The organism is Promicromonospora sp. NPDC052451 (assembly GCF_044547525.1).
Classification (GTDB): Bacteria; Actinomycetota; Actinomycetes; order Actinomycetales; family Cellulomonadaceae; genus Promicromonospora.
The window spans coordinates 24,583-80,145 of sequence record NZ_JBIUAP010000019.1 but is presented as its reverse complement, the minus strand read 5'-3'; the positions used below and the strand labels follow the sequence as shown (position 1 = coordinate 80,145).

General features: G+C 73.6%; 53 protein-coding genes (1 of these 53 only partly in view). 30 read left to right on the top strand and 23 right to left on the bottom strand.

Annotated features, from left to right (window positions below; translation table 11 throughout):
- On the bottom strand, window positions 1-838 hold the 5' portion of the coding sequence (locus tag ACIG47_RS24695) for a PadR family transcriptional regulator (protein WP_397433724.1). Its footprint begins 14 nt before the window's first position; only the first 838 of its 852 coding nucleotides appear in the window; its start codon is at window positions 836-838; its stop codon lies off the left edge, out of view.
- A gap of 246 nt (window positions 839-1,084) precedes the next feature.
- On the opposite strand from ACIG47_RS24695, the gene ACIG47_RS24690 reads away from it, so the two are divergent.
- Window positions 1,085-1,936: an HAD family hydrolase gene (locus ACIG47_RS24690; RefSeq protein ID WP_397415449.1), complete on the top strand. Its 852-nt coding sequence runs from the start codon at window positions 1,085-1,087 to the stop codon at window positions 1,934-1,936.
- Between the two features lie 193 nt (window positions 1,937-2,129).
- Here ACIG47_RS24690 and ACIG47_RS24685 read toward each other — a convergent pair whose 3' ends face one another.
- The 5 genes from ACIG47_RS24685 to ACIG47_RS24665 all read right to left on the bottom strand — a co-directional run bounded on the left by ACIG47_RS24685 (window position 2,130) and on the right by ACIG47_RS24665 (window position 6,239).
- On the bottom strand, window positions 2,130-2,750 hold the full coding sequence (locus tag ACIG47_RS24685; protein ID WP_397433723.1) for a trimeric intracellular cation channel family protein: 621 nt from the start codon (window positions 2,748-2,750) through the stop codon (window positions 2,130-2,132).
- Window positions 2,751-2,809: 59 nt separating this feature from the next.
- On the bottom strand, window positions 2,810-3,835 hold the full coding sequence (locus ACIG47_RS24680) for a DUF418 domain-containing protein (RefSeq protein ID WP_397433722.1): 1,026 nt from the start codon (window positions 3,833-3,835) through the stop codon (window positions 2,810-2,812).
- 103 nt (window positions 3,836-3,938) lie between these two features.
- Window positions 3,939-4,397 (bottom strand): hypothetical protein, encoded by a 459-nt coding sequence (locus ACIG47_RS24675; RefSeq protein ID WP_397433721.1) that lies wholly within the window; start codon window positions 4,395-4,397, stop codon window positions 3,939-3,941.
- A gap of 176 nt (window positions 4,398-4,573) precedes the next feature.
- The gene (locus ACIG47_RS24670; protein ID WP_397415459.1) at window positions 4,574-5,053 is read right to left on the bottom strand and encodes a hypothetical protein; all 480 of its coding nucleotides are present in this window, start codon (window positions 5,051-5,053) and stop codon (window positions 4,574-4,576) included.
- 91 nt (window positions 5,054-5,144) lie between these two features.
- Window positions 5,145-6,239 (bottom strand): amidohydrolase family protein, encoded by a 1,095-nt coding sequence (locus ACIG47_RS24665; RefSeq protein ID WP_397433720.1) that lies wholly within the window; start codon window positions 6,237-6,239, stop codon window positions 5,145-5,147.
- A 215-nt stretch (window positions 6,240-6,454) separates the two neighbouring features.
- On the opposite strand from ACIG47_RS24665, the gene ACIG47_RS24660 reads away from it, so the two are divergent.
- Genes ACIG47_RS24660 through ACIG47_RS24635 form a run of 6 tightly spaced genes read left to right on the top strand, consistent with a single transcriptional unit; the run spans window position 6,455 to window position 12,403 of the window.
- Window positions 6,455-7,342, top strand: a complete 888-nt coding sequence (locus ACIG47_RS24660; protein ID WP_397433719.1) for an SIS domain-containing protein — start codon at window positions 6,455-6,457, stop codon at window positions 7,340-7,342.
- Between the two features lie 40 nt (window positions 7,343-7,382).
- Window positions 7,383-8,711, top strand: coding sequence for an ABC transporter substrate-binding protein (locus ACIG47_RS24655; protein ID WP_397433718.1), 1,329 nt, complete (start codon window positions 7,383-7,385; stop codon window positions 8,709-8,711).
- Window positions 8,708-9,625, top strand: a complete 918-nt coding sequence (locus ACIG47_RS24650; protein ID WP_397433717.1) for a carbohydrate ABC transporter permease — start codon at window positions 8,708-8,710, stop codon at window positions 9,623-9,625. Before ACIG47_RS24655 ends, ACIG47_RS24650 begins: the two co-directional genes overlap by 4 nt.
- Window positions 9,622-10,503: a carbohydrate ABC transporter permease gene (locus ACIG47_RS24645; protein WP_397415470.1), complete on the top strand. Its 882-nt coding sequence runs from the start codon at window positions 9,622-9,624 to the stop codon at window positions 10,501-10,503. The genes ACIG47_RS24650 and ACIG47_RS24645 overlap by 4 nt, the downstream gene beginning before the upstream one ends.
- On the top strand, window positions 10,500-11,468 hold the full coding sequence (locus tag ACIG47_RS24640; RefSeq protein ID WP_397433716.1) for a carbohydrate kinase family protein: 969 nt from the start codon (window positions 10,500-10,502) through the stop codon (window positions 11,466-11,468). The genes ACIG47_RS24645 and ACIG47_RS24640 overlap by 4 nt, the downstream gene beginning before the upstream one ends.
- Entirely contained in the window at window positions 11,465-12,403 is a 939-nt protein-coding gene (locus tag ACIG47_RS24635; RefSeq protein WP_397433715.1) for a 1-phosphofructokinase family hexose kinase, read from the top strand. Before ACIG47_RS24640 ends, ACIG47_RS24635 begins: the two co-directional genes overlap by 4 nt.
- 58 nt (window positions 12,404-12,461) lie before the next feature.
- Here the strand turns inward: ACIG47_RS24635 and ACIG47_RS24630 are convergent, their stop codons facing one another.
- On the bottom strand, window positions 12,462-13,265 hold the full coding sequence (locus tag ACIG47_RS24630) for a DeoR/GlpR family DNA-binding transcription regulator (protein ID WP_397415478.1): 804 nt from the start codon (window positions 13,263-13,265) through the stop codon (window positions 12,462-12,464).
- Between the two features lie 99 nt (window positions 13,266-13,364).
- On the opposite strand from ACIG47_RS24630, the gene ACIG47_RS24625 reads away from it, so the two are divergent.
- Together ACIG47_RS24625 and ACIG47_RS24620 are read left to right on the top strand one after the other, a co-directional pair.
- A complete protein-coding gene (locus ACIG47_RS24625) occupies window positions 13,365-14,681 on the top strand; it encodes an alpha-glucosidase/alpha-galactosidase (RefSeq protein ID WP_397433714.1) in 1,317 nt (438 codons plus the stop codon).
- Window positions 14,678-15,523 (top strand): class II fructose-bisphosphate aldolase, encoded by an 846-nt coding sequence (locus tag ACIG47_RS24620; protein ID WP_397433713.1) that lies wholly within the window; start codon window positions 14,678-14,680, stop codon window positions 15,521-15,523. The genes ACIG47_RS24625 and ACIG47_RS24620 overlap by 4 nt, the downstream gene beginning before the upstream one ends.
- A gap of 58 nt (window positions 15,524-15,581) precedes the next feature.
- Here ACIG47_RS24620 and ACIG47_RS24615 read toward each other — a convergent pair whose 3' ends face one another.
- Entirely contained in the window at window positions 15,582-17,048 is a 1,467-nt protein-coding gene (locus tag ACIG47_RS24615; protein ID WP_397433712.1) for a DUF4832 domain-containing protein, read from the bottom strand.
- Window positions 17,049-17,231: 183 nt separating this feature from the next.
- On the opposite strand from ACIG47_RS24615, the gene ACIG47_RS24610 reads away from it, so the two are divergent.
- The 4 genes from ACIG47_RS24610 (at window position 17,232) to ACIG47_RS24595 (ending at window position 22,004) form a co-directional block, all read left to right on the top strand.
- Window positions 17,232-18,125, top strand: a complete 894-nt coding sequence (locus ACIG47_RS24610; protein WP_397433711.1) for a carbohydrate ABC transporter permease — start codon at window positions 17,232-17,234, stop codon at window positions 18,123-18,125.
- Window positions 18,122-19,000: a carbohydrate ABC transporter permease gene (locus ACIG47_RS24605; RefSeq protein ID WP_397433710.1), complete on the top strand. Its 879-nt coding sequence runs from the start codon at window positions 18,122-18,124 to the stop codon at window positions 18,998-19,000. Before ACIG47_RS24610 ends, ACIG47_RS24605 begins: the two co-directional genes overlap by 4 nt.
- Before the next feature lie 58 nt (window positions 19,001-19,058).
- A complete protein-coding gene (locus ACIG47_RS24600) occupies window positions 19,059-20,396 on the top strand; it encodes an ABC transporter substrate-binding protein (protein ID WP_397433709.1) in 1,338 nt (445 codons plus the stop codon).
- A 93-nt stretch (window positions 20,397-20,489) separates the two neighbouring features.
- Window positions 20,490-22,004, top strand: coding sequence for a glycoside hydrolase family 36 protein (locus ACIG47_RS24595; RefSeq protein ID WP_397433707.1), 1,515 nt, complete (start codon window positions 20,490-20,492; stop codon window positions 22,002-22,004).
- 28 nt (window positions 22,005-22,032) lie between these two features.
- Here ACIG47_RS24595 and ACIG47_RS24590 read toward each other — a convergent pair whose 3' ends face one another.
- The gene (locus ACIG47_RS24590) at window positions 22,033-23,193 is read right to left on the bottom strand and encodes an ROK family transcriptional regulator (RefSeq protein ID WP_397433706.1); all 1,161 of its coding nucleotides are present in this window, start codon (window positions 23,191-23,193) and stop codon (window positions 22,033-22,035) included.
- 60 nt (window positions 23,194-23,253) lie between these two features.
- Window positions 23,254-23,463: an EF-hand domain-containing protein gene (locus tag ACIG47_RS24585; protein WP_397415484.1), complete on the bottom strand. Its 210-nt coding sequence runs from the start codon at window positions 23,461-23,463 to the stop codon at window positions 23,254-23,256.
- Between the two features lie 122 nt (window positions 23,464-23,585).
- On the opposite strand from ACIG47_RS24585, the gene ACIG47_RS24580 reads away from it, so the two are divergent.
- Window positions 23,586-24,179, top strand: coding sequence for a hypothetical protein (locus ACIG47_RS24580; protein ID WP_397415486.1), 594 nt, complete (start codon window positions 23,586-23,588; stop codon window positions 24,177-24,179).
- Here ACIG47_RS24580 and ACIG47_RS24575 read toward each other — a convergent pair.
- The gene (locus ACIG47_RS24575) at window positions 24,169-24,855 is read right to left on the bottom strand and encodes an alpha/beta fold hydrolase (protein ID WP_397433705.1); all 687 of its coding nucleotides are present in this window, start codon (window positions 24,853-24,855) and stop codon (window positions 24,169-24,171) included. The genes ACIG47_RS24580 and ACIG47_RS24575 overlap by 11 nt on opposite strands.
- A 184-nt stretch (window positions 24,856-25,039) precedes the next feature.
- Between ACIG47_RS24575 and ACIG47_RS24570 the strand changes: the two genes are divergently transcribed.
- The 4 genes from ACIG47_RS24570 to ACIG47_RS24555 all read left to right on the top strand — a co-directional run bounded on the left by ACIG47_RS24570 (window position 25,040) and on the right by ACIG47_RS24555 (window position 27,998).
- On the top strand, window positions 25,040-25,615 hold the full coding sequence (locus ACIG47_RS24570) for a dihydrofolate reductase family protein (protein WP_397433703.1): 576 nt from the start codon (window positions 25,040-25,042) through the stop codon (window positions 25,613-25,615).
- A 20-nt stretch (window positions 25,616-25,635) separates the two neighbouring features.
- The gene (locus tag ACIG47_RS24565) at window positions 25,636-26,613 is read left to right on the top strand and encodes a helix-turn-helix transcriptional regulator (protein WP_397433702.1); all 978 of its coding nucleotides are present in this window, start codon (window positions 25,636-25,638) and stop codon (window positions 26,611-26,613) included.
- 28 nt (window positions 26,614-26,641) lie between these two features.
- Window positions 26,642-27,589: a diacylglycerol/lipid kinase family protein gene (locus ACIG47_RS24560; RefSeq protein WP_397433701.1), complete on the top strand. Its 948-nt coding sequence runs from the start codon at window positions 26,642-26,644 to the stop codon at window positions 27,587-27,589.
- 91 nt (window positions 27,590-27,680) lie between these two features.
- A complete protein-coding gene (locus tag ACIG47_RS24555; protein ID WP_397415498.1) occupies window positions 27,681-27,998 on the top strand; it encodes a hypothetical protein in 318 nt (105 codons plus the stop codon).
- A 4-nt stretch (window positions 27,999-28,002) separates the two neighbouring features.
- Here ACIG47_RS24555 and ACIG47_RS24550 read toward each other — a convergent pair whose 3' ends face one another.
- Window positions 28,003-29,559, bottom strand: coding sequence for a PH domain-containing protein (locus tag ACIG47_RS24550; protein ID WP_397433699.1), 1,557 nt, complete (start codon window positions 29,557-29,559; stop codon window positions 28,003-28,005).
- On the bottom strand, window positions 29,556-30,077 hold the full coding sequence (locus tag ACIG47_RS24545) for a PH domain-containing protein (protein WP_397433698.1): 522 nt from the start codon (window positions 30,075-30,077) through the stop codon (window positions 29,556-29,558). Before ACIG47_RS24545 ends, ACIG47_RS24550 begins: the two co-directional genes overlap by 4 nt.
- Window positions 30,078-30,214: 137 nt before the next feature.
- On the opposite strand from ACIG47_RS24545, the gene ACIG47_RS24540 reads away from it, so the two are divergent.
- Window positions 30,215-31,516, top strand: coding sequence for an FAD-binding oxidoreductase (locus ACIG47_RS24540; protein WP_397433696.1), 1,302 nt, complete (start codon window positions 30,215-30,217; stop codon window positions 31,514-31,516).
- On the opposite strand, the gene ACIG47_RS24535 is transcribed toward ACIG47_RS24540, so the two are convergent.
- From ACIG47_RS24535 to ACIG47_RS24525, 3 genes are all read right to left on the bottom strand, one after another.
- Window positions 31,513-33,177, bottom strand: a complete 1,665-nt coding sequence (locus ACIG47_RS24535) for a thiamine pyrophosphate-binding protein (RefSeq protein ID WP_397433694.1) — start codon at window positions 33,175-33,177, stop codon at window positions 31,513-31,515. The genes ACIG47_RS24540 and ACIG47_RS24535 overlap by 4 nt on opposite strands.
- Before the next feature lie 356 nt (window positions 33,178-33,533).
- Window positions 33,534-35,432: an FAD-binding monooxygenase gene (locus tag ACIG47_RS24530; protein WP_397433693.1), complete on the bottom strand. Its 1,899-nt coding sequence runs from the start codon at window positions 35,430-35,432 to the stop codon at window positions 33,534-33,536.
- A gap of 49 nt (window positions 35,433-35,481) precedes the next feature.
- The gene (locus ACIG47_RS24525) at window positions 35,482-36,861 is read right to left on the bottom strand and encodes an MFS transporter (RefSeq protein WP_397415505.1); all 1,380 of its coding nucleotides are present in this window, start codon (window positions 36,859-36,861) and stop codon (window positions 35,482-35,484) included.
- A gap of 144 nt (window positions 36,862-37,005) precedes the next feature.
- Here ACIG47_RS24525 and ACIG47_RS24520 point away from each other — a divergent pair, with 144 nt between their 5' ends.
- The 6 genes from ACIG47_RS24520 (at window position 37,006) to ACIG47_RS24495 (ending at window position 43,403) form a co-directional block, all read left to right on the top strand.
- Window positions 37,006-38,499, top strand: coding sequence for a fumarylacetoacetate hydrolase family protein (locus ACIG47_RS24520; RefSeq protein WP_397433692.1), 1,494 nt, complete (start codon window positions 37,006-37,008; stop codon window positions 38,497-38,499).
- A gap of 5 nt (window positions 38,500-38,504) precedes the next feature.
- On the top strand, window positions 38,505-39,212 hold the full coding sequence (locus tag ACIG47_RS24515; RefSeq protein WP_397433738.1) for a GntR family transcriptional regulator: 708 nt from the start codon (window positions 38,505-38,507) through the stop codon (window positions 39,210-39,212).
- Entirely contained in the window at window positions 39,209-40,711 is a 1,503-nt protein-coding gene (gene hpaE / locus ACIG47_RS24510) for a 5-carboxymethyl-2-hydroxymuconate semialdehyde dehydrogenase (RefSeq protein WP_397433690.1), read from the top strand. The genes ACIG47_RS24515 and hpaE overlap by 4 nt, the downstream gene beginning before the upstream one ends.
- Before the next feature lie 3 nt (window positions 40,712-40,714).
- Window positions 40,715-41,839 carry a 3,4-dihydroxyphenylacetate 2,3-dioxygenase gene (gene hpaD, locus ACIG47_RS24505; RefSeq protein WP_397433689.1) on the top strand — a complete coding sequence of 375 codons (1,125 nt, stop codon included), beginning with the start codon at window positions 40,715-40,717 and terminating at the stop codon, window positions 41,837-41,839.
- A gap of 77 nt (window positions 41,840-41,916) precedes the next feature.
- A complete protein-coding gene (locus ACIG47_RS24500) occupies window positions 41,917-42,636 on the top strand; it encodes a fumarylacetoacetate hydrolase family protein (RefSeq protein ID WP_397433737.1) in 720 nt (239 codons plus the stop codon).
- Window positions 42,621-43,403, top strand: coding sequence for an HpcH/HpaI aldolase/citrate lyase family protein (locus ACIG47_RS24495; protein ID WP_397433687.1), 783 nt, complete (start codon window positions 42,621-42,623; stop codon window positions 43,401-43,403). The genes ACIG47_RS24500 and ACIG47_RS24495 overlap by 16 nt, the downstream gene beginning before the upstream one ends.
- A 4-nt stretch (window positions 43,404-43,407) precedes the next feature.
- On the opposite strand, the gene ACIG47_RS24490 is transcribed toward ACIG47_RS24495, so the two are convergent.
- Window positions 43,408-43,968: a TetR/AcrR family transcriptional regulator gene (locus ACIG47_RS24490; protein WP_397433686.1), complete on the bottom strand. Its 561-nt coding sequence runs from the start codon at window positions 43,966-43,968 to the stop codon at window positions 43,408-43,410.
- Between the two features lie 79 nt (window positions 43,969-44,047).
- Here ACIG47_RS24490 and ACIG47_RS24485 point away from each other — a divergent pair, with 79 nt between their 5' ends.
- Window positions 44,048-45,550 carry an MFS transporter gene (locus tag ACIG47_RS24485; RefSeq protein WP_397433684.1) on the top strand — a complete coding sequence of 501 codons (1,503 nt, stop codon included), beginning with the start codon at window positions 44,048-44,050 and terminating at the stop codon, window positions 45,548-45,550.
- Between the two features lie 9 nt (window positions 45,551-45,559).
- Here the strand turns inward: ACIG47_RS24485 and ACIG47_RS24480 are convergent, their stop codons facing one another.
- The 3 genes from ACIG47_RS24480 to ACIG47_RS24470 form a co-directional block, all read right to left on the bottom strand.
- On the bottom strand, window positions 45,560-45,946 hold the full coding sequence (locus ACIG47_RS24480) for a zf-HC2 domain-containing protein (RefSeq protein WP_397433683.1): 387 nt from the start codon (window positions 45,944-45,946) through the stop codon (window positions 45,560-45,562).
- Window positions 45,947-46,048: 102 nt separating this feature from the next.
- Window positions 46,049-46,594, bottom strand: a complete 546-nt coding sequence (locus ACIG47_RS24475) for a ferritin (protein WP_397415522.1) — start codon at window positions 46,592-46,594, stop codon at window positions 46,049-46,051.
- 9 nt (window positions 46,595-46,603) lie between these two features.
- Window positions 46,604-47,776 (bottom strand): MarP family serine protease, encoded by a 1,173-nt coding sequence (locus ACIG47_RS24470; RefSeq protein WP_397433681.1) that lies wholly within the window; start codon window positions 47,774-47,776, stop codon window positions 46,604-46,606.
- Between the two features lie 536 nt (window positions 47,777-48,312).
- On the opposite strand from ACIG47_RS24470, the gene rpmF reads away from it, so the two are divergent.
- The gene (gene rpmF / locus ACIG47_RS24465) at window positions 48,313-48,498 is read left to right on the top strand and encodes a 50S ribosomal protein L32 (protein WP_397433679.1); all 186 of its coding nucleotides are present in this window, start codon (window positions 48,313-48,315) and stop codon (window positions 48,496-48,498) included.
- On the top strand, window positions 48,495-49,553 hold the full coding sequence (locus ACIG47_RS24460) for a radical SAM protein (protein ID WP_397433678.1): 1,059 nt from the start codon (window positions 48,495-48,497) through the stop codon (window positions 49,551-49,553). The genes rpmF and ACIG47_RS24460 overlap by 4 nt, the downstream gene beginning before the upstream one ends.
- Before the next feature lie 50 nt (window positions 49,554-49,603).
- Here the strand turns inward: ACIG47_RS24460 and ACIG47_RS24455 are convergent, their stop codons facing one another.
- From ACIG47_RS24455 to otnK, 3 genes are read right to left on the bottom strand one after another with little or no spacing between them, the layout of a single operon-like run.
- Window positions 49,604-50,392, bottom strand: a complete 789-nt coding sequence (locus ACIG47_RS24455; RefSeq protein ID WP_397415530.1) for a DeoR/GlpR family DNA-binding transcription regulator — start codon at window positions 50,390-50,392, stop codon at window positions 49,604-49,606.
- A gap of 21 nt (window positions 50,393-50,413) precedes the next feature.
- Complete coding sequence (locus tag ACIG47_RS24450; protein WP_397433677.1) at window positions 50,414-51,055, bottom strand: class II aldolase/adducin family protein; 642 nt, start codon at window positions 51,053-51,055, stop codon at window positions 50,414-50,416.
- Window positions 51,052-52,281 carry a 3-oxo-tetronate kinase gene (gene otnK / locus ACIG47_RS24445; protein WP_397433676.1) on the bottom strand — a complete coding sequence of 410 codons (1,230 nt, stop codon included), beginning with the start codon at window positions 52,279-52,281 and terminating at the stop codon, window positions 51,052-51,054. Before otnK ends, ACIG47_RS24450 begins: the two co-directional genes overlap by 4 nt.
- A 120-nt stretch (window positions 52,282-52,401) precedes the next feature.
- Here otnK and ACIG47_RS24440 point away from each other — a divergent pair, with 120 nt between their 5' ends.
- Both ACIG47_RS24440 and ACIG47_RS24435 read left to right on the top strand, forming a co-directional pair.
- Complete coding sequence (locus ACIG47_RS24440) at window positions 52,402-53,790, top strand: homoserine dehydrogenase (RefSeq protein WP_397433675.1); 1,389 nt, start codon at window positions 52,402-52,404, stop codon at window positions 53,788-53,790.
- A gap of 52 nt (window positions 53,791-53,842) precedes the next feature.
- Complete coding sequence (locus ACIG47_RS24435) at window positions 53,843-55,243, top strand: SLC13 family permease (protein WP_397433673.1); 1,401 nt, start codon at window positions 53,843-53,845, stop codon at window positions 55,241-55,243.
- Window positions 55,244-55,563: the final 320 nt, after the last annotated feature.

The following is a 55,563-nucleotide window of genomic DNA, read 5'->3' as shown; positions in this document are numbered from 1 at the left end:
GGGGCTGGTCCGACGCCGGCGCCTGGCCCGCGAGGGTCAGGTACACCTCGCGGCGAGCCTTGCCGAGCAGCGCCGTGACGGACGCGACCTGCTCGGGCGAGCCCGTGCGGGCCACCTGCTCGACCGCGTCGGCCAGAGCGCGCAGCTCGTGCCGCAGCTCGCGGCCGTGGCCCCGGCCGACCTGCTCCCACGGCGTGCCGAGCTCGTCCTTGTGCTGCTCGACGTAGGCGGTGCCCTCGTCGGTCAGCGTGGCGAGCTTGCGGCCGCCGTCCTCGGTGAGGAGCACGAGCCCCTCGTCCGCGAGCAGGGAGAGCGCGGGGTAGACCGCTCCGGCGCTCGGGCGCCAGCGGCCGTCGGTCCGCTCGGCCAGCTCGCGGATGATCTGGTAGCCGTGCATGGGCTGCTCGGCCAGGAGCAGCAGGATCGCGGCGCGGATCTCGCCGCGCCCGGCGCGGCGGGGACCACGGGGGCCGCGCGGGCCGTGGGGCCCGAAGCCGCCGTGCGGGCCGAAGCCGCCGTGACCGCCGCGCGGGCCGAAGTCGCCGCGACCCTCGCGCGGGCCGAAGCCCTCGCGGTCGTCGCCGCGGCTGAACCAGCCGCGGTCCTCGCGGCGGCGGCCGTCACGCCGGCCCTCGCGCCGCCCGGGTCGGTCGGATCGGTCGGGTCGGTCGGATCGGTCGGGTCGGCCGAAGCGGTCCCGGTCGTCCGGCAGCCCGGGACCGTAGGCGGTCACGAGCGCAGGGCGCAGGCCCGGGACGAAGACGGGGATGTCGAGGCCGAAGCGGCCGCGGCCGCCCCGTCGACCGGGGTTCTGGGTGGTGTCGTCATGGGTACGCATGAGAGGTCTCCTTGATGCTGTCGCGGCGGGGTGGGGCGGTGCGCTGTGTGCGCACTGCGGCGTCCCGGCGTCCCGCCGGTCGGGAGCGACGTGCTCGACCGACGTCCTCAAAGATAGATCAAAGATATATCGTTACGCAACCCCTGGGTCCTGAAGATTTCGTCCCTGTCCGAAAGTCGTGGTGAAAGTGCTGTGACATCCCCGCATGCCGCGCGTCTGAGGGGCATGACGGATACGACAGGTACGGTGACATCGCCCACGACCGACGACGCTCAGGCAGCCGCACGCCGTATCCGCGGGACAGAGCCCGCGGTCGGCGCCATGGTCGCGCTCGACATCGACGGCACGTTGCTCAAGGCCCGCGCGACCGTGCCGGAGGTGACCGTCGCGGCGGTCACCCGCGCGCGGCGCTCCGGGCACCACGTGGTGCTCGCCTCCGGCCGTTCACTGGTGGGCGTGCTCCCCGTCGCCCGTCAGCTCGGCATCCACGCGGGCTGGGCGGTCGCGTCGAACGGGGCCGTCGTGGCGCGCCTCGACATCGGCCGGCCCGGTGGCTACGAGCTCGACACGGTGCACACGTTCGACGTGGAGCCGGTCATCCGCCGGGCCCGCGAGCTCGTCCCCACGGTGCAGGTGGGGGTGGAGGAGATCGGGTGGGGGTACCGGGTCACCAGCCCCTTCGAGCCCTGCTCCGTGAACGGCGAGCAACGGCAGGTGCCCGACGCCGAGCTGTGGGACGTGCCGGCCACCCGCGTGATCCTGCGCGGCGACGGCGTGGCGCGGCTCGTCGAGCCCCTGCGCTCGCTGGGTGTCACGCCGGTCCCGGCAGCGGCCGACTGGATCGACGTCACGCCGCGCGACCTCAGCAAGGCGACCGCGCTGGAACGGGTCCGCGAGCAGGTCGGCGTGGACCCGGCCCGCACCGTGGCGGTGGGCGACGGCGTCAACGACCTGGAGATGGTGGCGTGGGCGGCGCGGGGTGTGGCGATGGGACACGCTCCGGCCGTCCTGCGCGAGGCGGCGGACGAGGTCACCGGAACGATCGACGAGCACGGCGTCGTCACGGTGCTGCAGTCGCTCGGCTCGCCGCTCGGGTGACGGGTCGGGAACGTTGACCCGGCCCTGGGCGGCCGTGTGTTCGGTCGCCTGCACCGGCTCCAGCCCCGTGTTCGGTCGGTTGCCCCGAGAACGGTCCATCGGCCGACCGATCTCGAGGCATCCGACCGAACTGACCGGTTGGGCCGGTGCATCCGACCGAGTTGACCGGCTGGGTCGGTGCATCCGACCGAGCTCACAGGTCAACGCGCGCCGCCGGTGGTGCTTGCCAGCGGTAGCGCAGCGAGACCATGCGCAGCCCGAACACGAGAACCGCGACCACCCAGCCCGTGACCAGGCCGAACCAGCCGGCCCAGGAGGCGAGCGCGGTGAGCCCGGCCCCGAGCAGTGCGGGGATGGCGTACAGGCCGCGGGAACGGAAGATCTGGGGCACGTCGTTGGCCACGACGTCCCGGATGACGCCGCCCCCGACCGCCGTCACGACCCCGAGGATCGACGCCGCCGCGTGGTTCATGCCGGCATCCAGCGCCAGGAGGGTGCCGGTGACCGAGAAGAGGGCCATGCCGGCGGCGTCGAAGGTGAGCAGCACGTCATGGAACCGGTGCACGACGTGCGCGAAGAAGTACACGACCAGCGCGGCGACGAGGGGAGGGACGAGATAGACGGGCGAGTCGAAGGCCCGCGGCACGCCGTCGTCGAGGATCACGTCGCGCAGGATCCCGCCGCCGAGCCCGACGCAGGTGCCCAGCAGCAGCGACCCGACGATGTCGAACCGGCGCCGCACCGCAAGCAGGGAGCCGGACACGGCGAAGAAGAACACGCCCAGGAGGTCCGGGACGACATGCGCCCACGCCACGGTGAGCTCCTTTCGACAGGGGAGGCCGCCCGGCGCGCACGCACCGGGCGGCTCCACTGTTACAGAAGCCGTGCGTCGCGGCGAAACGCGGGCAGGCGCAGCCAGGTGGCGGCCCGCCACACCCACTCGACCGGGCCGTAGACGAACCGGCGCAGCCACAGCCGGCTCAGCACGGACTGCGCGGCGATGATGCCCAGCGCGAGCAGCACCACGGGCAGCACGCTCGTCATGTGGCCGTAGTCCACGAAGAGCGTGGTCAGCGCCACCACCAGGGCCGCGGTGACGTAGTTCGTCAGGGCCATGCGGCCCAGCGGCTCGAAGACGGCGGCGATCACGCGACGCGCGGGAGTGCGCCAGAGCATGGCCAGACCGGTGGTGTACAGCACGGCCATGACGAGGCCGGCGATGCCGCCGGCGTTCGAGAACCGCGGGTCGCCGGGCATGCCGAGCTGCCAGAGCAGGGCGGGCACCGTCAGCACGGCCGCACCGGCGAGGACGACGGCGACGGTCCGTCCCGCGGACTCCAGGGCACGGGGCAGGCCGTAGGCGGCGGCACCTGCGCCCAGCAGGACGAGGCCCGGCGTGGCGGCCAGGCCGCCGCCGAGGAACGCGTACGCCACGACCGTGAGCGCGGCCCCTGCGCCGAGGACCACCCAGCGCGGCGCGAGGCAGACCACGGGCAGCACGAGCAGACCGACGACGCCGTACTCGACCAGCACGTTCCCGGGGTACACGAGCATCAGGAGCCCGCCGATGAGCGCGAGCGCGACCAGGCGCCGGGTCAGCACGAGCCACGGGCGCGGCGAGCGCGCGCGGGCGCCGTCGAGCACGATCCACAGGCTCATGCCGAACAGGAACACGAAGATCGGCACGAAGCGCGTCTGGACGGTGAGGTACAGCGCGTCGAGCACCGGGTCGGGCACCCGTGACCCGCCCTCCAGCATGCGGTCCATCCCGACGCGTGCAATGTCCACGGCGTTGACCAGCAGGATGCCGAGCACCGCGAAACCGCGCAGCGAGTCGATGAACCGCCACCGCTGCCGGGTTCCGGTCCGAGGGTCTGTCGTCGGTGCAGTCATGGTCATGCCCGCCATCCAACCGCCCGGCCCGGCGGCCCGTCGTCCGCCCACGGAACCAGGTTTCGCGCTGCCCGGTCGGGGTGAACCCTGGGCCGCCCGGCCGCGGGCGTCAGGGTCGCCCCGCGACGTGCGCGGCGTACCGGGCCACGAGCCCGCGGATCTCGGACGGTTCGTAGACCTGCCGGCCCAGGAGGAGCGCCGCCTCGGGACGGCCGTGCTCGGCGCAGTGCGCCCGGACCTCAGCGGCCTCGTAGAGGTCGAGCGACGGCAGGTTGGATGCGCGCCCGGAGTCGACGAACGTCGCGGCCGGAGCAAGGTCGTCGAAGAACACCCACCGGTCGTCCAGCTCCACGGCGGCGCCGCGGCAGACGAGCACGTCGGCGGTCTCCACCGCGCCGGGCAGGGCGGGATGGTCGACGACGGCGGTGTACTCGCCCCGCTCCTCGTCCGGTCGGGCGTCCCAGCCGTCGGTGTCCTGGCCGTAGGCGCGGCAGACCGACGTCACGAGGCCGCCGTCGAGCGGGAGGCGGGGCGAGGAGTCGGGTGAAATCGCTGTGCGGGGCGACATATCGATCCTTCACGTAGTATTGCCCGGTCCTGTTCGCGGGCTTTTGGGCGGTATTTCCATGCATTTACATGGAATTCCCGTCGGTTCTCACCCTGTGTGCGGAGCGCTGTGCGGGGGGTGCTTCGCCGGGGTATGTCGAGCGGGTGGTGCTGGCGGAGGAGAAAGAGGGGCCCGGGCTAGCCGGCGGCGGCCGCGGCCACGGGCAGGAGCCGGTTCCAGTCGACCGAGGAATGCAGCATCTGGGTGAGCCCAATTCGCTCGACCGGGATTTTCACATCGTGAATTGAGTCCTCGAGCTCTTTGTGCCACGTATCGGTGGTGGCGAGCACGATGCGGGCCGTGAAAGGCGCTTTGTTCGACGCCGCGAGAAATGGCGCGACATCCGCCGGGGACAAAGGCTGCGCCGGGTCGTGGAACTTGCACCGGACGGCGACGAGCCGCTCGGTGTCCTGCTCGCGTGCGACCAGGTCGATCTCGTCGCCCAGTCCCTGGTGGCCGGGCCATTCGTCCCACGACCAGACCGCGTCGAACGCGGCCGTGCACTCTGCGTCCGTGCGCAGGAATGCCTTCATCAGCTCCTCGAACTTCTCGTCCCGGTCGGTCTCGGACTCGGACCGGAACATGTAGTCGTCGAGGAGGTCCTCCAGTGCGGCCATATCGGCATTCTGTCAAGAAATGCCTGGGACCGCTCTCCGGGCCGGAAAAGTTCACCGTTCAATTACCGGCCCGGAGGTGATGCGTGCCGGATCAGCCGAGGTTCAGCACGCGCCGCGCGTTGTCCGCGTACAGGGCGGGCAGCAGGTGCGCGGGGAGCGCGGCCCCGGAGATCTGCCAGCGGCCCTGCGGCGGCACCTCCACGCCGGGCGCGTAGTCGAAGGCCTCGTCGTCCGTCTCCAGGAAGCGGAAGTGGACCTCGAGGTCTGCGGGCGACAGCGGGAAGGCGTCGGTGCCGAACAGCACACGGTCCGGGAAGCTCTCCACGAGGCGCCGGAACCGCCGGGGCTGGCGGCCGAGCTCGCCGAGGCGGCCGGCGATGTCCACCACGAGGTTGGGCGCGGCGCGCAGGAGCCGTTCCACGCGGTCGAGGTCCTCGGCGACGCAGCCGACGTGCGCACCGATGTACCGGGTGCCGGGCGTGGCCACCAGCAGCCGCTCGAACGCGTCCAGGAGCTGGTCGAAGGACGGGTAGCGCTCCCGGTCGGCGAAGGACCAGTCGGGCTGGCCGGCCAGCTCGTCGAACCGCTCGTTGTGCTCGTCCAGCGGTTCGAAGAAGGCCTTCGGGTCGGCCACGTGCACCAGGGCCGGCAGGCCGAGCTCACCGGCCAGGGCGAGCACGCCGGCCACGCGCGGGTCGTCGGGGCGCACGAGCTCGCCGTCGGGCCCGCGGACCGTGAGGCCCACGTTCTTCCAGACCTTGACGCCGCGGGCGCCGCGCGCGGCGCTGTCGCGGAGCTGCTCGTGGATCTCGCGCTCGCCGTCCGGGCGGGCCAGGAGCGTCCAGTCGATCTGGCAGAACGTGACGAACCGGCCCGGGTGCGCGCGGTCGTACCGGTCGAGGTTGGCGTCCAGCTCCTCGCCCCACAGCCCGTCCAGGTTGACGACGGTCTCGATGCCGGCGTCGTCCATCATCCGCAGGAGCGCGGCGACGTCGGGTGCGCACCAGTCCTCGGTGAGCCAGCGGCCGAGGTGGTTGTGCACGTCGACGGCACCGACCGCCGCCCGGCGCACGCGCGTGACGGGCACGGAGACCTGCGGGCGGGGCGCCCAGTCGACGAGCCGGAGGTCCGGTACTGCGGTCCCGGCGGGCCCACCCGCCCCCAGCGGGTCGTGAACGTGGCTCATGACTGCCTCCTCGGCTTCCCAGGAAAGTGCTCGACGTGATCGTGTCGCCCCCAGAGGATCGGGCATGCGTGCGCAGATTGCCGAGTTGTTACGCGATTCAATCACTCAGAATGATCGAATCCGCCAGTCTTGATGACTCCCGCGCAACAGTCGAGCACCATGGGCGACGACGGCGCCCGGTAGGCGGCGCCGGGACGACGACAGGAAGCGGCACCGTGAGCATCAGCACCATCACCGAGCGTGAGATCCGTAGCCAGCCCGAGGTGTGGACCCGTGCCGCCGCCGCGGCGGCCGACGGCGCGCGGGTGCTCGGCGCCCCCGGCGAGCGTGTCCTGGTGCTCGGCTGCGGCACCAGCGCGTTCGTCGCCGAGTCCCTCGCGGTCCTGCGCGAGCGCGCAGGGCTCGGCGAGACCGACGCCGCCTACGCGTCCGAGTGGACGCCGGGCCGCACCTACGACCGCGTGGTCGTGATCAGCCGCTCGGGAACCACGAGCGAGGTGCTCGACGCGCTCGCCCGCGTGCCCGCCGGCCCTCGCACGGCCGCCGTCGTCGGCGTGGCCGGGACGCCCGTGGCGCAGGCCGCGGACGAGGTGCTCGTGCTGGACTTCGCGGACGAGGAGTCGGTGGTCCAGACGCGGTTCCCGACCGCGGTGCTCGTGCTGGCGCGCACCGGGTTCGGCGAGGACCTGACCGCCGTCGTCGAGCAGGCTCGCGCCGCGCTCGACGCCGCGCTGCCGGTCGACGTGGCGGCGTTCGAGCACTTCGTGTTCCTCGGCCGGTCGTGGACCTACGGCCTGGCCCAGGAGGCGGCGCTCAAGATCCGTGAGGCCGCGCAGGCGTGGTCGGAGTCCTACCCGGCCCTCGACTACCGCCACGGCCCTGTGGCGGTGGCGGGACAGCGGAGCCTCGTGACCCTCTTCGGCGACGCCGACCGCGTGCTCGCCGCGGACGTGGAGCGCACCGGCGCGACCGTCCGGCACGACGACCTCGACCCCCTGGTCCAGCTCGTGCAGGCACAGCGGCTCGCGGTCGAGGTCGCGCGGTCGCGCGGGCTGGACGCGGACACCCCGCGCCACCTGACGCGGTCCGTCGTGCTCGGCTGACAGAACAACCACCCAGAACGCAGAAGAGACGAGGACGATCATGCTGCGTCACCCCCTCCTAACCACCCGCGGACGCGGCGCCCTGGGCGCCGCCTCCCTCCTCGTGGCCACGGCCCTGCTCACCTCGTGCTCGTCGGGCACGCAGGGCGCGACCACGCTCGACAAGGACGCCGACGTCACCCTCACCTGGTGGACGGGTCAGGCCGACCAGGCCCAGACCATCCTCACGGGGCTCGCCGAGGAGTTCGAGCAGGAGCACCCCAACGTCACCATCGAGGTGTCCTCGGGGGCGCCGTCGACCGAGGACCTGCTGCAGAAGCTGTCGTCGTCGTTCGCCGGCGGTACCTACCCCGACATCTCCTACGCGTTCGGCTCGTGGGCGAGCGAGCTCGCCGAGTCGGAGCGCACGCTCGACATCACCGAGCAGGTCTCCGACCCCGCGGTCGGCTGGGAGGAGTTCTCCGGCGCGGCGCGGGCGACGGCCCAGCCGACGGGCGAGGCGACCATCGGGTTCCCCGCCGTGGTGGACAACATCTCGCTGATCTACAACAAGACCGTCTTCGACGAGGCCGGCGTCGAGTACCCCACCGAGGACTGGACGTGGGACGACTTCCGCACCGCGGCCCGTGAGCTGACCAACCCGGAGACCACGACCTACGGGTACGGGTACTCCGTCTCGGGCTCCGAGGAGACGACCTGGCAGTTCTGGCCGCACCTGTGGCAGAACGGCGGCGAGATCCTGGACGAGTCCGGCACGGAGGCGACCTTCGACTCGGAGGCCGGCGTCGAGGCGCTCACCCTGCTGCGCGACATGGCCGTCGAGGACGAGTCCGTGTACCTGGACCAGACCGACACGAAGTTCGGGCAGATCTTCGCCAGCGACCAGATCGGCATGATCACCTCCGGCCCCTGGTCGCTGTACGACCTGCAGGTGGCCGGCACGGACTACGGCGTGGTGCCCCTGCCCGGGACCGACGGCGACCACACCACGATCTCCGGCGCGGACCTGTGGGTGCTCTTCGACCACCAGGACGCCAACCGCGAGTACTGGTCCTACGAGTTCACCAAGTGGCTCACCGACCCGGAGCAGGACGTGCGCTGGAACGTCGTCTACGGCAACCTGCCGCTGCGGGAGAGCGAGATCGACTCGCCGGAGTTCGCGGCGCAGGTCAAGGAGATGCCCGGCCTGGACGTCATGGCCGCGAACAGCGCCAACGCGACCATCCCGCGGCCCACCGTGCCCGGCTACGTGAACCTCTCCGAGGCGATCGGCACCGCCATCTCGCAGGTGCTGCAGGGCCAGGGCGAGCCCGCCGAGGCGCTGGAGAAGGCCGCCGACGAGGCGACGGCCGCGCTGGCGGACAAGTGACCGCGACCGCCGTCCGGACCCGGCGGCCGGGCTCGGCCCGCCGGGTCCGGGAGGGGCTCACCGGCTGGGGGTTCGTCGCCCCGGCGACCGTCATCGTGCTGGGCCTGTCGATCTTCCCCGCGGTCTGGGCGTTCGTGCTGTCCCTCCAGGACTGGAACGGGTTCTCCACGCCCGAGCCCGTCGGGTTCGACAACTACCGCGAGATGGCCGGCGACGCCGACCTCGCCGCGGCCGCCGGCCACACGCTGCTGTACACGGCGTTGTTCGTGCCGGCCTCGGTGCTGCTGGGGCTCGGCCTGGCGGTGGCGCTCAACCGCCGGATCGTCCTGGTCGGCGTGTACCGCACGCTGATCTTCCTGCCGTTCGTCGTGTCCGCTGCGGCGACGGGCATCCTCACCACCTACCTGTTCAACCCGCAGTTCGGGCTGGTCAACAACGTGCTGCGCGTGCTCGGCCTGCCGCAGCAGGGCTGGCTGGAGGACCCCCACCAGGCGATGGTGGTCATCGCGCTCATGTCCCTGTGGGGGCAGGCCGCGTTCACCACGGTCATCTACCTGGCCGCGCTCCAGGACATCCCGGCCGAGCTCACGGAGGCGGCCCGGGTCGACGGTGCCAACCGGTGGCAGTCGTTCTGGCACGTGACGTTCCCGCAGCTCGCGCCCGTGACGGTGTTCGTGGCGATCTGGCAGACCATCCAGTCGATCCAGCTCTTCGACCTCGTCTACACCACGACGCGGGGCGGGCCCCTGAAGTCCACCGAGACGATCGTCTACTACCTGTGGACCTCGGCGTTCAAGGACCTGGAGTTCGGGTACGCGTCGGCGGTGGCCTACGGGCTGTTCGCCGTGACCCTCGCGATCACGATCGGCGTGACGATCTACTCGCGCCGCAGCACCGTAGGAGGACTGGGATGACCCTGCTCGCCTCGCCCCGGGCCGACGTCTACGGGCAGCCGGAGCCGGAGGCCGCGCCGCGCCGCAGGCGGCGCACCGGCTGGTGGCACCTCGTCCTGGTGCCGGTCGCGCTGCTGTTCGCCACGCCGTTCGTGCAGATGTTCCTCACGTCGCTGACGCCCGAGTCGGAGATCAACCGGTTCCCACCGAGGTTCTTCCCCTCGTCGCTGACCCTCGACGGGTACGCGAAGCTGTTCCGCGACTCCGACGTGCTGCTGTGGACGGGCAACACGATCCTCGTGTCGGTGGTCGCCGTGGTGTCGCACCTCGTGCTGTGCTCGCTGGCCGGGTACGGGTTCGCCCGCTTGAAGTTCCCCGGACGGCAGGTCGGGTTCCTCCTGATCGTCGCCACGATCATGATCCCCACGCAGCTGCTGATGGTGCCCACCTACGTCATGTTCGCCCGCGTGGGGCTCATCGACACGCTCGCCGCGGCGATGGTCCCGTGGCTGGCGTCCGTGTTCGGCATCTTCCTGATGCGGCAGTTCTTCCTGTCGCTGCCGGCGGAGCTCGAGGAGGCCGCCGAGCTCGACGGCTGCTCGCGCTTCACCACCTTCTGGCGCATCATCCTGCCGCTGGCCCGGCCGGCGCTCGCCACCCTGGCGATCTTCACGCTGCTGAGCTCGTGGAACGACCTGGTGTGGCCGCTCATCGCCATCAACGACCCCGGCGCGTTCACCCTGCAGCTCGGCATCACGAACTTCCAGGGCGCACGCCGCACCGACTGGTCGCTGCTCATGGCGAGCAACGTCGTGGCTACGCTGCCCCTGATCGCGTTCTTCGTGTTCGCCCAGAAGCAGTTCATCGCCACCATGACCTTCACGGGAGTCAAGGGATGACCCACCAGACCGCTGGACCCGCCCCGCGGCCCGTCGTGGTGGCCGGGGACGCGAACGTCGACCTCGTCCTGCGCGGCGACGTCGTGCCCCGGTTCGGCCAGGCCGAGCAGCTCGCCGACTCGGGCGACCTGGTGCTCGGCGGCTCGGCGAGCATCGCGGCGTCCGGCGTCGCGCGGCTGGGCGTACCGACGTCGCTGGTCGCGCGCGTCGGGGCCGACACGTTCGGCACGTTCACGCTGGACGCGCTGCGGGCCTGCGGGGTCGACGTCGGCGCCGTCGAGACGTCGTCCGACGAGCCCACCGGGCTGTCCGTGATCCTGTCCACTCCGGGGGACCGGGCCATCCTCACCGTGCCGGGGACCATCCCGACGCTGACGGGGGAGCGGCTCACGCAGGTGCTCGACGGGCGCTGGCCCGGGCTGCTGCACGTCGCGTCCTACTTTCTCCAGCCCGGGCTGGCCGCGGCGCTGCCCGGTGTGCTCGCCCGCGCCCGGGAGCAGGGCTGGACCACGAGCGTCGACACCAACTGGGACCCGGCCGAGAAGTGGGCCGGGCTGGCCGACGTGCTGGGCCACCTGGACCTCCTGCTGCCCAACCGCAACGAGCTGCGTGCCATCGCGGGCGCCCTCGGGGAGCCGGCCGACCTGGACGACGTCGAGCTCGCCACCCGGCTCGCCCGCCGCGGCCCGCGGGTCGTGGTCAAGGACGGAGCCGACGGCGGCTGGTCGGTGGGGCCCGACGGCGCCGTGGTGCGCGCGCCGGGCGTGGCCGTCGACGTGGTCGACACCACCGGTGCGGGTGACAGCTTCGACGCGGGGTACCTCGCGGCGCTCGCGTACGGGGTGGGCGACGAGCAGGAACGGGTGCGCTGGGCGACCGTCGCCGGGTCGCTCTCCACGCTCGGCTCCGGCGGCACCGGGCGGCAGGCCACGCGCGCCGACCTGGAGCGGGAGCTGACGCGGTGATCTCCGCGCTCGCCCTCAGCCCGTCGCTCGACGTCACCTACGTGGTCGAGGCGCTGGAGGGGATCCAGCGGCCGCTCTCGACCCACCGGGTGGCGGGCGGCAAGGCGCTCAACGCGGCCCGGGCCGCTTCCGCGCTCGGCGCGCGCGTGTCCGCGGTGGCGGTGCTCGGCGGCGGCGCGGGGCAGGACGTCGCGGCCGGCGCCCGGGCCGACGGCGTGGACCTGCACGTGGTGCCGGGGGAGCCGACGCGGAGCTGCGTGTCGGTCTTCGCCCAGGACACGGGCCGGCTCACCGAGATCTACGAGCGGGCCGTACCGGTCTCGGTGAGCGCGGCGGCCGCGGCGGTGGACGCCGCGGTCCGGCTCGCGGCCTCCCGGCCGGGCTGGTGGCTCGTCTCGGGCGGCCTGCCGGCGTCGGCGCCCGCGGGCCTGCTCGCCGACGTCGTCGGCCGGTTGCGTGACGCCGGGGCGCGCGTCGCCGTCGACAGCCACGGTGCGGCGCTGCGCGGCGCCGTCGAGGCCCGGCCCGACCTGGTGAAGGTGAACCGCGCGGAGGCGCTGGAGCTGGTGGGCGGCGGCGAGGAACAGGCGGCGCCGGAGCTGCTCGCCGCCGTGCACGAGCGCACCGGGGGGCTGGTCGTGATCACCGACGGCGCGGCCGGGGCCTGGGGCACCGACGGCGAGCGGGTGCTGCGCGCGACCCTGACCGGGCACACCGGCGGCTTCCCGGTGGGCAGCGGCGACTCGTTCCTGGGCGGCCTGCTGGTCGCGCTCGACGGCGGCTCCGACCTGGCCGGGGCGCTGTCCCTGGCCACGGCGGCCGGCACGGCGAACGCCCAGGTCCCGGGCGCGGCGATCCTGGACCCGGCCCTGACCCGCAGCCTGACCTCGCAGGTCGAGATCACCGCGTCCCCGGGCAGCCCGCGACGAACGTAGAGATCGTCGCTCCGGGAGCCGTCATGGAGCGACGATCTCTCCGTTCGGCGGACCTCCCTCAGTCCGGGACCACCTGGATCTCCACACCCTCCGCCTCGATCGCGGCCAGGGCCTCAGGGTCCGCGGACGAGTCCGTGACCAGCACGTCGATCTCTGCCAGGTCGGCCACCTTGGCCAGGGTCACGCGGCCCACCTTCGACCCGTCGGCCACGACCACCACGTGCTCGGCGTGCGCCAGCATCGCGTGGTTGGTGCGGGCCTCGGTCTCGTCGTGGGTCGTGGCGCCGCCGCGCACGCTGATGCCGTCGGTGCCCAGGAAGGCCGTGCCGACGTTGATCGCGTTGAACGTGTTCTCGGCCAGCGCCCCGACCGCCTCGAACGAGCTGGACCGGACGAACCCGCCCGTCATGATCACCTTGAGGTTGCTGCGCGAGGCGAGCTCCGTGGCGGTGGTCAGCGCGTTGGTGACGATCGCCAGGTCGGGCCGGGTGGCGAGCGCCCGGGCGACGGCGGCCGCCGTCGTGCCGCCGCTGATCGCCACCGAGTAGCGGCCCGGTGGGAGCAGGCCCGCCGCGTGCTCCGCGATGCGCACCTTGGCGTCCCGGAACCGGTTGTCCCGCAGCAGCACCGGCACCTCGGTGGTGGGGTCGAGCGCCCGGACGCCGCCGTGCGTGCGCACGAGCAGGCCCTGCTCCTCCATGGCGGCCAGGTCGCGCCGCATCGTCGCCGAGGAGACGTCGAGCTCCCGGACCAGGTCGGTGAGCCGCGTGGTGCCCTGCTCGTTCACGTAGGTCAGGGTCCGCATCATGCGTTCGGTGCGCTTGTGCGAGATGGCGCGGGGGGTCTCCGCGGTGGCCGCCATACCGTTCCCTTCTCGAATCGCTCACTCGGATTGATCGTTTATCGCGAATTCTGATCGCATTCTTGCACATCTCGCGCGAGCCCACGGATGATCGACGCCATGGTCAGCATCGCGTTCATCGGCGCCGGGAGCGTCGTCTTCACCCGGCAGCTCGTCGCCGACATCCTGCGTTTCCCCGAGCTTGCGGACGCCCGCCTCGTGCTCCACGACATCGACCCCGAACGGCTGGGGATCGCCGAGGCGACGGCCCGGCAGGTGGACCGGCAGCTCGGCGGGCGGGCGACCGTCGTGGCGAGCGCGGACCGGCGGACGGCGCTGGAGGGCGCCGACTTCGTGATCAACATGATCCAGGTGGGTGGCGTGGAGGCCACGTACAAGGACCTTCAGATCCCCGAGCGGTACGGGCTGCGCCAGACCATCGGTGACACGACCGGCGTGGGCGGCATCTTCCGCGCCCTGCGGACCTTCCCCGTGCTGACGGCGCTCGCGGCGGACATGCGCGAGCTGTGCCCGGACGCGTGGCTGCTGAACTACACCAACCCGATGGCGATGAACGTCTGGTGGCTGTCCGTGGTGGCCCCGGAGCTCAAGGTCGCGGGTCTGTGCCACAGCGTCTACTGGACGGCGCACGACCTCGCGGAGCTCGTGGGCGTGCCGGTGGAGGAGACCCGCTACCGTGCGGCGGGCGTCAACCACCAGGCGTGGCTGCTGGAGTGGGAGCACCAGGGGCGGGACCTGTACCCGCTGCTGCGCGAGCGCATCGCGGCCGACCCGGAGCTGGAGCGCCGCGTGCGCGTCGAGATCTTCCGCCGCATCGGCTACTACCCGACGGAGACGAGCGAGCACTCCTCGGAGTACCTGTCGTGGTTCCTGCGCTCGGACGCGCAGATCGAGCGCTACCGGCTCCAGCCGCTGGAGTACGTGGGCATCAGCCGGGAGAACCTCGCCGAGCTGGAGCGGGCGCGGCAGACGCTCGCCGCGGGCGGCGACCTGGAGCTGGAGGAGGGCGCGAGCGAGTACGCGCCGCAGATCATCCACTCGCTGGTGACCGGCACGCGCCGGGAGATCCACGTCAACGTGCCCAACCGCGGGCTCATCGACAACCTGGGCCAGGACGCCGTCGTCGAGGTGCCCGCCGTGGTGGACGCCGACGGCGTGGCGCCGGTCGCGATGGGCGCGCTGCCGATCCAGTGCGCAGCCGTGAACCAGGCGTACGTCTCGGTGGGCCGGCTCACGGTGGAGGCGGCTCGCACGGGAAACCCGCTCCTGGTGCGCCAGGCCGCGCTGATGGACCCGAACACGGCCTCCACACTGACCCCGGAGCAGATCTGGGCCCTGTGCGACGAGCTGACCACCGCGCACGGCGACCTGCTGCCCGAGGCGCTGCGGGCTCCCGTCCCGGCGGGCGTCCTGTGACGCCGGCGCGCACGGGCGACCTCGTGGCGGACGCCGCCCGCGCGGGCGGCGCCGTGCTCGCGTTCAACGTGATCACGCTCGAGCACGCCGAGGGCATCGCCGAAGGGCTGGAGGCGGCGGGTACGCCCGGCATCCTCCAGGTGAGCGAGAACGCGGTGCGGTTCCACGGCGGGCGGATGGCGGCCCTGGTCGCGGCGTGCCGGGAGGTCGCGGCCTCGGCCGGCGTGCCGCTGTCGGTGCACCTGGACCACGTGCAGGACGACGCGCTCGCCCGGTCGGTGGTCGCCCAGGCGGGGCGGCTCGGCATCTCGTCGCTCATGGTCGACGCCGCCCACCTCGACTACGAGGACAACGTCGCCACGACGGCGGACCTCACCGGGGCCGGTCACGGCCAGGGACTGTGGATCGAGGCCGAGCTCGGCGAGATCGGCGGCAAGGACGGCGCCCATGCGCCAGGCGTGCGCACCGACCCCGAGGAGGCGGCGTCGTTCGTGGAGCGAACCGGGGTGGACGGCCTCGCGGTCGCCGTGGGCAGCTCGCACGCGATGACGACGGCGACCGCCGAGCTCGACCTCGACCTGGTCGCACGCCTCGCGGAGCGCCTGCGGGTGCCGCTGGTGCTGCACGGCTCCTCGGGCGTGCCGGTGCCGGCGCTCCGGGCGGCGATCGCCGCGGGGATCCGCAAGATCAACGTGGGCACGGCGCTCAACGTGGGCTACACGGCCCAGGTGCGGCAGTACCTGGCGGGCGACCAGAACGTCACCGACCCGCGCAAGTACCTGACCCCGGCGCGCGCGGCGATCCGGGACACCGTCGCGGACCTGGCCACGGCCCTTCGTTGAGTGCTGGATGTTCGCCCTTCTCGGGACGTCAGGAGGGCGAACATCCAGCACTCGACGGTCAGGGGATGGTCGTGAGGGTGAGGTAGCCCTCGGCGTCCGCGTCCTGGGTGGTGTTGGCGAAGCGCAGCGGGGCGCCGCCCGGCATGACGTTCGGCACGTGGAGAGCGAGCGTGCCGCCGGACATGCCGCCCGGCAGGGTCGCCTCCAGGGTCCGGCTCGTACCGGGCTGGATGCTCGGTAGGTCGGCGTCGACGGCGGTGCGGGCGAGCACCGTGCCGTCGTCGTCCAGGACGGCGAGCTCGGCGGGCCAGTCGCCGTAGAACGGCGCGACGCCGCGGTTGGCGAGCGTGAGCGAGACCGCCGTCCGGCCGCCCCCGGTGGTCACGGTGGCCTGCGTGGCCGTCAGGTCGTAGCCGAGGGCGGCGGCCGCCGCGATCGCGCGGGGGCGGTCGTCGGCGTCGTAGCCCGTGGCCCAGGCCTGGTGGTTGATGATCCAGGTGGCATGCGACGCCGCGGTGGCGCCGGCGACGTCGTAGTCGCGGCCGGTGGCGATCTCCTCGGCCGCGTCCGGGCAGTCCAGCGGCTGGGCGAAGATGCACGTCTGCAGCGGCGGGTAGAGCTCGCCGCCGATCGGCACCGTGCGCCAGGCCTCGCCCATCCCGGCGGCCTGCACCTGGGACAGGAAGTGCCAGTCCGTGGTGGGCAGGGTCGCGTACGCGAACGAGTCGTCGTGCAGCCCGAACCCGTGCCCGGCGACGGCGGCCGACGGGTAGCGGGCCTGGAGCCACGTCTCGTCGAGCGCGGCGTCCCAGGCGTCCCAGATCGCCTCGCGGGTGGCGGTCGAGGGCATCCAGTCGACGCCGTCGGGGTTGGTCGGCTCCACGATCCCGTTCATCGGGTAGGTGTGGTCCTCGCCCCAGAAGCCGACCAGGCCGGCAGTGAGGTAGGCGATGCGCGGGTCGCCGTCGTACCGCTGCCCCAGGGCCGCGATGAAGCCGGTGATCAGGTCGACCACGCGTGGGTCGTCGTAGTCGGGGGAGAAGCTGGTCCCGTTGTTGTCCCAGAAGTCGTAGCGCCGCTCCTGGCTGATCCCGTCCGGGCCCAGCAGGTAGCCGGGCACCCCCGTGGGGCGGCCGGGGTAGTCGAGGTAGAAGCGGAGCACCGACTGGTGGCCGCGCCCGGCGATGCTGTCGAGGTAGGCCTCCACCCGTGTCCAGTCGTAGGTGTCCTCGCCCGTGACCACGGCATTCACCGGCAGGTAGAACCACTCCAGCGTGTGCGGGAACGCCGGGTCCGCGGCGTCGAGGGTCTGGCCCGGCTCGGGCGCGAACGGCAGGAAGCCCTTGAGCGGGTTGTCCGCCAGGGCCGCCGTCGGTTCGAGGTTCACGGTGCTGGTGGCGTGCGGGCGGGGGCGGGCGTCGGCGGGCTGGGGCACGGCGACGGCGCCCAGGAGCGCCGTGCTGATCGCCGTACCGAGCGCCAGCGCGCCCGCGAGCAGGCGGGGTGCTGTGCGTGCTGATGACATCGACAGTCCTCTCTGACCGGATGGATCACGACGCGACCATCACAGCAGGGCCGCGCAGGTTATGCAAGAGGGTTGACAGAACCTTGTCATACTGCTTGCCTAACCCCTGGTCCACGGTGGACCACGCCCACGAGGGGAAGGTTCTCGATGCCGAGAGTGATGCCGAGAGTGATGCCGCCGATGATGCCGAGAGCACTCGGGCAGGGCAGGACGCGCCGGTCCGACGCCGTCGCTGCCGCCGTCCTGCTGCTGCCCGCCCTGGCCGGGTTCGCCGTCTTCTACGTGTACCCGACCCTGCGCGGCGCCTGGTACTCGATGACGGACTTCAACCTGCTCAACGAGCCGGGCTTCGTGGGCGCCGACAACTTCCGCACCCTGGCGGCCGACGAGCAGGTCTGGACCTCGCTGCGCATCACCGCCGTCTTCGCCGTGGGCAACCTCGCGATCATGCTGGTGCTCGCGCTGGCGCTCGCCGCGCTGATGCAGCGACTGCGCCTGCGCACCTGGGTGCGCTCGCTCCTGCTGCTGCCCTGGCTGGTGCCCAACGTCGCGATCGCGCTGATCTGGGGCTGGCTGCTGGACGCCAACGTGGGCTTCCTGAAGAACCTGCTCGACGCCGTGGGCATCGAGGGCGTCACCTTCTACAACCCGGACGCCGCGCTCTGGATCGTCGTGGTCATCTCGGTCTGGTCGGGCCTGGGCTACACCGCGCTGCTCCTGTACGCCGGGATGCTGCAGGTGCCCGCCGAGCTCTACGAGGCCGGGGCCCTGGACGGCGCCGGCGAGACCCGGATGTTCTTCCGGCTGACGCTGCCCCTGATCCGGCCCGTGCTCGCGCTCGTGCTCGTGGTCTCGCTCATCGGGTCGTTCCAGGTGTTCGACCTGGTCCAGGTGGGCTACGGCAACAACCCGATCCCCGAGGTCCGCGTCATCTACTACTACATCTACCAGCAGGCCTTCTCGTTCTACAAGATGGGCTACGCCTCGGCGATCGCCCTCCTGCTGGTCGTCATCCTCGGCGCCCTGACCTACGTGCAGATGCGCCTCATGCGCGCCGATCGGTCGGACCTGTCATGAGCGCCGTCAGGCCCGGCCGCGTCGTCGCCTGGCTGGCCGTGGCCGCCGCGGTCGTCGCCACCGTGTTCCCCTTCTACTGGATGGTGCGTACGGCCCTGACCCCGGCGGCATCGCTGGTCGAGGACGCCGGGCTGCTCTGGCCCGGCGACCCCACGCTGATCAACTTCCAGCGGGTGCTGGGCCTGACCAGCGTCGAGGAGGCAGTCGCGGCCGGCGGTACCGGCGCCGCCATCGACTTCGTGCGGTACACCGTCAACTCGCTCGTCTACGCCGGCTCGGTCGCCGTGCTGCAGATCCTGTCGTGCGCGGCGGCGGCCTACGCCTTCGCCCGTCTGCGCTTCCCGGGCCGCGACGTCCTGTTCGGCGTGGTGCTGGCGGGGCTCATGGTGCCCGGCATCTTCACGCTGCTGCCGAACTTCGCCCTGCTGCGCGAGCTCGGGCTGCTGAACACCATGGTCGGCCTCGTCGCGCCCGCCGTGCTCATGAGCCCGTTCACCATCTTCTTCCTGCGCCAGTTCTTCCTCTCCCTGCCGCGCGAGGTCGAGGAGGCGGCGATGCTCGACGGCGTCGGCAGCCTCGGCCGGTTCTGGCGCATCGCGCTGCCGATGAGCCGCGGACCCGTCGCCACGATGATGCTCATCACGCTGGTGGGCATGTGGAAGGACTACCTGTGGCCGCTGGTCGCGGGGAACTCCGAGGCGACCCGGGTGCTGACCGTCGCGCTCGGCGTCTTCCAGCAGCAGTCACCCAACACGGCCCCCGACTGGACCGGCCTCATGGCCGGCGCCACGTTGTCCGTGCTCCCGGTGCTGCTCCTGCTCGTCCTCCTCGGACGACAGCTCGTCGAGTCCCTCAACTTCTCCGGCGGCAAGTAGGCGCACCCCGCGCCGCCCCACGGACCGAACGACCTTCGTTCGACGGAAAGGACCCATCATGAGAAGGACCACGGCACTCGCCGCGCTCTGCGCCGCGTCGCTGCTGACGCTCGGCGCGTGCTCCTCCGGTGGCGACGACGCCGCCGGTGGCGCCGTCACCATCGACTACTGGCTCTGGGACGACACCCAGCTCCCGCTCTACCAGCAGTGCGCCGACGACTTCCACGCCGCTCACCCCGGGATCACCGTGCAGATCACGCAGACCGGGTGGGCCCAGTACTGGCAGAACCTCAGCACCCAGATCACCGCGGGCACCGCCCCGGACGTCTTCACCAACCAGATCTCCTACTACCTCCAGTTCGTCCAGAACAACCAGCTCCTGGACCTCACCGACCGCGTCGAGGCCTCCGACGTCGACCTGGACTCCGTGAAGCCGGGTCTCGCCGAACGGTGGGTGCTCGACGGCAAGCGCTACGGTCTGCCCAAGGACTGGGACACCGTGGCCGTGCTCTACGACACCGAGGCAGCCGAGGAAGCCGGCTTCACGGAGCAGGAGCTGAGCACGCTCACCTGGAACCCGGACGACGGCGGCACCTTCGAGGAGCTGGTCCGGGCCATGTCGCTCGACTCCGCCGGCCGCACCGGCCTGGACCCGGACTACGACAAGGACGACGTGGTCCGCTACGGCTACTACCCCGAGTGGGCCGACGGCGCCGTGGGGCAGAACGGCTGGGGCAACTTCGCGCACTCCAACGGCTTCACCTACAGCGACGACGAGGGCGCACCGACCACGTTCAACTTCGACTCCGAGCCGCTGGTCGAGACCGCCACATGGCTCCAGGGGCTCATCGAGGACGGGTACGCGCCGCCCTTCGACGAGCAGTCCACGCTCGGTACCGAGGCCGTGATGACCAGCGGCAAGGCCGCCTCCACCATCACGGGCTCGTGGACGGCGTCCACCTACCTCGCCGAGGGCTCGCCCCTCGACCTCGCGTTCGCCCCGGTGCCCGAGGGGCCACAGGGGCGCACCGCGGCCACCAACGGCCTGGCCGACTCCGTGTGGGCCGGCACCGAGCACCCCGACGAGGCCTTCGCCTGGGTCGAGTACCTGGCCTCCGCGCAGTGCCAGGACACCGTGGGCGAGGCAGGCCTGGTGTTTCCCGCACTCAGCTCCGGCACCGACGCGGCGCTCGCGGCCCGCGAGGCCCAGGGGTACGACTCGTCCGCGTTCGTGGGCGTGGCGGACGCGGGGGAGACCTTCGCGATCCCCGCGTTCGCCAACGCGGCCGAGGTGAACACGATCGTCCAGGACGCCATGCAGGCCATCGCCCAGGGCGCCGACCCGGCCCAGCGGCTGGCGGAGGCCGACGCCGCCGTCGAGGCGCTGTTCGAGTAGCCGGCGGAGCGCGCGGACGGCGGGAGCCCGGGTCGCTCCCGCCGTCCCTGCGCCGTCCTTCCTGTCCCTTTCCCTGCTTCCCGAGGAGACCGCATGTCCGCTGTACCCCTGGCCACCGTCCCGATGCGCGTGGAGGGCACGGTGCACGCCGAACGGCCGGGCTGGGCGAGCCCGCCCGGGGGCACCGGGGTGACCGAGACCTACCTCGCCGCGTCCCGGGTGTCGGTGCTGCACGGTCTCGCCGAGGGCGACGTCTACCGCAACGGCCAGAACTCCTGGTCGCCCACCGGGTGGCGCGGGCTCGCCCAGGCGCCGCTGCGCGTCGCCGACCCCCGGCGCCGGCAGACGGCCGACGACACCGGGTGGGACGACCCGCTGCGCCACCACTCGTCCTGGTTGATCAGCGTCACGGACGGCTCGGCCGCGTACCTGCTGGGCTGCCTGGAGGGCGACACGCCCCGCCTGCACGCCGACCGGGACGTGCTCGCTGCCTGGACCGAGACGGGCCGGCCGGCCACCTGGGTGCTGCTGTCGGGCGCGGAGGACGCCGTCTTCACGCGGTACCGGGACCTGCTCGCGGACCGCTACGGCGTGCTGGACCAGGACCCGGGGACCGTCTGGTCCTCCTGGTACTCCCTCTACGAGACGGTCTCGCGGGCCGACCTCGACAAGATCGTGCCGCAGCTGCCGGAGCTGGGGTTCGACACCGTGCAGATCGACGACGGCTGGGAGCAGATGGTCGGCGACTGGACGCCCAACGAGAAGTTCGCCGCCGGGATGAAGGATGCCGCGGCCATGATCACCGACCACGGCATGCGGCCCGGTCTGTGGGTCGCGCCGTTCATCGCGCTGCCCGGCTCCCGGGTGGTGCGGCGCAACCCGCAGATGCTGCTGCGCGACGCCGACGGCGCCCCGGTCCGTGCCGGGTCGAACTGGGGCAGTCACTACCACACGTTCGACTTCACGCGGCCGGACGCCCGGGAGATGCTCGTGGAGACGGTGTCCCGGGTGGTGCACGACTGGGGTTTCACCTACCTCAAGCTCGACTTCGTCAACGCCGGCGCGGTGGCCGGGGTGCGGGCCGAGGACGTCGACCGCGAGGCCGCCTACCGGTCCGCGATCCAGGCCGTGCGGGACGCGGTGGGGCCGGACGTGTACCTGCTCGGGTCCGGTGCGCCGGTCTTCCCGTCGCTCGGCGTGCTGAACGCCGTGCGCACCGGCCCGGACGTGGCGCCCATGTGGGACAACTACGCCAGCGACGACCCGTCGGACGCCATGGCGCGCAACGCCGTCTTCAACGGGGTCAACCGGCTCTGGCTGCGCGGGCTGATCGGGATCGACCCCGACGTCGTGTACTTCCGTCGCCGGCGCAACCTGCTGAGCGACGAGCAGATGGGGTGGCTGCGCGACTGTGCGCTGCTCTCGGCCTTCCGGGCGGTCTCCGACCCGCCGGAGTGGATCGAGCCGGCCGACCTGCCGGCGCTGCGCGAGTTCCTCGCCGGCGCGCCGGCCACCGAGCGGGTGGGCCGCTACCGCTACCGGATCGGCTCCCGCCTGGTGGACTTCGCGCCCGCGATCGACGGCGGGTCGGCGCCGTACCCGATCTAGCCGTACCCGATCTAGCCGTCGGGCGGCGTCAGGCCCGCGCGGCGAGCGGACGTTCGGCCCGGAGCACCTTCTCGGTGTAGAAGGTCCGCTCGACGTCGACCATCGCGAGCCGCACCGCGCCCCGGGCCACGTGGTCGCCGCCCAGCGACGACACGGTGACCCGGGGCATCCGCACCACGCTCTTGCTCAGCATCGCGCCGAACTCCGCGCCCCACAGGTCCGCCCACGGGGTGTTCCCGCCGCCGAGCACCACGACCTCCGGGTCGAGCGTGAGCACCACGGCGGCGGCGCCCGTGGCGAGGTCGCGCGCGTACTGCCACACCAGCTCGCGCGCCTCGGCGTCACCCTGCCGGGCCTGCTGGAACGTCCACGCCGACCGCTCGCTCTCCCGGAGCCCGGCGGGCATGCCGGAGTGGCCCTGCAGCCCGTCGAGCGCGGTGAGCCAGCGGACGGCGGGCAGGGCGCCGATCTCGCCCGCCGCACCGCCGTGGCCACGCACGAGGCGGCCGTTGACGAGCGCCGCCGCGCCCGTGCGCAGCCCGGCGAGGATGTACACGACGTCGCGGGCGCCGCGCACCGCGCCCCACTCGTGCTCGGCGAGCAGTGCCACCTTGACGTCGTTCTCCACCTGCACCGGGCAGGTGAACCGGCGGCCGAGGTGTCCCACGAGGTCCACCTCCGCCCAGCCGGGCAGCGGGCTCACCATCGAGGTGCGTCCGTGCGCGTCGACCGGCCCGGTCACGGCGGCGGCGACCGACCAGACCGCGTCCGGCGTCACGTCGGCGGTTGCCAGCACGGCCTCGACCACGACGTCGAGCGTCTCCAGCCGGCGGGGCGGTGCCGCCGTCGGCTCGACGGCGAGCTCGTGGCCGGCCAGGACGGTCCCGGCGAGGTCGGTCAGCACGGCGCTGATCCGGTGCACGCCGATGTCGACGCCGAGGAGGCGGCCCCGCTCGGCGTGGAAGCGGAAACGCTGCGGCGGGCGGCCGCCCTGCCCGTTCGGGACGGGTTCGACGGCCACCACCCAGCCCAGGTCGGTCAGTTCGGCGACCAGGGAGTTGATGCTCGGACGGGACAGGCCCGTGGCGCGCACCAGCTCGGTCGTCGTCGACCCGGAACCCGCGCGGACCTCGCGGAAGGTGCGCACGAGGTTGAGGTCACGGACCTGGGGCTGCTCGCGCTTCGTCACGGGCCCATCCTCTCCCGCCTCGCGGGCGGCGGCGCAACCGGTCCGCCGCCCGGGCAGGGTTCAGGCGTCCCAGGCCTGCGTGAACTCGGCGAGGTCGATGCGGCCGTCCTGGTCGTGGTCGGCCTTGCCGAAGATCTGCTCCAGGTCCTTGTCGCTCGTCTCCTCGCCGCGGGTCGCCATGGCCTGGCGGAACTCGTCGGCGGTGATGCGGCCGTCGCCGTCGCCGTCGAACTCGACGAAGGTCCGGGTGAGCTCGTCATCGGCAGTCATGGGGTCGTACCTTCCGCACGGGGGACATCGGTCGCGGACATGCAACCACAGATCCATCCAGATGTGCCCCGAATGTCGGGTACGGTGCGGCGTGCCGCCCGTCGTCGTCCGGAGGAGCAGACATGAGGCTGTACGCGGCCGCGCCCGCGCGGTGCGCCCGGCAGGTGCTGGGTGACCTGCTCCTGCTCGCGTGGGTCGCGGGCTGGGGGTGGGCCGGGCTCCAGGCCCGGGACGCGATCGAGGTGCTGGGCCGGCCGGGCCGCGAGACGGCGTCGGCGGCCGACGAGATGGCCGGCCGGTTCCACGACGTCGAGGGCCGCATCGACGGCATCCCCGGCGTGGGTGACGACCTGGCGGCCCCTTTCCGCGGGGCCGCGGACGCGGCCGAGAGCCTGGCCGCCGCCGGCCGCGCCCAGGCCGAGACGGTGGCCGACGTGGCGCTGCTCGCCGGCCTGGCGGTGTTCCTCGTGCCCGTGCTGCTGGTGGCCGTGCTGTACGTGCCGCTGCGGGTGCGGTTCGTGCGTCGCGCGAGCGCGGGGCGGCGGCTGCTCGCGGTGGACCCGGCCCTGCTGGCCCTGCGTGCCCTGACCAACCAGCCGCCGCGCGCCCTGGCCCGCGTCTCGCCGGACCCCCTGACGGCCTGGCGCGACGGCGATGCCGACGTCGTGCGCAGGCTGGCCGACCTGGAGCTCCGGTCCCTCGGCGTCAGGCGCTGACGCTCGCCTCCGACAGGAGGCGGGCCAGCTCCGCCGGGCGGGTGAACATCGGCCAGTGCCCCGAGTCCAGGTCGACCAGGTCGAGGTGCTTGGCCCGGGCCAGCTCCGGCACGTCGCCCGCGTCGATCCACTCGCGTGCCTGCGCCGGCGAGAACTCCGGGCACACGACGGTGACCGGCACGTCGAACCGGCGCTCGTCGCGCAGGCGCACCACGCCCCGGGCCACTCCCGCCGGCACGGGGACCGCGGCGGCCGCCAGGGTGGCGCGCGTCGCCTCGTCGAGGTCCGCCGAGTCCGGCCCCTCGAACGGGCCCCAGCCCGGGAACGGCATGACGCCGTCCGTGATCTCGAACAGGTCGGCGTACGGCTTGCCGTCGTCCCACGGGAAGCCGCCGACCAGCACCACTCCCGCCACCGCCTCCGGCCGGGCGTCCGCGGCGAGCCAGGCCAGCGTGCAGGCGGCCGAGTGCCCCACGACCAGCGGCCGCCCGGGCGCTGCGTCGACGGCGGCCAGCACCGCGGCGACCTGGTCGTCCAGCGTGGCCGACGTGGTCCCGTCGCCCTGGCCCGGCAGCGCGACCGCTACCGGTCGGTGCCCGAGGCTCTCGAGCTCGGGGACCACACGGTCCCAGGCCGAGGCGTCGAGCCAGAGGCCGCCGATGAGCAGGATGTCCATGGTTCTCTCCCGTCGTGAGTCGCGGCCCGGCGGGCCGCCTGAGCTCCACGGTAGAACCAGTTCCGGACGTTCTACTTCCGGATCATGACGCCGATGAGTTTTCTGGTCCCGCTCGTCTGATCCTGGGAGAACCGCACCACGCGGACCCCCGGCTCCAGGCCGGCCCCAGACAAGGAGATCCCCCATGCGCACCATCGTCGCCACGCACTTCGTCTCGCTCGACGGCAAGGTCGACCCGACCGGCGGCGACCCCGAGCTGCACGACACCGCGTGGACCTTCAAGGTCGTCGCGCCCGCCCCCGAGGCCTACGAGCTCAAGGCCACGGAGCAGGAGGAGGCCGCCGGGCTGCTGCTCGGGCGTGCCAGCTACCAGATGTTCGCGCCCGTCTGGCCGGACATGGAGGAGTTCCCGCGCTACAACGTGCTGCCCAAGTACGTGGTGTCGACGACGCTGACCGAGGACGACCTCGTCGGCAACTGGGGCGAGACCACGATCCTGCGCTCGCTGGACGACGTCGCCCGGCTCAAGGAGAGCGGCGACGGCGAGCTCCAGGTGCACGGCAGCGTGTCGCTGACCCGCGCGCTGGCCGACGCCGGCCTGATCGACGCCTACCACCTGCTGGTCTTCCCCGTGCTGCTGGGCCAGGGCAAGCCGCTGTTCAGCGACGCCGACAAGCCGGCCCAGAAGCTCGACCTGGTGGAGCACGAGGTCTACAAGAACGGCGTGCAGAAGCAGATCCTCGAGGTGGTGCGCCCCTAGCCTGCTCCTAGGGTGGTGACGTGCCGTCCGAGACCAGTCCCACCGCCCGCGCGCTGCGCGCCCTGGAGGTTCTCCAGACCCGCCCCGGTACGACGGCGAACGAGCTCGCCGACCGGCTGGGCGTCACCGAGCGTGCCGCCCGCCGGTACGTCGAGATCCTGCGCGAGGCCGGGGTGCCGGTCACGTCGGCCCGCGGCCCGCACGGCGGGTACCGGCTCGGCCGGGGCACCCGGCTGCCGCCGGTCATGTTCACCCAGACCGAGGCGCTCGGACTCGTCATGGCCGTGCTGCACGCCCACCCGGAGGCCGACGACCTGGTCGGCACCGCGCTGGGCAAGGTGATCCGCGCCCTGCCCGAGGACGTGGGCCGGCAGGCGGCCACGCTGCGCGAGCACGCCTCGGCCGCACCGGACCGGTACGCGGCGCGCCCGGACACCGCCGTCACCAGCGACCTGGTCGCGGCCGTGGCCGCCCGCCGGCGGGTGCTGGTCACCTACCGTGGCGAGTCTGGCAGCGAGTGGGTGGCCGAGGTGGACCCGTGGGCCGTGGTGGTCCGGTACGGGCGGTGGTACCTGCTGTGCCACTCCCACCGGGCCGGCGCGGTCCGTACCTACCGGGTGGACCGGGTGCGCGCCGTCGAGCGCACGACCACCGCCTTCACGCCGCCCGACGGGCTCGACCCCGTCGCCGCGCTGGAGGAGCACCTGGGCACCGGGTGGCAGTTCGCCACGCGCGTCGTCTTCGACGCGCCCCTCGCCGACGTCGCGCCCTGGGTCGGGGCCCAGATGGGCCGGCTGGAGGCCGTGGGCGACCGGTGCGTCCTGGTGGGCAGCACCCGGAACCCCGCGATGTACGCCCAGGAGTGGCTGGCGAGCGTGCCGTTCGCGTTCCGCGTCGAGGGTGGCCCCGAGCTGCGGGCGGCCGTCGGGGCGCTGGCGGAGCGGCTGGCGGCCGCCGTCGCGGAGGCCGCCGACGGGCCGCAGGCCCCGGGTCGTTGACCGGGAGCTGCTGTGCGAGCATGCCGTCATGACCCCGCGACGTGTCGGCATCATCTGGAACCCGGCCAAGACGAGCCGGGCGGACCTCGCCTCCGCCCTGGACGACGCCGTACAGGCCGCCGGGGCCGAGCCCGAGGTCCGGTGGTTCGAGACCAGCGAGGACGACGCCGGCCAGGGCGTGGCCGCCGAGGCGGTCGAGGCCGGGGCGGACGTGCTCGTGGTGGCCGGCGGCGACGGGACGGTCCGGGCGGTCGCCGAGCACCTCGGGCAGAGTGGCGCCGACGTGGAGCTGGGCATCGTGCCGCTCGGCACCGGCAACCTCCTGGCCCGCAACCTGGGCGTGCCCCTGGGTGACGTGACCGGGGCCTTCCTGCGCGCGCTCACCGGCGACGCGCGCACCCTGGACCTGGGCTGGCTGGAGGTCGAGCTCGCCGGTGGCACCGCACGGCACGCGTTCGCGGTCATGGCCGGGTTCGGGCTCGACGCGCACATGATCACCGAGACCGACGACGACCTCAAGGACAAGGTGGGCTGGCTGGCCTACGTGGAGTCCCTGGGGCGTGCGGTGACGGCGAGCGAGCCCCTGGAGGTCCACCTCACGGCCGACGACGAGCCGCGCGGCCAGGACGACGTGCACACGCTCCTGGTGGGCAACTGCGGCACCCTCCAGGGCGGCCTCAACCTCCTGCCCGACGCCGACCCCGGCGACGGCGAGCTCGACCTGCTGCTGCTGAGCGCCGACGGCGCGGCAGGGTGGGCCGACACGCTGCGCAACCTGGTCTGGGACAACGGGATCAAGCGCCTCGCCACGGGCGGCGGGAGTGCCGAGAGCAGCCAGAGCACGACCCACCGGCGCGTCCGGACCCTGCGGGTGGAGCTCGCGGAGCCGCGCGTGTTCGAGATCGACGGCGAGGACCTCGGCGAGGCCCGCCGGGCGGACGTCACCGTCCAGGCGGGAGCGGTGCGGGTGCGCTGACCGGCGCGCTCACCGGGTGCGCCGCCCGCCGATGGCCCAAGATGGGTCGCAGGGGGCCGACGACGAGCGACCGAGAGCACGGAGGGCCACGATGGGACGCACCAGCAGCACCGAGCACACGAAGCACCGCGGCGGGGGACTGCGCCGGCTGATCACGCTGGCGGCGATCGCGCTGACCGCCGCAGCCGTGGTCAAGGAGCTGCGCACGCCCGAGGAGGAGCGCACCTGGCACGGCAAGGTCGCGTCCGTGGTGCCCTACGAGTTCCGCTTCCCGACCCTCGAACGGGCCCGCGAGCGACTCTGGAACCCCGAGGCGGAGCACGTCGTGGGGCCACGCGTGTTCGGCGTGGGGTGGAGCCTGAACGTGGGCAAGGTCGTGGCGATGGCGCGGGCGAAGCTCGGCGTCTGACGGCTCAGCCGCGGTCCGCCGGGTCGACCAGGAAGGGGCGCAGCAGGCCGGGCACCGCGGCGTCCGCCAGGGCGAGCCCGTCCGTCTGGTCCGCGTCGCGGACGGCGAAGGCGCCGGTGCCCGCCGCGGTCGTGGCGAGCACCGTCACGAGTCCGGCGCGGCGCTGGAGCACCGACTGCCGTACGGTCCAGCCCACGATGCCCCGGCGCTGGAGCGCGACGGTCGCCCGGCGGACCGTGCCGCTGCGCGCCACGAGGTAGCTGTCGGTGAGCGTGTGGCCGAGTGCGCGGTAGGCGTCGAGCGCGAGCACCACCGCGACGGGCAGCAGGACCAGGGCGCTGATCCACGCGATGTGCAGCAGCACGGGCGTGAGCAGCAGACCGAGCACCACCAGCACGGCCTCCACGGCGAGCACGGTGCCGGTCGACCAGCGCAGGCGGCGGCCTCGCGCGGCGAGCGGGTGCCCGGTCAGCGGTGCCGCCGTCGGCGGAGGGCCCGGCACGCGCAGCACGTCGGCCGCCACGCGGTCGGCGAGGTCCTGGGGGACCGCGGGTACGAGGGTCCGGCTCTCCGACTTGTCCTCCTCGCTGTTCGTGAGCCCCGTGGCGACGGCGTCGACGCGCGCTCCGCCGGCCAGGCGCGCGGCGAGGGGTTCGACGACCTCCACTCCGCGCAGCCGTGACTCCTCCAGCGAGATGGACCGCGTGGTGAGCAGGCCGCGCCGCACGTGCAGCGTGCCGTCGGCCTGGCGGTCCAGGGTGTGGTTCCACCAGGTCTCGACCCACAGCGCCACCGTGGCCACGCCGCCGACCACGATCAGCCCCACCGCCAGCCCGAGCGCGACGAGCAGCACCGGTGCGAGGCCGAACCACGACCCGACGGCCATGATCACGCGCTCCTGCATGCCGAACCACTCGGCCACCTGCAGCGTGCCGCCCGCGGCCGCGGCGCCGAGCGTCGGGGTGAGGAAGGACAGCGGGGCGTACCGGATCCACCGGCGGTCGAACCGGACCAGGGTGCCGTCGGCCGCACCCTTGTTCCCGCCGCGCGCGGCGTGCGCCAGCAGGGTCGTGCGCAGCGCGTCGGCGGCCGCGCGCCGCAGCGGCCAGAGCGTGACCGTGCCCTCGGCGCCGGCGTGCTCGCCCGTGCCGATGCGCACGGTGACCACGCCGAGCACACGCAGCACCGGGTCGGCCGTGAGGTCCACCGAGCGGATCCGCTCGCGCCGCAGGGCCAGGCGCTTGCGGAAGACCGTGCCGGTGTGGACGTGGAGCCGTTCGTTGTCGACGCGGTAGCGCGTGACGCGCCACATCCACTCACCGCAGCCGGCGCCGGCGGCCACGACCAGCACCGACGGCGCCACCACCCAGGCGAGTGCCGTACCCACGGAGGTGCCGACCGCCACCCAGTACGCAGTGATGAGCGCCGCGCCCAGCACCGGTCCGGCCGTGTAGACGGTCGCAGCGAGAGCGGCCCGGCGGTCCAGGCGCTGCCAGGCAGGGTGGTCGGCGGGGAACGGGTCGGCGGCCGCGACGTCGGCGGGCTTCTCGACGTCGGTCACGTCGCGTCCTCCGGCGTGGCCTGTGTCGCGACGGTCAGGTCCGCCGCGAGGGCAGCCGCGGTCTCGGCCTCGAGTCCCTCGACCTTCACGGCGCCGCGGGCGGACGCCGTCGTCACGGTGAGCGTCGCCAGCCCGAACCGCTGCTCCAGGGGGCCGCGGACCGTGTCGACGGTCTGGATGCGGGACAGCGGGGCGACCCGCCACTCCTGGAAGAACCAGCCGGTGCGCGTGTAGACGGCCTCGTCGGTGACCTCCCAGCGGTGGTGCCGGAACCAGAGGCGGGGGAGCGCGAGGGCGGAGGCGAGCCCCACGGCGGCCAGCACGCCCGCGGGGAGGAACAGCCACAGGCGGGCGGGCGGGATGAGCGCGCCCAGCACGACCAGCGTCGCCACGGGCGCACCGGCCCACAGCACGATCTGCCAGGTCCACCACCCGACGGCCCGGGGGTCCACGGCATGCCGGGGCGGACGCAGACGCAGGGTGGGTTCCGGGCGCTCGTGGACGTTCGGCGTGGTCACGGCCCCCATGCTCGCAAGCGGCGCGGCGGCGGGCAACGCCATTTCACCCGCTCCGCCGCGATGAGTCCGGCGGTGCCCGGCCGTCCTACCAGCGTCGGCTCCCGTACGGGAGGCCCCGGTCGAGGAGGAGCGAGCGCATGGACACCAACTCCGGGCTGGACGTCCGGTACCCGGGCGACCCCGGGTTCGACGAGGCACGACGGGTCTGGAACGCGATGATCGACCACCGGCCCGCCGTCGTGGTCCGCTGCCGGGACGCGGCCGACGTCGTCGCCGCACTGGCCCTGGCCCGGCGCGACGGTCTGGAGGTGGGCGTGCGGTGCGGGGGCCACAGCGTGGTGGGCCACGGCGTGCCCGACGGCGGGCTCATGATTGACCTGACGTCGATGGGCGCGGTGCGCGTGGACCCCGGGCGCAGGCGGGCCTTCGTGCAGGGCGGGGCGCTGCTCGGCGCGCTCGACGCCGCGACGCAGCCGTACGGGCTGGCCACGACGGCGGGCAACGTGTCGCACACGGGCGTCGGCGGGCTCACGCTGGGCGGCGGGATGGGCTGGCTCGCCCGTCAGTACGGCTTGACCTGCGACAACGTGGTCTCCTTCGAGGTGGTGACGGCCGCCGGTGACGTGGTCCGTGCCGCGGCCGACGAGCGACCGGAGCTGTACTGGGCGCTGCGGGGCGGCGGCGGAAACTTCGGTGTGGTCACGGAGTTCGAGCTCCGGCTGCACGAGGTGGGCACGCGCGCGCTCGGCGTGGAGCTGGACTTCCCTGTCAGTGGCGCCGTCCCGGTGGTCGAGCGGTGGCGCGACCTCGCCGGGGACGCCCCGCGGGCCGCCACCTACACCGCGGGCGTGCACGACGGCGTGGTGACGCTCGGCCTCGTCTGGGTGGGCGACCCGGCCACGGGGCGCGCGCACGCGCAGGTGCTGGACACGCTGGGTGAACCCGCGGCCCGCCGCGTCGACGAGCTGTCCTACCTGGAGCTCCAGACGCGGGAGGACAGCGCGCGGGGCCACGCGGTGCGCCGCTACTGGAAGGGCCACTACGTCAGGGACCTGACACGGGCCGCGATCGAGGCACTGCTCGCCACGGAGCCGGGGGTGCGGGCCGGGCTCCAGGCCTACGGCGGCGCCATCGCCGACGTGCCGGACGACGAGACCGCGTTCAGCCAGCGGCAGACCCGGTTCGAGTACGTCGCGGCCACCGGCTGGACCGACCTGGACGAGGACGCCGCCCGGATGAGCGCGGCCCGGGCGAGCGCGGCCCGGATGGAGCCGTTCGCCAGCGGCGTCTACGTGAACGCGCTGAGCGACGACGGCGCGGCCGGCGTGCGCCGTGCCTACCCGCCGGAGAAGCTGGCCCGGCTGACGGCGGTCAAGGCCGGGTACGACCCGGACAACGTGTTCCACCTGAACCAGAACATCGAGCCGGCCGCGACCTAGCGGGTGCGGTTCGCCCGCAGGATCTCCTCCTGGTACGGCGCGACGACCGAGCCGGACACCCGGCAGTCCAGCAGCAGGAAGGGCCGCTCGGCGACCGGTTCGGCGGTCCACTCGGCCAGGCGGTCCAGGTCGGCCAGGGTGCGCACCACCACGCCCCGGGCGCCGACGGCGGCCGCGAGCGCGGCAAAGTCCGTCTCGGGGATGAGCATCGGGTCCTCGGCCAGCCCCTGGCGCCCGTACACGTGGACCTCGGCGCCGTAGGCGGCGTCGTTCCAGACGACGGCCAGGCCGCGGCCGCCCGCGGTGCGCACCGCGGTCTCCAGGTCGGCGAGCGCCATGAGGCCGCCGCCGTCGCCGGTGGTGAGCACGACGGTGGCGTCGGGGCGGGCCGCGGCGGCGCCGGGCACGCTCGGGAAGCCGAGGCCGATCGACTGGTAGGCGGTACCCACCATCATCATCCGGTCGGGCGAGGCGACGGGCCAGTACATGTTGGCCCAGCCGATGAAGTGCCCGCCGTCCGAGACGACGACGCGGTCGGCGGGCAGCAGCCCGGCGAGCCGGTGGGCGACGGTGCGGGGGTCGAGGCGTCCGTCGGGGGCGAGGCCGTCGGCGTGGCCGGTGTCGTAACGGCGCGCCGCGGCGACGTCCACGGTCTCGCGCCAGCCGGACGGCTTGGCGTTCTGCGCGTGCAGCTCGTCCACCAGGGCGCGGGCGACGAGGGCGGCGTCGCCCCGGACGAAAGCGCCCACGTGGCGGTGGGTGGCGGCGGGCGCGATGTCGACCTGGACCACGCGGGTGCCGGGCGCGAACAGCTCGCCGAACCGCATCGTGAACTGGTTGAGGGACGCGCCGAGCACGACGACGACGTCCGCCGCGCGCACGAGCTCCATCGCCCCGGCCGCGCCGAACCCGCCCGCCACGCCGAGGTCGTAGCGGCCGTCGGGGAAGACCCCGCGCCCGAGGGCGGTCGTGGTGGTGAGGGCACCCGTGGTCTCGGCGAGCTCCCCGAGCACGTCGCCGGCGCTCGCGAGCCAGGCGCCGCGGCCGGCCAGCAGCAGGGGACGCTCGGCGTCGGCGAGGTGCCGGGCCAGGTCGGTGATGGCGGCGGCGTCGAAGGGCCCGGCGGGGGCCAGCGGGCGAGGCAGCACCGGTTCGGGCGCGTCGGGGACGGGCCCGGCCTCCAGGGCCGCGACGTCGTAGGGGATGGCCAGCACCACGGGCACCCGGTAGGTCAGGGAGTGCTCGATGGCGATGACGCTGGTGGCGGCGGCGTCGGCACGGCCCACCGTGTAGGTGCGCGCGCCCACGGCGGCGGCCAGGGCGATCTGGTCCACGTCCCACGGCCGCGGGCCGGACGTGGGCTCGTCGCCCGTGAGCAGCACGAGCGGGACGCGTGCCTGGGCCGCCTCCGCGAGCGCGGTCAGGGCGTTGGTGAAGCCCGCGCCGTAGGTGGCGGTGGCGGCGGCTATGCGGCCCGACGCGCGGAAGTAGGCGTCGGCGGCCACCACGCCGCCGGCCTCGTGGCGCACGGCGGTGAACCGCGCGGTCGTGGACCGGGTGAGGTCGTCGAGGAACCAGGCGTTGCCGTTGCCCATGACGCCGAAGACGTGGTCGACGTGACGGGCGACGGTACGGGCGACGTGTGCGGACACGGTGGGCACGGGGCCTCCAGGGGGAACAGTGACGGATGAGTGGTGCAGTCCGTATGTGTCCCGGGCGGGTCCGGTTCGGGGCCCGTCGCGCGCCCCTTTTTCGAGCGCAGGCGGGAGATGATCCGCCTCGACGCGCCGAGTATAACCACGGGCCGGGCCGTCGAGAGGGCGGTCCGGGCGGCTCGGGAGAAGGTGCCCCGCGGGGATGGGTTGCGTGGTGTAGACAATGTCTACGCAGCGCAACCCACCCCCGGCGCACCACCTTTCCCGGAGGCCGACACGCCCGAGGCGACACGCCCGGGCCGCGGCCCTTCGTGCGGGTCCGTGCGGGCAGGGTCAGGCGGGCAGGGTCCGGGCGGGCAGGGTCAGGCCGGCAGGAGGGCGCCCGCGAGGAAGGTGGCCAGCTCGTCCCGGGCGGTCAACGGGAGCACGGCGGCCACGTACTGGTCGGGGCGGACGACGACGACGGCGCCGCCGCGGTCGATGCCACGCAGCTCGAAGATGTCGTGGGCAGGGTCGGCGGCGTACACCTTCTCGTAGTCGACCAGGTCGAAGGGACCGACCCGCGGCCGGAACACCTCGGGGACGGCGGTGTGCTCGATCGTGCCGTGCCCCTGCTGGTAGACGACCTTGACGTCGAGCACGGCGTCGGGATCGCCGTCCGCCGGGGTGTGCCGCAGCAGCGGGGAGTCCGGCGCGGTGCCGAGCCACTGCGCCCAGTCGCCCAGCGCCGATGGCTCGCCGGGCGCGGCGGCGTCGGCGAACGCGTAGACGCGCCACCTCCCGTCGGCGCGGGCGTGGTGGCCCAGGTGTGCCGGGTTGCCGTCGGCCACGCGCTCGACCGGCGCCGACTTGAACCGCTTGCCCACGGGGAACCCGGTCGCCAGGTGCTGGTGGCCGGTGCCGGACACGATCATCGACGGCTGGTACCGCGTCATGAACCCGCAGGGGAACTCCGCGGTCTTGACGTAGAAGTCCTCGAGATAGGTGGGGTCGGGCAGGTCCTCGGGCGGCGTGGCCATGAGCCGCGACCACTCGCGGTCGAAGTCGATGAGGTCCTGGGCCACGACGTGCCGTTCGGCCGAGTAGGTCGCCAGCAGGGACTCGGGCGCCCGCCCCGTGAGCACGTGCGCCAGCTTCCAGGCGATGTTCCAGCCGTCCTGCATCGACACGTTCATGCCCTGGCCGGCCTTGGCGCTGTGCGTGTGGCACGCGTCGCCGGCCAGGAAGACCCGGGGCGTGCGGGTGCCGGCGAGGTCGGCGGGGACGTCGTCGAACCCGTCGGTCACCCGGTGGCCCACCTCGTAGACGCTGTGCCAGGGCACGTCCCTCACGTCGAGCGCGTAGGGGTGGATGATCCGGTTGGCGCGGGCGATGATCTCCTGGACCGTCGTGGCCCGGACCTGTCCGGCGTCGTCCGCCGGTACCTCGCCGAGGTCGACGTACCAGCGCGCCAGGAAGCCGCCCTCGCGGGGGATGAGCAGGATGGACCCGCCGTCGTGCGACTGGATGGCGCACTTGGTGCGCACGTCCGGGAAGTCGGTGACCGCGAGCACGTCCATCACGCCCCAGGCGTGGTTGGCCTTGTCGCCCACGGCCCTGCGGCCGATGGCCTGCCGGACGGCGGAGTGGGCACCGTCGGCCCCGATGACGTAGCGGGCGCGCACCGTGTGCTCGGTGCCCTCCTGGGGGCCGGCCGTGTGGCGGAGGGTCACGGTGACCGGGTAGGCGCCCGGTCCGGGGTCGTCCGCGACGGTGAGCCGCACGAGCTCCAGGCCGTAGTCGGGGCGCACACGGGCGGGGGCGTTCGCCGCTACCTCGGCGAAGTAGTCGAGCACCCGCGCCTGGTTGACGATCAGGTGCGGGAACTCGCTGATCCCGCCCGGGTCGTCGGGCGGGACGGCGCCCCGCACGATGTGCTCCGGACGGTCCGGGTCGGGCTTCCAGAACGCCATCTCGGTGATCCGGTACGCCTCCGCCGTGATCCGCTCCGCGAACCCGAACGCCTGGAAGGTCTCGACGCTGCGGGCCTGGATGCCGTCGGCCTGGCCCATCTCCAGGCGCCCGGCGCGGCGCTCGACCACGTGCGTGCGGATGTCCGGGAACTGCGCGAGCTGCGCGGCGGCGATCATGCCCGCCGGACCGCTGCCCACGACGAGCACGTCGACCTCGTCCGGCAGCTCGGCAGGCCGGTCGACGCCGTACCCGGCGGCCGGGCGCACGTACGGGTCGCCGGTGACGTAGCCGTGGTGGTGGAACTGCATCGTGGGTCCGTTCTGCTGGGTCCTGCCGGGGGGTGGGCGGGGGCGAGGCTCAGGCGCGGGCCAGGCCGTGCACCGGGCTGGCGGCCTGGAGCTCCTCGTGGTCCGGGCCCAGCGGGATGCCGGTCCGGTCGCGCAGCAGCAGCGTCGCCGCCAGCCCCAGCACCGTCATGCCCGCCAGGTACAGGGTCACCGAGGCGGCGCTGCCTGTCGCCTGCACGAGCGCCGTCGCGATGGTGGGTGCGAACGCCCCGCCCAGGATCGACCCGATCGCGTACGAGATCGAGACGCCCGAGAACCGGATGGACGCTGGGAAGAGCTCGGCGTACAGCGCGGCCTGCGGGCCGTAGGTGAGCCCCAGGCCCACCGACAGGAAGGACAGCGCGAGCAGCACCGAGCCGAACGTCCCGCCGTGCACCAGCGGGAACAGGGTCAGCACGCCCGCGAGCTGCACCACGAAGCCGATCGCGTAGGTGGTGCGGCGGCCGATCCGGTCGGACAGGGCGCCCGCGCCCCACGTCGCGACCAGCCAGACGACGGCCGACGCCGTCACCGCCCACAGCACCGGCCCCTGGTCCATCCCGACCGGCCCCGCCGGGTCGGACGCGTAGCGCTGGATGTAGCCGCCGGTGGTCATGTAACCCACGGCGTTGTTCCCCGCGAACACGAGCGCCGCCACGATCACCAGCGGCGTGTGCCGGCGGAACAGTCGCAGGAGCGGCTGGCGGGTCGTCTCGGCCCGCTGGGCGATCTCGACGAAGACCGGGCTCTCCTCGACGCTGCGCCGCACCCAGTACCCGATGCCGATGAGCACCACGCTCAGCAGGAACGGGACGCGCCAGCCCCACGCGAGGAACGCGTCGCCCGGTGCCACGGCTGTCATGACGCCCAGCACCCCCGACGCGAGCAGCAGACCCAGCGGCACGCCGATCTGCGGCGCCGCACCGAACAGACCCCGGCGGCGCACCGGCGCGTGCTCGCACGACATGAGCACCGCCCCGCCCCACTCGCCGCCCGCCGAGATGCCCTGCAGGATGCGTAGCGTCACCAGCAGCACCGGCGCGGCGACACCGATCTGCGCGTACGTGGGCAACAGGCCGATCAGCGCGGTGGCCGTGCCCATGAGCACTAGCGTGAGCACCAGCACCACGCGTCGCCCGTACCGGTCGCCGAGGTGGCCCGCGACGAACGCGCCGAGCGGGCGGAACAGGAAGCTGACGCCCACGGAGCCGAACGCGAGCAACGTGCCCAGGCCCGAGCCCGCGGGCTCGAAGAAGAGCTGCCCGAAGACCAGGCCCGCCGCCGAGGCGTAGACGAAGAAGTCGTACCACTCGACGGTCGTGCCGACGATCGTCGCCAGGACGACGCGGCGGCGCTCGCGGGGGGAGGCGGTGCCGTCGGCGGGCTCGGACCGGTCCGGGGTGGGGCTCATCGCATGACTCCCTCGTCATCCGGGCCCGCCGTCGTCGGCGGGCGCATGGTGACCCGGTGCCGTTGCCGGGTCCTGATCGACCATATACGATCTGTGATACGAAGCACCAGAGGCGTCAGCCGACGAGTCGGAGCAAGGGAGCTCATGGGTACCGAAGCGCACGGGACCGGCGGGATCGGTCCGCTGGCACAGCGGCCGGGCAAGGTCGTCGCGGTCCACGTGGCGTACGCCTCGCGCGCCGAGCAGCGCGGGCGGCGGCCCGAGGCGCCGTCGTACTTCCTCAAGCCCAGCAGCTCGCTGGCGGCATCGGGCGGGACGGTCGAGCGGCCGGCGGGCACGGAGCTGCTGGCGTTCGAGGGGGAGGTCGCGCTGGTCGTCGGCGAGCCCGCTCGACACGTCGCGGTCGAGGACGCGTGGGACCACATCGCCGCCGTCACCGCGGCCAACGACCTCGGCGTGTACGACCTGCGCTGGGCCGACAAGGGGTCGAACGTGCGCTCCAAGGGCCGCGACGGCTACACGCCGATCGGCCCGGCGCTCGTGGACGCCCGGACGGTGGACCCTGCCGGGCTGCGGCTGCGCACCTGGGTGAACGGTGCGCTCGTGCAGCAGGACACCACGGGGCCGGACGCGCTCCTGTTCCCGTTCGCGCAGATCGTGGCCGACCTCTCCCAGCACCTCACGCTGGAGCGGGGCGACGTGATCCTCACGGGCACGCCCGCCGGGTCGAGCGTGGTGGCGCCCGGCGACGTGGTCGAGGTCGAGGTGGACGCCCCCTCGGCGCCGGGTGCGCCGTCGTCGGGCCGGCTGGTGACCACGGTGGTGCAGGGCGGGGTGCCGTTCGGCGACGTGGGCGCGGGACCGCGCGTCGACGACACGCAGCGGGCCGAGGCGTGGGGGAGCCGCGAGGCCGCGGGGCTGGCGCCCGAGCCGGAGCCGTTCGTGCTGACCGACGAGCTGCGGGACGTGCTGCGGCGGACGCCGGTGGCCGGGCTGTCCGCCCAGCTCCGCCGCCGGGGGCTGGACAACGTCGTGGTAGAGGGCGTGCGGCCCCTCGCGCCGGGTGCCGCGCTCGTGGGACGCGCCCGGACCCTGCGCCTCGTGCCGAACCGTGAGGACCTCTTCGCCGCCCACGGTGGCGGGTACAACGCGCAGAAGCGCGCCTTCGACACGGTCGGTGAGGGCGAGGTGCTCGTGATCGAGGCCCGGGGCGAGACCGGGTCGGCCACGCTCGGCGACATCCTGGCGCTGCGGGCCAGGGTCCGCGGGGCCGCCGGCGTGGTGACCGACGGCGGCGTGCGGGACGCCGAGGCCGTGGTCGCCACGGGCCTGCCGGTCTTCAGCAACGGCGCCCACCCCGCCGTGCTCGGCCGCCGGCACGTGCCGTGGGACACGGACGTCGCCGTCGCCTGCGGGGGCACCACCGTGCTGCCGGGCGACGTCGTGGTGGGCGACGCGGACGGCGTCGTGGTGATCCCGCCGCACCTGGTGCGGGAGGTGGCCGAGGCGGCCCTCACGCAGGAGGAGCAGGACGCGTGGGTGGCGCGGCAGGTCGCCGACGGGCACCCGGTCGAGGGGCTGTTCCCGCCTGACGCGCGGTGGCGGGCGCGCTACGAGGCGTCGCGGGAGGCGACGTGAGCGGCGTGTCGGCCGTCGAGGACGCGTTCGCGGCCGTCAGCAAGTCCCAGGTCGCCTACGGATTCCTGCGGGAGCGCATAACGCGGCGCGAGCTGAGCCCCGGCTACCGGCTCGTGCTGCAGGGCATCGCCGACGAGCTCGGCATGAGCGTGGTGCCGGTGCGCGAGGCGATCCGGCGGCTGGAGGCCGAGGGGCTGGTGACCTACGAGCGCAACGTCGGCGCGCGCGTGGCGATGATCGACGAGCACGGCTACGTCCACGCCATGCAGGCGCTCGGGGTGGTCGAGGGCGCGGCGACCGGGCTCTCGGCGCCCGGCGTCTCCGCGGCCGACCTCGCGCGGGCCCGCGGCGTGAACGACCAGCTCCGCGCGCTGCTGGACCACTTCGACCCGCACGCCTTCACGGCGCTGAACCAGCGGTTCCACTCGGTGCTGTTCGAGTCGTGCCCCAACACGCTGCTGCTCGACATGGTGCACCGCGGCTGGGCCCAGCTCTCCGGGCTGCGCGACTCGACGTTCGCGTTCGTCCCCGGCCGGGCTCACGACTCCGTGGCCGAGCACGACCACATCCTCGACCTGATCGCCCGCGGGGCCGACCCGCTGGAGATCGAGATCGCGGCGCGCGACCACCGCTGGGCCACCATGCAGGCCTTCCTCGACTCGCGCGGCGACGGCGCCGCGCACCGCACGTCCCGACCCCCGGAGGCACCGTGACCGACCAGCCCGCCCGCCCCGCCGACCTGCCCGACCGCATCCGGCACTACATCGACGGCGTGTCCGTCGACTCGGTCGACGGCAGCACGTTCGACGTGCTCGACCCGGTGAGCAACGAGGTCTACGCGCGGGCCGCCGCCGGCCGGGCCGCGGACGTCGGGCGCGCGGTGGACGCCGCGCGCGTCGCGTTCACGGACGGGCCGTGGCCCCGCATGCTGCCGCGCGAGCGGTCGCGGGTGCTGCACCGGATCGCCGACATCGTCGAGTCCCGCGACGCGCGGCTGGCGGAGCTGGAGAGCTTCGACTCGGGCCTGCCCATCACCCAGGCCCTGGGCCAGGCGCGACGGGCCGCGGAGAACTTCCGGTTCTTCGCCGACCTGGTGGTGGCGCAGTCCGACGACACGTTCAAGGTGCCGGGCCGCCAGATCAACTACGTCAACCGCAAGCCCATCGGCGTCGCGGGCCTCATCACGCCCTGGAACACGCCGTTCATGCTGGAGTCCTGGAAGCTGGCCCCGGCACTGGCCACGGGCAACACCGTGGTGCTCAAGCCGGCCGAGTTCACGCCGTTGTCGGCCTCGCTGTGGGCCGGCATCTTCGAGGAGGCCGGGCTGCCGCGGGGTGTCTTCAACCTCGTCAACGGCCTGGGCGAGGAGGCGGGAGACGCGCTGGTGAAGCATCCCGGCGTGCCGCTGATCTCGTTCACGGGGGAGAGCAGCACGGGGCAGGTCATCTTCGCCAATGCCGCCCCGCACCTCAAGGGCCTGTCGATGGAGCTGGGCGGCAAGTCGCCGGCGGTCGTGTTCGCCGACGCCGACCTGGACGCGGCGATCGACGCGACGATCTTCGGCGTGTTCTCGCTCAACGGCGAGCGCTGCACCGCGGGCAGCCGCATCCTCGTGGAGCGGGCCGTGTACGACGAGTTCGTCGAGCGGTACGCGGCCCAGGCCGCGCGGGTGCGCGTGGGCTACCCGCACGACCCGGCCACCGAGGTCGGTGCGCTGGTGCACCCCGAGCACTTCGCGAAGGTCATGAGCTACGTGGAGATCGGCAAGACCGAGGGGCGCCTCGTGGCCGGCGGGGGCCGGCCGGAGGGCTTCGAGACCGGCAACTTCGTGGCGCCCACCGTGTTCGCGGACGTGCCGCCGTCGGCCCGGATCTTCCAGGAGGAGATCTTCGGCCCCGTCGTGGCGATCACGCCGTTCGACACCGAGGAGGAGGCGCTCGCCCTGGCCAACGGTGTGAAGTACGGGCTGGCCGCCTACGTGTGGACCAACGACCTCAAGCGCGCGCACACCTTCTCCCAGGCGATCGAGGCGGGCATGGTCTGGCTCAACTCGAACAACGTGCGCGACCTGCGCACGCCGTTCGGCGGCGTCAAGGACTCCGGCCTGGGCCACGAGGGCGGGTACCGCTCGATCGACTTCTACACGGACCAGCAGGCGGTGCACATCACGCTCGGCAAGGTCCACAACCCCACGTTCGGCAAGGGAGCCTGACGCATGACCGACACCACGATCCCCACGCCCCAGGCGCCGCCGCCCGACATCGTGCGGTGCGCGTCCATGGAGCTGGTCGTCACCGACCTGGCCGCCTCCCGGGACTTCTACGTGGACGTGCTGGGCCTGGTGGTCACCGAGGAGGACGAGCAGGCGGTCTACCTGCGCACGCTGGAGGAGTTCATCCATCACAACCTGGTGCTGCGCCAGGGGCCGACGGCGGCCGTGGCCGCCTTCTCCTACCGGGTGCGCACACCGGAGGACCTCGACCGGGCGGTCGCGTTCTACACCGAGCTCGGCTGCCGCGTGGAGCGGCGTGCGCACGGCTTCGTGCGCGGCGTCGGCGACTCGGTCCGCGTGACGGACCCGCTGGGCTTCCCGCAGGAGTTCTTCCACGCGGTCGAGCACGTCGAGCGGCTGGCCTGGCGGTACGACCTGCACACCCCCGGCGCCCTGGTGCGGCTGGACCACTTCAACCAGGTGACCCCGGACGTGCCGCGGGCCGTGCGGCACATGGAGGACCTCGGCTTCCGCGTCACCGAGGACATCCAGGACGGCGAGGGCACCACCTACGCCGCGTGGATGCGGCGCAAGCCCACCGTGCACGACACCGCGATGACCGGTGGTGACGGCCCCCGGATGCACCATGTCGCGTTCGCCACCCACGAGAAGCACAACATCATCGCGATCTGCGACAAGCTCGGCGCGCTGCGGCTGAGCGACCGCATCGAGCGCGGGCCGGGCCGGCACGGCGTGTCCAACGCCTTCTACCTGTACCTGCGCGACCCCGACGGGCACCGCGTCGAGATCTACACGCAGGACTACTGGACGGGCGACCCCGACAACCCCGTGGTGACCTGGGACGTGCACGACAACCAGCGCCGCGACTGGTGGGGCAACCCGGTGGTGCCGTCCTGGTACACCGAGGCGTCGCCCGTGCTGGACCTCGACGGCGTCCCGCAGCCGGTCGTCGCCCGCACGGACACCTCGGAGATGGCGGTGACCATCGGGGCCGACGGGTTCTCCTACACGCGCCCCGAGGACGCGGCCCGCGCCGCCGCCCACCCCGAGGACGACGTGCTGCCGTCCTGGAAGCAGGGCGAGTACAAGCTGGGGCACCAGCTGTGACGGGGGAGCGCACGCTGGACGACGACGCGGTGGCCACGATCGCCGACGAGCTGGCCGGGGCCGAGTCGGGGCGCACGATGGTGCCGCTCCTGACCGCCCGCCACCCGGGCATGACGGTCGAGGACGCCTATGCCGTGCAGAACACCTGGCGCCGCCGCGGCATCGAGGCCGGGCGGCGTCCCGTGGGCCGCAAGATCGGGCTCACCTCCAAGGTCATGCAGGCCGCGACCGGCATCACGGAACCCGACTACGGCGCGATCTTCGCCGACATGGTGCACGACAACGGGTCGGTCATCGAGCACGGCCGGTTCTCCAACGTGCGGATCGAGGTGGAGCTCGCCTTCGTGCTGCGCGAGCGCCTGAGCGGACCGCACGCCACCGTGTTCGACGTGCTGCGCGCCACCGAGTACGTGGTGCCCGCCCTGGAGATCCTGTCGTCGCGGATCGAGATGACCGGGCGCACCATCGTCGACACGATCAGCGACAACGCCGCCATGGGCGGCATGGTGCACGGCGGCAGCCCGGTGGAGCCCGGCGCGGTGGACCTGCGCTGGGTGTCCGCGCTCCTGTACCGCAACGAGGCCGTCGAGGAGTCCGGCGTGGCCGCCGCCGTGCTGGGCCACCCGGCCGCGGGCGTCGCGTGGCTCGCGAACAAGCTCGCCCGGCACGGTGACGTGCTGGAGGCGGGGGAGATCGTGCTGGCCGGCTCCTTCAGCCGCCCGGTGTGGGTGGAGCCCGGCGACACCGTGCTGGCCGACTACCGAGAGCTGGGGACCGTCTCGTGCCGCTTCGTGTGACCCTCCCGCCCACCTTCCGTGACCGCCTCGCTTCCGCCGGCCGGCCGCAGGCCGGCATGTGGGTCTGCTCGGGCAGCCCCGCTGCGGCGGAGATCTGCGCGGGCGCCGGCCTGGACTGGCTGCTGATCGACGGCGAGCACTCGCCGGTCGGCCTGGAGACCGTCACGGCCCTGCTCCGCGCGGTCGCGCCGTACCCCGTCACGCCGGTGGTGCGGGCGCCGTCGGGCGATGCCGTGGTGCTCAAGCAGCTCCTCGACCTGGGCGCCCAGAACGTGCTGGTGCCCATGGTGGACACGGCCGACCAGGCACGCGCGGTCGTCCGGGCGGTGCGCTACCCGCCCCGCGGCGTGCGCGGGGTGGGCAGCGCCCTGTCCCGCGGGGCGCGCTGGAACCGCGTCGAGGGCTACATGCGCGACGCCGACCGGTACGTGTCGCTGTTCGTGCAGGTCGAGTCGGCCGCGGCCGTCGAGAGCGCGGGGGAGATCGCCGCCGTCGACGGCATGGACGGCGTGTTCGTGGGACCGTCCGACCTGGCGGCCTCGATGGGGTTGCTGGGGCAGCAGGAGCACCCGGACGTGGTCGCCGCGGTGCACCGGGCGTTCGAGGCCGTGCGGTCGGCGGGCAAGCCCGTCGGCGTCAACGCCTTCGACCCCGCGCTCGCGCAGGCCTACCTGGACGCTGGGGCGTCGTTCGTGCTGGTCGGCGCCGACGTCGCGCTGCTCGCCCGCGGGTCGGAGGCCCTGGCGGACCGCTGGGCGGCACGGTGACCGGCTACCCCTCGGCGTAGGTCAGCGCGACCAGCCGGTCCCGGAGCCGCTCCAGCTCCCGCGGCGCCGGCTCCATGCCCCACACGGGCTGGGCGCTCACGCCGTCCGCGGCCGCCAGCACGAGCGCCAGCACGTCCTGCGGCAGGCCGTCCGCGCGGAGGTCCTCCTGCCAGCGCAGAGCGTCGGCGCGCGCCAGGTCGGTGATCGCCTCGACGCTGGACAGGTGCGCGAGCAGCACGAGCGCGTCGCGCGTCGCCGCCGCGTCCAGGGCCTCGTGGACCGAGACGCGCACGTACGCGCGCACCAGGCGCCCGGGCGCGTCGTCCGCCGGGTCGACGGCGGCCAGCACCGCCACCCGGAACCGTTCGAGCCACTCGCGGGCCAGCGCGAGGAGGAGCTCGTGCTTGCTGGCGAAGTGGTAGAGCAGCCCGCCCTTGGACACGCCGGCGCGGCGTGCGACGTCGTCGAGGGTCGCCGAGATGCCGCGCTCGCGGACCACCTCCGCCGCGGCGTCCAGCAGCGCGGCACGCGTCTGCTCGGGGTCCCTGCCTGCCGTCCTGCCCACGGGGGCACCACCTCACCTTCGGCACGAACTATAGGGGCCGGGGTTTCAAACTGTACCGGCTGGACGGTACAGTTGTCGTGTGACCGTCTCCCCTCCCGCCCTCTCCGCCCGTCGCCGGTGGTCCGCGCTGGCCGTCCTCGTGCTGGCGGTCGGCCTCCTCGCCATCGACGGGACCGTGCTCTACCTCGCCGTCCCGTCCCTGACCCGTGACCTCGAACCCACCGCCACGCAGGTGCTCTGGATCGGGGACATCTACTCCCTGGCCATCGCCGGCCTGCTCGTGGCCATGGGCACGCTGGCCGACCGGATCGGGCGCAAGCGCCTGCTGCTGATCGGCGCGACGGCGTTCGGTGCGGCGTCGGCGCTGGCCGCCTTCGCGCCCGACGCGGAGACCCTCATCGTCGCCCGGCTGCTGCTCGGCGTGGCGGGGGCCACGATCATGCCCTCGACGCTCTCCCTCATCCGCACGCTGTTCCCCGACGCCCGCGAGCGCAGCCGCGCCATCGCCGTGTGGTCGGCCGCGGCGGGCGGTGGTGCCGCCGTCGGCCCGCTGGTCGGTGGGGTGCTGCTCGAGCACTTCTGGTGGGGTTCGGTCTTCCTCGTCAACGTGCCCGTGGTGCTGGTGCTCGTCGTGGCCGGGGCGGTGCTGCTGCCCGAGGCCAAGGATCCCGACCCGGGTCGCCTGGACCTCCTGTCGGTGCTGCTGTCGTTCGCCGCCGTGATGCCGCTCGTGTGGTCCATCAAGCACGCGGCGTCCGACGGCGTGGACCTGCTCGCCGCCGGGGCGCTGGGCGTCGCGGTGGTCGCGGGCGTCTGGTTCGTGCGGCGGCAGGGCCGGCTCGCGGCGGACGGCCGCGGGCCGCTGCTCGACATCGGGCTGTTCCGGGTCCCGGCGTTCAGCGGTGCCGTGGCGGCCAACCTCATCGCGATCTTCGCGCTGACCGGCATGCTGTTCTTCTTCTCGCAGTACCTCCAGCTCGTGCGAGGTTTCTCGCCGCTGGTGGCGGGCGTGGCCGAGCTGCCCGCGACGATCGCGTCCATCGCGGTGGTGGCGATCGTGGGCTGGTCCGTGGCGCGCTTCGGCCGGGGCAACGCGATCGCCGTGGGCCTGGCCGTGACGGCCCTCGGGATGGTCGCCATCGCGGTGGCCGAGGGCGCCGACCACTACGCGTGGCTCGCGCTGGCCCTGGTGCCCGCGGGCCTGGGCGTCGGCCTGGCGATGACGCTGACGACGGACGCCGTGGTCAGCGCCGTGCCGCCCGCGAAGGCCGGGGGCGCGTCCGCGATCTCGGAGACGGCCTACGAGCTCGGGGTGGCCCTGGGCGTGGCCGTGCTCGGCTCGCTCGTCACGCTCGGGTACCAGGCGCGCGTCACGCTCCCGGCGGGCCTGCCCGCGGACATCGCCTCCGGGGCGTCGGACTCGCTCGCCTCCGCCGTGGCGCTCGCGGGGGACCGGGCGGACGTGCTGGAGGCCGCCCGGGAGGCGTTCGTGGCCTCGCTCCAGACGGCGTGCGTGGTGGCCGCGGTGCTCACGGCCCTCGCCGCCGTCGTGGCGTGGCGCCTGATCCCGAACGAGCGGTGAGCGGGCGGGTCAGAACCGGCCGGGCGCCGTGCGCCGGTGCCGCCCGCCCTGGTGGTCGTGCGCCGCGAGGCGCCGGCCCAGCCCGCGCAGCGCCCAGGACTCCTCGCGCACGTCGGCGAAGGCGCGCGTGCACCTGCCGCAGCCGTCCAGGTGTGCCTCGACGCGGCGCTGGCGGCTCGGTACCAGGCTGCCCTTGACGTAGTCGTACATCGCCGCACGGGTGGTGCGGCACGCGGGAGGCGGTACGGACCGGGTGCGGACCGGGCCGGGGCCGGCCGGGTCGTCCCGCCGACCGTCGGCGAGGGTCGAGAGCGCGGCGCGGAGGGCGGCGACGGCGGCCAGGCGTGCGGGGTCCGGGTGCGGGCCGCCGATCCACGAGCTGCTCGTGATCGTCACCCCGGTCCCGCCCCTCTCCGTGCGCGGTCGTTCAGGTCGCGGGGCAAGATTTCCACAGGCAACAGGGATCGTGTAGCAGCCGTGTGATATCTGCGACGGGGATCAGAGGGTCCCGCCGGCGGCCCGCGGGGCGGAGGCGGACTCACCGGCATCGCCGATGGTCTCGCGGGCCACGTAGTTCTCCAGGTCGAACAGGTTGTCGCCGGCACGCCGGGCGACCGTGAGCAGCGTGGTCGCCGCGGCGACCTCCTCCACCTGCTCCTCGAGGAACCACAGGAGGAACTGCTCGCCCAGGGCGTCGCCCTCCTCGCGGGCCGCCCGGAAGATCGCCTCGATCTGCCGCGTGACCTGCTGCTCCTGGTCCAGGGCGAGCTGGAGCGGCTCCACCACGTCCGCGAAGTCGTTGCGCACCGCGGGGGTGCCCGGGATCTGCACGGGCAGCGACCGGTCCAGGTGGTACTGGACGATCATCATGGCGTGGTTGCGCTCCTCGAGCGCCTGCCGGTAGAAGTGCGCCGCGAGCTGCGGCAGGTCGTGGCTGTCGAACCACACCGCGATCGCCACGTACTGGAGGTGGGCCGCGAGCTCGTGCCCCACCTGCTCGCCCAGCAGCCGCAGGTACTGCGAGTCCTGAGAGGTCGTCGTCATGCGACAACGCTACCCGGCGCACTGCCCCGTGGACACGGCGTCGTCCAGGGCGGCGGCGCGGTCGGCCACGGGTCGCAGCTCGGCGGTCGTCATGGCGTAGCCGACGTTCGGGTTGGTCTCGGCCCGCGCGAAGATGACGCCCGCCACCTCGCCGTCCGTGGTCAGCAGCGGCCCGCCCGAGTTGCCGGGCCGCACGACGGCGGCCAGCGAGTAGACCTCGCGCTCCGCACCGCCGCGGCCGTACGAGTCCGGCACGACCGTGGTGCTGACGTCGAGCACCCCGGCGCTGCCGGAGGTGAACGGTCCGCCGTAGGGATAGCCCTGCACGACGGCGCGGTCGCCGACCGCGAGGGTGGGCGCCACGGCGAGCGGGTCCGCGGCCAGGCCGTCGACGGCGATCACCGCGAGGTCGTCGACCGGGTCGTAGTAGACCACGCTGCCCTCCCGTACCTCGCCGCCGGGCAGCTCCACGACCGGCCGGTCCACCCCGGCCACGACGTGCGCGTTCGTCACCAGCCGGTCGTCCGCCACCACGAACCCCGACCCGGTCGAGCTCGTCCCGCACGCGTAGGCGATGCCCGAGATCCGGGCGACCGACTGTGCCGCCGCCTCCAGGCGCGGGTCGTCGAGCGCGACGGCGGGCACCTCGGCGTCCTGCCGCGGCACCGCCAGGATGTTCAGGCGCGGCAGGCCGTCGTCGAGCACGAACGCGCGGGCCTCGGCCAGCGGCCGGCCGATGGCGGGCGGCGTCAGCTCGTCGATGGTGCGCAGGACGGCGGACGACGACACCGCGGGCGCCACGCCGGGCACGCCGGTCGCGCCGACGGCGTGGCCGACGAACGAGAGGGCCAGGGCGACGACCCCCACGTTGGCCACCCCGCCCAGCAGCCGTTCGAGCGGGCGCAGCGCCGTGCGGTCCACGCCTCGGCGCAGGTCCCGGCCCAGCCCGGCGCCGACGGAGGCGCCGAGCATCGGCAGCAGCACGGCGACGGCGATGGACACCGGCCCCCGCCACTGCGCCGACGGCAGCGCGTCGTTGACGGCGGGGACCGCCCAGAAGGCCGCGACGCCTCCGATGACGAGGCCGGCCAGGCCGCCGAGCGTGGCCAGGAGGCCCCGGCTGAGGCCGGTCATCAGCGCGATGAAGAGCACCGCGAGAAGCACCAGGTCGACGAACGTCATGGGGGCTCCTTGGTCGGGGCAGGCGAGCGCCGGCCGGGTGGACGAGACGACCGTAGACGCTGAACCTGGGCCGCGCGCCCGGCGACCCACGTCCATCACGCGATCCGCAGATTCCCGGCCGGACGTTCACAGGTGCGCTCGCCGGTCTGTCGCGCGGAAAAAGGCTGGGGTGCGTGCGGGCAGCGCTGCTACGGTCCCGGTCATCATGATCGAGGTCGACAGACTGTAGCCACCGGGCGGCCGGTGGCCGGCACTCCCTGGGACGCGTGCTCGCCGTCCCGGCGCTGCAGTCCCCTTCCGTGGGCCCTGGCCCCGGCACGCCCGCGACGCACCGACCATCGGTCTGGTCCCTGCGCCTGCCGCGCGCGGTCGACGGTCCGCGTCGTGGTCTCCCCGTGACGACCCCCTCCGGCTCCCCGGCGGTTCGCGCACGTCCCCGTGCCCCGCCGCGCCTCGACGACGCCCCGTGCCTCCCGGGCCACGCCCGTGGTCGGTTGCTCCCCGCTGATCAGCAACCGTTCACGAAAGGCACTCCCATGCAGCACCGCACCTCCCGCTCGCGTACCCGGCACCGTCGTGCCCACTGGAAGGCGAGCCCGCCCGTCCTCGCCCGCTGCGCCAACCCCCGGTGCGCGAAGCTCGTACCGCCGCACCGCGCGTGCCCGTACTGCGGTCTCTACCGGGGCCGCGAGGTGCTGCCCGCGACGGACGGTGACACATGAACGCGCTCACCGTCCGGAGCCGGTGGATGCGCCTGCGCGAGCACCTGTCCGCGACCGGTGTGCCGGACTACCGGTTCCGGCAGGTCGTCGCCGCGTGGCGGGGGTCGACGGCGGAGACGTTCGCGGACATCCGTGCCCTCCCGCCGGACCTGCGCTCCGACCTGGCCGACCGGTTCGGGTCCCGCCTCCATCCCCTGGACGAGGTCGCGGTGCAGCACGACGAGCACGTCGAGAAGGTGCTGTTCGCGGCGGAGTCCGGCGCGCGCATCGAGACGGTGGTGTCGCACTACCGGGCCGGCTGGGACTCGATGTGCGTGTCCTCGCAGGCCGGCTGCGGGCTGGGCTGCACGTTCTGCGCCACCGGCGCGGTCGGGCTGGTCCGCAACCTCACGGCCGACGAGATCACGGCGCAGGTGATGCACCCCCGGTGGACGCGCGACGGCCTGCCCCGGCCGGCGAGCGTGGCCTTCATGGGCATGGGGGAGGCGCTGGCCAACCCGCACGTGTTCGACGCGCTGACCCTGCTCACGGACCCGGCGTTCGCCGGTCTGGCGGCCCGGCGCGTCACGGTCTCGACGGTCGGGTTCGCGCCGAACCTGGCGCGGCTGGTGACCGAGCACCCCCAGGTGACGGTCACGCTCTCGGTGCACTCACCGTTCCCGGAGCAGCGGGCCGCCCTCATCCCGCTCGAACGGCGCTACCCGCTGGCCGAGAACCTTGCCGTCCTCGACCGGCACGTCGCCACCAGCCGGCGCAAGGTCTACCTCGCCTACCTGCTCATCGCAGGTGTCAACGACGGCGAGGCCGACCTGGCGGCGCTGGCGGGGCTGGTGCGGCAGCGCTCGCGGCCCGAGCTGTTCCACGTGAGCGTGATCCGGTACAACGAGGCGGCAGGGGCGGACCCGTCCTACCGCGCGCCGACCACCCGGCACGTCGACGGTTTCGTGCACGGGCTGCGTGCCCGGGGCGTGCACGCGACCCGGCGGCGTCAGCTCGGCACGGGCATCGACGCGGCGTGCGGGCAGCTCCACGCCCGCTACCTGCAGCCCGGGTGACCTGCCGGACGGACAGGTCGTCCCGGTGACCTGTCCGTCCGGCCGACGGGTCAGGCGAGCGGCGCGCGGAGCACCTCGACGCCGAGGGCCTCGATCCGGGCGGCATCGGGCTCCTCCAGGCCCGGATCGCTGATCACGGTGTCGAGCTCGTCCAGGGACAGCACGCGGTACTTGGCGTAGCGCCCGAACTTGCCGCTGTCGGCGAGCAGCACCGTCGTCGTCGCCGAGGCCATGGCCGCGCGCTTGGCCTCGATCTTCGCCTCGACCGGGGTCGTGACGCCGTGGCGCGCGTCCCAGGAGCTGGAGGACAGGAACGCGACGTCGAGCGACAGCTCGGCGAGCGTCAGGGCGGCGAGCCGGCCGATCGTGGACTGGTTGTCCGGGTCGACCCGCCCGCCCACGCTGATGAGGTCCACGCTCGGGTGGTCGAGGAACGCGAGCACCGTGCTGAGGTCGTTGGAGACCACGGTCAGCCCCGTGCGCTGCTCCAGGAACGGGCGCATGGCCTGCACGGTGGTGCCGGCATCGAGGTAGACGGTCATCGAGTCGGTGACCAGCTCGGCCGCCGCGCGGGCGATCGCCGTCTTCTCGGGCAGCCCGGTGACCGCCTTCTCGGCCCGGCGGGGCTCGTCGAGCAGCCGGGTCGCCAGCGTCGCGCCGCCCTGGGTCGCCCGGACGCGCCCCTGCTCGGCGAGCACGGCCACGTCGCGCCGCGCGGTCATCTGGCTGATGCCGAGCAGCTCGGTGATCTGCCGGTAGCTGAGCACCTGCTCGGTGCGCAGGTGGCGCAGGATCTGCTGCCTGCGCTGCTCCGGGATCAACCCCGTCGTCTTCGCCATCATCGCCTCCCGCGCGTCAGTCTAGGGTTCCGGCGTCCACGGGCTGTCCCAGCGTCGCGCCAGCTCAGCGATCTGGTCGGGCGTGAGCTCGCGGCGCGGTGACCCGGCGGTGAGCAGGGCGATCCGGCACGCCTCCTCCAGCTCGGTGGCCCGGTCGACGGCCTCGTCCAGGTCGGCCCCCGCCACCACGGCGCCGTGGCTGGCGAGCAGCGCGGCGCGCAGCGGCCACGGGGCGGCCAGCAGGTCGTCGCCCAGGGCCGGGTCACCGGGGTGGCGGTAGGGGAGCAGGGGCGCCTGTCCCACCCGCATCACGAAGTACGGGGTGAGCGGAGGGACGGCGTTGTGCGCGGCCCACGGTTCCAGGCACGCCAGGGCGACGGCGTGCGGCGAGTGCAGGTGCACCACGGCCCGGAACGCGGCGTCGCGCCGGTAGAACGCGACGTGCAGCGGGGTCTCCTTGGAGGCGCGCGCGCCGCCCAGGTGGCTGCCGTCGAGCCCGACGTGCGCCAGGTCCGCCTCGGACAGCCGGCCCAGCGACGAGCCGGTGCCGCTGATCAGGATGCGGTCGCCGTCCAGCACGCTGACGTTGCCGCTGCTGCCCGGGCTCAGGCCCGCCGCGACGAGGCGGCGGCCGGCGTCCGCGAGCGCGTCGGCGGGGCTCATCGCAGCACCTCCCACGCCGCGGTGAACAGGTCGGCGCCGCCGAAGTTGCCGCTCTTGAGGGCGAGCGCGACCGTCCGGTCGCCGGCGCTGCCCGTGGCCCAGCACACGCCGGGCGCGAGCTCGGGCCCGATGCGCAGCGCGTCCACGCCCAGGGCGCGCACCACCGCACCGCTGCTCTCACCTCCCGCGACGACGAGCGCCGTCACCGTGCCCCGCTCGACCAGCCGCCGCGCCACCTCGGCGAGCACCCGCTCGACCACGGGCGCGACCGCCACGCCGTCCACCTCGGGCCGCACGTCGGCACGCTCGCGCGCCGCGCACACCACCGGGTACGACGCCGCGTCCTGCCGCTCGACCCAGTCGACCAGGTCCGCCGCGGTGGCCTGCTCGTCGGCCACGGCCGCGGCCAGGTCGACGGTCCGCACCGGCTGGGTGCGGGCGGCGTCGGCCACCTGGCCGAGCGTCGCCGTCGACACGCTGCCGCACAGGACGACGCCCCGACCGGTGCGGGGCGGGGACCACCGCTCGTCGGGCAGGCCCGGGCCGGCGATGCCGAGGGCGAGGCCGGAGCCCCCGGAGACGAGCCGGTCGCCGGCGGTGGCGGCCCCGATCGTGACGAGGTCGTCGTCCGAGACGGCGTCCACGACGACGTAGCGCGCCCCGGCCGCGTCCAGGGAGTCCCGCACGGCGCCCGCGCCCTCGTGCACGGTCGCCAGCGGCACCTCCGCGACGTCGTGGGCGGTCTGGGGCCGTAGCAGGTCCGCCACCCGGGAGCGGGTCATGGGCGTGAGCGGGTGGTGCCGCATCGAGGAGTTCTCCAGCAGGTCCGGGCCCACGAACAGGTGCCCCTGGTAGACCGTGCGGCCGTTGGCGGGCAGGGCGGGTACGACGACGGCGCGCCCGGCCCCGACGGCGTCCGACACCGCGTCCAGGACGGGCCCGATGTTGCCCTCGTCCGTCGAGTCGAAGGTGGAGCAGTACTTCACGTAGAAGCGCGTGGCCCCCCAGGAGCGCAGGCGCGCCAGCGCGTCGAGCGACGCCTCGACCGCCTCGGCGCGCGGCGCCGTGCGCGTCTTGAGCGCGACGACGACGGCGTCGGCCGCACGGAGCTGGTCGGGGCTGAGCGTGCCGTTCTCGATGACGACACTGACGCGGTGGCCGGACCTGCGCAGCATCGTGGCGAGGTCGGTGGCGCCGGTGAAGTCGTCGGCGATGGATCCGAGCATGATCAGATCTTCTCACACGCTGTGACGATCTGATGCGAAGTTGGACGATTCTAGAAACTGTGGCACAGTGGCCGCCAGCCCGCTCGAACGCCGAGCAGGTGCACGACGATCGGAACAACGGTGATCCTTCATCACGTCTCCCGGACGCGCGCCCCGGTGCGCGTCGCCCTGACGGGGGCCAACGGCGGCTACGGCCGCACGTTCCTCGCCCAGCTCGCCCTGACCCCCGAGATCCGCCCGGCGGTCCTGGTGGACCCCGACGTCGCGGGCGTGCGCCGCATGCTCGACGACCTCGGCTACCCGGCCGAGCGTGTCGGCGAGTCCGCCGACCCCGAGACCACCGCCCGCCTGGTGCGCGAGGGGCGCACCGCCCTGCTCGCCTCCGCGGACGCCCTGGACTGGGCGAGCCTCGACGTGCTCGTCGAGGCCTGCGGCCGGGTCGCGGCCGGGTACGGGTACGCCTCGGCGGCCCTCGCGCACGGCACGCACGTGGTCATGGTGAGCAAGGAGGTCGACACCGTCGTGGGCGTCGCGCTCGGTGAGCTCGCCGCCGCGAACGGCCTCAGCTACCTCCCGGGCGACGGCGACCAGCCCGCCAACCTGCTGCGCCTGGTCGACTGGGTCAGCGCCGTCGGCCTCGACATCGTCGCGATCGGCAAGTCGGGGGAGTACGACCTGGAGCTCGACCCCGTTACCGGCTGCGTCACGCAGGCCGGCGTGACCGTCGACGCCCCCGCGCTGGCCGGCCTGCTGGAGCTCGGCGACGACGTGCCCGGCACGCTCGCCCGCCGCGCCGAGGCCGTGCGGGACCTCAAGCGGGCCGCCGCCGCGGACCACTGCGAGATGACGGTCGTCGCGACCCGGACCGGCGCCCGCGCCGACGTCGAGGCCATGCACTACCCCGTGGCCCGCATCGCCGAGCTCGCCGACATCTACGCGGCGCGCGAGGACGGCGGCATCCTCGCGCACGACGGCGTGGTGGACGTCTTCTCGGCGCTGCGCCTGCCCGGCGAGGCGAGCTTCGCGGGCGGCGTCTTCGCCGTCGTGCGCACGGGCGACCCCGCGACCTGGGAGCTGCTGCGCGGCAAGGGGCACGTGGTCAGCCGGGACGGCCGCTACGCGTGCGTGTACTGGCCGTACCACTACATGGGCGTCGAGACGCCGCTGACCGTGCACGCCGCCGTCGACCGCGCGCCCGCACCCCGGGCGCGCTGGACCACCCTGCTCGCCGCGCGCGCGACGGACGGCCTCGCGGCCGGCACCGAGCTGCGCGTCCAGGGCCACCACCACGAGATCGACGGCGTCGCCCCGGTGCTGCTGGACCCCGCGGCGCTCGACGACCCCGAGGGCGTCGCCCCCTACTACCTGCTCGACGGCGCGCGCCTGACGCGCCCCGTCGAGCCCGGCGGCCTCATCGGCCTGGACGACGTCGAGGGCGTCGATGAGCCGGCGCTGGCCGCCTACCGCCAGGGCATCGCCCGCACCACCACGAACGGAGACGATCGATGACGATTCTCGCCCTGTCCGCGCACGCCGTGCCGCCCCGAGGGGAGCGTGCGGCATGACCGCCGAGATCATCGCCCTCATCGGGCTCGCCGCCGTCTTCGGCATCTCGGCGGTGCGCAACATCCACATGGGCGCGCTCGCCCTGGTCGCCTCGTTCATCGTGGGCATCGGCGTGGTGGGGGAGGGCCTGGACGACGTGCTGGGCGGGTTCCCCGTCGACGCCCTCATCATCCTGCTGGGCATCACCTACCTGTTCGGGATCGCGCGCGAGACCGGCACGATCGACTGGCTCGTGGACCGCTCGCTCGGGCTCATCGGCGACCGCGTGGCACTGCTGCCCTGGGGCCTGTGGCTGATCGCCACCGGCGTGGCCTGCCTCGGTACCTCGCACGCGGCGTTCGCCGTGGTGCCGATCGCGATGAGCCTCGCCGCGACCCACCGGATCAACTCGACCATGATGGCCATCGCGATGAGCTCCGCCATCGTCGGTGGCGCGCTCGCGCCCACCAGCATCGTGGGCATCACCGTGCAGACCGTGGCCTCCTCCGCGGACCTGCGGTACGACGCCGGCCTGATGTTCGGGCTGTCGGTCGGGATCAACGCGCTGGTCGTGCTCGTGGCGTTCTTCATGTTCGGCGGGCGGGAGCTCATCCAGCGGTCGCGCGGGGCCGGTTCGGGTTCCGGGGTCTCGCCGGAGGGCGGGGCCGGTGGGGGTGCGGGTGCCGGTTCTGGCTCCGGCTCTGGTGCCGGTGGCGGTGGTGGCGGTGGTGGCGCCGGTGGCGGTGGGACCGCGACGGCGACGCTCACGCGGGCCGAGGCGCCGGCGACGCCGGCCAGGGCGACGGGCATGCAGGTGCTCGTCATGGCCTCGATCGTGGTGCTGATCGGCGGGTTCTTCCTGCTCACGCAGCTCGACGTGGACATCAACCTGGGCGTGGTCGCGCTGACCATCGCGGTGATCCTCGCGCTGGTGGACCCCGGCGTCGGACGACGCGCCATGACCAAGGTCGACTGGAGCACCATCCTGCTGCTGGGCGGCATCATCACGTACGTCGAGGTGCTGACCCGGCTCGGCGCCATCGACCAGCTCGGCGAGGCCGCCCGCTCCGTGAGCGACCCGCTCGTGGCTGCGTTCGTCATCTGCGTGGTGGCCGGCCTGGTGTCGGCGTTCGCCTCCACGATCGGCATCATCGGGGCGCTCGTCCCGCTGGCCGTCCCGCTGCTCGTGCCCGGCGGCGGCCTGGAGATGACCGGGTTCATCTACGCGCTGGCGATCTCGGCCTCGCTCGTGGACTGCGCCCCGTTCGGCACCACCGGCGCGACCATCGTGGCGTCCACGGTGGAGGCGGACCGGCCACGGGTGAACCGGAACCTGACCGTCTGGGGCCTGTCGATGGTGATCATCACCCCGGTGGTGACGCTGCTGACGATGGTGGTGCCGTTCCTCTGGGCTTGACGCCGGGGCGGCCGGGGGCTGGGGTGCCTCGGGGGAGTGGGTTCGGGCTGGCGTGAGTTGGGTTGGCGTGAGCTGGGCTGGGTTGGGCTTGGCCGGGTTGGGTTTGGCTGGGCTTGGCCGGGTCGGGCTGGGCTGGGGGCGTCGGCTGGCCTGGGCTGGCGGCGTTGGGCCGGTCTGGTTCGGTCCCTTGCACCCGCTGGGCTGTGGTGTTCGGTCGGTTGCCTCGAGATCGGTCCATCGATGGACCGATCTCGAGGCAACCCAACCAACAAAGCGGCCTGCAGGTCACCCCTTGAGCCCCCGGTGACCCCGGCCCTGCA

Bases quoted from the DNA above. Each gene is read 5' to 3' on its own strand.
- ACIG47_RS24435 (WP_397433673.1), top strand. From the start codon at position 53,843: ATGACCGCCGAGATCATCGCCCTCATCGGGCTCGCCGCCGTCTTCGGC.
- ACIG47_RS24570 (WP_397433703.1), top strand. From the start codon at position 25,040: ATGCGCACCATCGTCGCCACGCACTTCGTCTCGCTCGACGGCAAGGTC.
- ACIG47_RS24680 (WP_397433722.1), bottom strand. From the start codon at position 3,835: ATGACCATGACTGCACCGACGACAGACCCTCGGACCGGAACCCGGCAG.
- ACIG47_RS24450 (WP_397433677.1), bottom strand. From the start codon at position 51,055: ATGAGCCCCGCCGACGCGCTCGCGGACGCCGGCCGCCGCCTCGTCGCG.
- ACIG47_RS24475 (WP_397415522.1), bottom strand. From the start codon at position 46,594: ATGACGACGACCTCTCAGGACTCGCAGTACCTGCGGCTGCTGGGCGAG.
- hpaD (WP_397433689.1), top strand. From the start codon at position 40,715: ATGACCGACACCACGATCCCCACGCCCCAGGCGCCGCCGCCCGACATC.
- ACIG47_RS24580 (WP_397415486.1), top strand. From the start codon at position 23,586: ATGAGGCTGTACGCGGCCGCGCCCGCGCGGTGCGCCCGGCAGGTGCTG.
- otnK (WP_397433676.1), bottom strand. From the start codon at position 52,281: ATGCTCGGATCCATCGCCGACGACTTCACCGGCGCCACCGACCTCGCC.
- ACIG47_RS24500 (WP_397433737.1), top strand. From the start codon at position 41,917: ATGGTGCCGCTCCTGACCGCCCGCCACCCGGGCATGACGGTCGAGGAC.
- ACIG47_RS24665 (WP_397433720.1), bottom strand. From the start codon at position 6,239: ATGAGCCACGTTCACGACCCGCTGGGGGCGGGTGGGCCCGCCGGGACC.
- ACIG47_RS24525 (WP_397415505.1), bottom strand. From the start codon at position 36,861: ATGAGCCCCACCCCGGACCGGTCCGAGCCCGCCGACGGCACCGCCTCC.
- ACIG47_RS24625 (WP_397433714.1), top strand. From the start codon at position 13,365: ATGGTCAGCATCGCGTTCATCGGCGCCGGGAGCGTCGTCTTCACCCGG.
- rpmF (WP_397433679.1), top strand. From the start codon at position 48,313: ATGCAGCACCGCACCTCCCGCTCGCGTACCCGGCACCGTCGTGCCCAC.
- ACIG47_RS24610 (WP_397433711.1), top strand. From the start codon at position 17,232: ATGCCGAGAGCACTCGGGCAGGGCAGGACGCGCCGGTCCGACGCCGTC.
- ACIG47_RS24575 (WP_397433705.1), bottom strand. From the start codon at position 24,855: ATGGACATCCTGCTCATCGGCGGCCTCTGGCTCGACGCCTCGGCCTGG.
- ACIG47_RS24675 (WP_397433721.1), bottom strand. From the start codon at position 4,397: ATGTCGCCCCGCACAGCGATTTCACCCGACTCCTCGCCCCGCCTCCCG.
- ACIG47_RS24585 (WP_397415484.1), bottom strand. From the start codon at position 23,463: ATGACTGCCGATGACGAGCTCACCCGGACCTTCGTCGAGTTCGACGGC.
- ACIG47_RS24555 (WP_397415498.1), top strand. From the start codon at position 27,681: ATGGGACGCACCAGCAGCACCGAGCACACGAAGCACCGCGGCGGGGGA.
- ACIG47_RS24655 (WP_397433718.1), top strand. From the start codon at position 7,383: ATGCTGCGTCACCCCCTCCTAACCACCCGCGGACGCGGCGCCCTGGGC.
- ACIG47_RS24645 (WP_397415470.1), top strand. From the start codon at position 9,622: ATGACCCTGCTCGCCTCGCCCCGGGCCGACGTCTACGGGCAGCCGGAG.
- ACIG47_RS24605 (WP_397433710.1), top strand. From the start codon at position 18,122: ATGAGCGCCGTCAGGCCCGGCCGCGTCGTCGCCTGGCTGGCCGTGGCC.
- ACIG47_RS24630 (WP_397415478.1), bottom strand. From the start codon at position 13,265: ATGGCGGCCACCGCGGAGACCCCCCGCGCCATCTCGCACAAGCGCACC.
- ACIG47_RS24615 (WP_397433712.1), bottom strand. From the start codon at position 17,048: ATGTCATCAGCACGCACAGCACCCCGCCTGCTCGCGGGCGCGCTGGCG.
- ACIG47_RS24670 (WP_397415459.1), bottom strand. From the start codon at position 5,053: ATGGCCGCACTGGAGGACCTCCTCGACGACTACATGTTCCGGTCCGAG.
- ACIG47_RS24455 (WP_397415530.1), bottom strand. From the start codon at position 50,392: ATGGCGAAGACGACGGGGTTGATCCCGGAGCAGCGCAGGCAGCAGATC.
- ACIG47_RS24520 (WP_397433692.1), top strand. From the start codon at position 37,006: ATGGGTACCGAAGCGCACGGGACCGGCGGGATCGGTCCGCTGGCACAG.
- ACIG47_RS24470 (WP_397433681.1), bottom strand. From the start codon at position 47,776: ATGACGTTCGTCGACCTGGTGCTTCTCGCGGTGCTCTTCATCGCGCTG.
- ACIG47_RS24540 (WP_397433696.1), top strand. From the start codon at position 30,215: ATGGACACCAACTCCGGGCTGGACGTCCGGTACCCGGGCGACCCCGGG.
- ACIG47_RS24460 (WP_397433678.1), top strand. From the start codon at position 48,495: ATGAACGCGCTCACCGTCCGGAGCCGGTGGATGCGCCTGCGCGAGCAC.
- ACIG47_RS24640 (WP_397433716.1), top strand. From the start codon at position 10,500: ATGACCCACCAGACCGCTGGACCCGCCCCGCGGCCCGTCGTGGTGGCC.
- ACIG47_RS24560 (WP_397433701.1), top strand. From the start codon at position 26,642: ATGACCCCGCGACGTGTCGGCATCATCTGGAACCCGGCCAAGACGAGC.
- ACIG47_RS24595 (WP_397433707.1), top strand. From the start codon at position 20,490: ATGTCCGCTGTACCCCTGGCCACCGTCCCGATGCGCGTGGAGGGCACG.
- ACIG47_RS24530 (WP_397433693.1), bottom strand. From the start codon at position 35,432: ATGCAGTTCCACCACCACGGCTACGTCACCGGCGACCCGTACGTGCGC.
- ACIG47_RS24600 (WP_397433709.1), top strand. From the start codon at position 19,059: ATGAGAAGGACCACGGCACTCGCCGCGCTCTGCGCCGCGTCGCTGCTG.